This is a genomic window from Ectothiorhodospira haloalkaliphila ATCC 51935 (assembly GCF_000633935.1).
Taxonomy (GTDB): domain Bacteria; phylum Pseudomonadota; class Gammaproteobacteria; order Ectothiorhodospirales; family Ectothiorhodospiraceae; genus Ectothiorhodospira; species Ectothiorhodospira haloalkaliphila.
In genome coordinates this window covers 432,928-488,580 of the sequence record NZ_KK214996.1, presented here as the reverse complement: position 1 = coordinate 488,580, position 55,653 = coordinate 432,928, and the positions used below count along the sequence as shown (strand labels likewise).

Genomic DNA, 55,653 nt, shown 5'->3' with positions numbered 1-55,653 from the left:
CCACCATGGAGTTTCTGCTGATCAATCATCCCCTGGATTGTCCGGTCTGTGATCAGGGTGGCGAGTGCGAGTTGCAGGACGTATCCATGGGCTTTGGGGAGGATATCTCCCGCTACAGCGAACCCAAGCGGGCGGTCAAGGACCAGGATATCGGTCCGCTGATCGCCACGGAGATGACCCGCTGCATTCATTGCACCCGTTGCGTGCGCTTTGGCGAGGAGATCGCCGGCATGCGCGAACTGGGAGCCACCGGTCGTGGCGAGAACATGGAGATCGGTACCTTCGTGGCCAAGACGGTGGCCTCCGAACTCTCGGGTAACGTCATCGACCTGTGCCCGGTGGGTGCCCTCACCGCCAAGCCCTCGCGCTTCACCTACCGGGCCTGGGAGCTGGTTCAGCACGCCACCGTGGCCCCCCATGACTGCGTGGGCTCGAATCTCTATCTGCATACCTACAACGGGCAGGCCATGCGCGTTGTGCCCCGGCGCAATGACGGCGTCAACGAGACCTGGATCTCCGACCGGGATCGCTTCAGTTACACCGGTCTGTCTGCCGACGATCGCCTGACTCAACCCATGATCCGCCAGAAGGGCGAGTGGGTGGTGACCGACTGGGAGACGGCGTTGACCCGCGTGGTGGAAGGGTTGCGGGCTCAACCCGCCGAGGCTTGCGGGGCCTTGCTCTCCCCCCAGGCCAGCCTGGAGGAACTCTATCTGGCGCAGCAGTGGCTGCGTGGCCTGGGTATCCATCACCTGGATCATCGTCTGCGCCAGTCCGACTTCTCGGATCAGGGGCGTGCCCCGCTGTTCCCCTATCTGGGCGGTAGTCTGGAATCCCTGGAGCAGGTTTCCGCCTGTCTGCTGGTGGGCTCCAACATTCGCAAGGATCAGCCCATGGCGGCCCATCGCCTGCGCAAGGCAGCGCTGGACGGTGCGGCCATCATGGCCATCAATGTCCGTGACTTCCCTTTCCATTTCCCGGTGGAGCCGCAGGTGGTGGTGGATCCCCAGGGCATGGTGATGACACTGGCGGCGGTGGCCGCGGCGGCCCTGGAAAAGGCCGGTGGCAGCACTCCGCGCGGTTTCGCGGATCTCCTCAAGGCCGCTCAGGTTACCGATGAGGCCCGCGCCATGGCCGAGAGGCTGGCAGGGGAGGGCGATGCGCGCATCCTGATGGGCATCCAGGCTCAACATCATCCCCAGTTCTCGCTCCTGCGTGCCCTGGGGGGCGTCATCGCCGATCTGACGGGGGCCACCCTGGGTTATCTCTCCGAGGGCGGCAATGCCTCGGGTGCCTGGTTGGCGGGTGCCGTGCCCCATCGGGGCCCCGGCGGGGCTGCCCTGGAGACAGCCGGTCAGCCGGCGGGTGACTGGTTATCGGGCGCTCCCAAGGGTTGTGTGCTGCTGAACGTGGAACCCGACCTGGATTGTGCCGATCCCGCCCAGGCAATGCAGGCCATGGAGAACGCCGATTTCGTGGTGGCCCTGACGCCATTTGCCGGGGAGTCCTTGCGCAAGGTGGCCCATGTGCTCCTGCCGGTGTCCACCTTTGCCGAGACCGCCGGTACCTACGTGAATGCCGAGGGTCGCTGGCAAAGCGTGAAGGGTGCAGCCACGCCCCCGGGGGAAGCGCGCCCTGCCTGGAAGGTGCTGCGGGTGCTGGGAAACATGTGTGATCTTGCCGGCTTCGAGTATCTGTCGTCCGAGCAGGTTCGCGACGAGGTCAAGGCCCGTCTGGCAGAGGCCGGGGTGAGTGACTTCGATACGCGGGTGCACCATGACGGCAGCAAGCTGCCGGTGCCACCCAAGGCGGCCGGCCTGCAGCGGGTGTCATCGGTGGGTCTGTATGCGATTGATTCGCTGGTGCGGCGTTCGCGTCCGCTGCAGGCCACGCCAGACGCCGGAGACGGTGATGCGGCGCGGATCAATGCGGCCCAGGCACGCAGCCTGGATCTGTCCGAGGCCGCCGAGGTGGTGGTGCGCCAGGGCAAATTGACTGCACGCATGCCGCTGGTGATCGACGAGAGCATCCCCGAGGGGTGTGCCTGGCTGCCTGCGGGCGTCAGTGTCACCAGCGGCCTGGGGCCGTCCCACGGGCCGGTGGAATTCCACAAGGTTTGACGATCAGGGTTCAAGCATGCAGCAAGCCATGATTCAGTTCTGGGAAGGGTTGCCGTTGATCGTACAGATCAACCTCAAGATCATGGCAATCCTCACGCCGCTGATGCTGGCGGTGGCGTATACCACCTTCGCCGAGCGCAAGATCATCGGCTATATGCAGGTGCGGGTGGGCCCCAATCGGGTGGGTCCCCGAGGCTGGCTGCAGCCCATCGCCGACGCGCTCAAGTTGCTCACCAAGGAGGTGGTGATCCCCACCAATGCCAACCGGTACCTGTTCCTGATCGCTCCGGTACTGGCCATTGCCCCCGCCCTGGCGGCCTGGGCGGTGGTGCCCTTCGACGATGGTATGGTGCTGGCGGATATCAACGCCGGACTGCTCTTCCTGCTGGCCCTCACCTCCATGGGGGTGTACGGCATCATCATCGCGGGCTGGGCCTCCAATTCGCGCTATGCGCTGCTGGGCTCCATGCGCTCGGCGGCTCAGATCATCTCCTACGAGATCGCCATGGGATTCGCCCTGGTGGGTGTGATCATGGCTGCGGGCAGCCTCAACGTGGGGGAGATCGTGATGGCTCAGCAGGGCAGCGTCTATCACTGGTTCCTGCTGCCGCTGTTCCCCCTGTTCCTGGTGTATTTCATCTCCGGGGTGGCTGAGACCAACCGTGCGCCCTTCGACGTGGCGGAAGGGGAGTCGGAAATCGTCGCGGGTTTCCATGTGGAATACTCGGGCATGGCATTTGCCGTGTTCTTCCTGGCCGAGTACGCCAACATGATCCTCATCTCGGCCCTCACCGCCCTGCTGTTCCTGGGAGGATGGCTGTCGCCGTTCGAGGGGATTCTGCCCGAGTCCGCCTTCGCCATTCCGGTGCTCGGCTGGCTTCTCGACAGTGGCATCCACTGGTTCCTGATCAAGACGGCCTTCTTCCTGTTCCTTTTCCTTTGGTTCCGCGCCACCTTCCCCCGGTATCGCTATGACCACATCATGCGCCTGGGCTGGAAGGTGCTTATTCCCGTGACCATTGTCTGGCTGTTTGTCGCGGGTGTCGCCGTGGCCATCGGCGTCGGACCCTGGTTCGCGTGAAGGAGGTTTTCATCATGGGCACGGCCATTCGTCAGTTCTTCAAGACCTTCCTGCTCTGGGAGCTGCTGCTGGGCATGAAATTGACCGGCCGCCACCTCTTCGAGCGCAAGATCACGGTGCAGTATCCGGACGAGACGACCCCCATATCGCCTCGCTTCCGCGGGCTGCACGCCCTGCGCCGTTACCCCAACGGTGAGGAACGCTGCATTGCCTGCAAGCTCTGCGAGGCCGTGTGCCCTGCGCTGGCGATCACCATCGAGTCGGAACAGCGCGATGATGGCACTCGACGCACCACGCGCTACGACATCGACCTGTTCAAATGCATCTATTGCGGGTTCTGCGAGGAGGCCTGCCCGGTGGACTCCATCGTCGAGACCCATATCCAGCATTATCACTTCGAAAACCGGGGTGAGCAGATCATGACCAAGGACAAGCTCCTGGCCATTGGTGACAAGTACGAAAAAGAAATCGCCGCGGCCCGGGCGGTCGACGCGCCCTATCGTTGATGAGGAGGCCCCGGATCACATGACTTTCGAAGCATTCCTGTTCTATTTCTTCTCGGTGGTTCTGGTGGGATCTGCCGTGGCGGTGATCACCGTGCGCAACCCGGTGCATGCGGCATTGTTCCTGGTGCTGGCCTTTGTTGCCACGGCTGCCCACTGGATCATGCTGGAGGCAGAATTCCTCGGCATCCTCCTGGTGCTGGTCTACGTGGGCGCGGTCATGGTGCTGTTCCTGTTCGTGGTCATGATGCTGGACATCAACATGTCGCGTATCCGTGAAGGCTTCATGAAGCTCCTGCCGGTGGGCATCGTGGTGGCGGTGGGCATGATGGTGGTCATGGCCATGGTGGTGGGTGCCCAGGTGTTTCAGGTGGAACCGCCGGTCCCGGCCAGCGCCGACTACAGCAACACCGAGGCCTTGGGGCAGTTGCTGTACACCGAATACGTTTATCCATTCGAAATCGCCGCAGTGATCCTGCTGGTGGCCATCATCGCCGCCATCGTGCTCACCCTGCGAAAGCGCCCCGACACCCGCTATCTGGATCCGGCCAAACAGATCCAGATCCGGCGGGAAGACCGGGTACGCATGGTGAAAATGGAATCCGAAAAGAAATAAGGGTAGAGGGCGCCCCGGCCCGGTGACACCGCCGGCGCCGGGAAGTCAGGGCTGAACAAAACCACCCGAGCGGGCACCGTCGAGAGACCTGCGCAGGGCCAACAACGGGACCAAGCATGATTCCTCTGTCGCATTACCTCGTTCTGGGGGCGATCCTGTTCGCGCTCAGCGTGACCGGGATCTTCCTGAACCGGAAAAACCTGATCATTCTGCTCATGTGCATCGAACTGATGCTCCTGGCGGTGAACATGAACTTCGTGGCCTTCTCCCACTATCTGGGGGATCTGGCGGGCCAGGTGTTCGTGTTCTTCATCCTCACCGTGGCCGCTGCCGAGGCGGCCATCGGACTGGCCATCCTGGTCCTGGTTTTCCGTAACCGAGAGACCATCAATGTCCAGGATCTGGACGAGATGAAGGGGTAAGACATGGAGACGCTCTATCTTGCCATTGTGCTGGCGCCCTTGCTGGGGGCCATCGTTGCCGGACTCTTCGGGCGTCAGGTGGGCCGCGTGGGTGCCCACAGTGTCACCATTGCCGGCGTCGCCATCTCCTTCGTGCTCTCCCTGGTGGTCTTTTGGTACCACGCCATGGCCGGTGGGGAGGTCTATAACGAGACCGTCTACACCTGGCTGGTGAGTGACGGCATCCGCTTCGAGATCGGTTTCCTGGTGGACAACCTCACCGCCATGATGATGCTGGTGGTCACCTTCGTTTCACTGATGGTGCATGTGTACACCATCGGTTACATGCAGGATGACCCGGGTTACCAGCGTTTCTTCGCCCTGATCTCGCTGTTCACCTTCTCCATGCTGATGCTGGTGATGGCCAACAACTTCCTGCAGTTGTTCTTTGGCTGGGAAGCCGTGGGCCTGGTGTCCTATTTGCTGATCGGCTTCTGGTTCAAGCGGCCCACGGCCATCTATGCCAACATGAAGGCCTTCATCGTCAACCGGGTGGGCGACTTCGCCTTTGTCCTGGGGATCGGCGCGGTGGTCTTCCATGCCGCCAGCCTGGACTACATGGAGGTCTTCGCCCAGGCCGACACCATGGCCGATGCCACCATCAGCATCCTGCCGGGCAGCGAGTGGTCGCTGCTGACGGTGGCCTGCATCCTGCTGTTCATCGGTGCCATGGCCAAGTCGGCGCAGGTGCCCCTGCACGTATGGCTGCCGGATTCCATGGAAGGCCCGACGCCCATCTCGGCCCTGATCCATGCCGCCACCATGGTGACGGCGGGTATCTTCATGGTGGCCCGCATGTCGCCCTTGTATGAATACTCGGTGGCAGCCCTGAGCTTCATCCTGGTCATTGGCGCCATCACCGCCTTCTTCATGGGCCTGATCGGCCTGGTGCAGAACGACATCAAGCGGGTGGTGGCCTATTCCACCCTGTCCCAGCTGGGCTACATGACGGTGGCCCTGGGTGCCTCGGCCTATGCGGCGGGCATGTTCCACCTGATGACCCACGCCTTCTTCAAGGCGCTGCTGTTCCTGGCGGCCGGCTCGGTGATCATGGCCCTGCATCATGAGCAGGACATGCGGCGCATGGGCGGGTTGCGCAAGTACATGCCCATCACCTACGCCACGGCGTTGATTGGCTCGCTGGCGCTGATCGGCTTCCCGGGGCTGGCCGGTTTCTTCTCCAAGGACGGCATCATCGAGGCGGTGCACATGTCCTCGACCCCAGGGGCGACGTTCGCCTATGTGCTGGTGCTGGCGGGCGTGTTCGTCACGGCCCTGTACACCTTCCGGATGTTCTTCATGGTGTTCCATGGGGAAGAGCGCTTCCGCCATGCGCCGCCGGCCGCGGGGCATGATGAGGGGCACGGTCATGGACATCACGGTGGCACGCCCCACGAGTCTCCGTGGGTGGTGACCGTACCGCTGATCCTGCTGGCCATCCCTTCCGTGCTGGCCGGCTATTTCGTGGGCCCCTTGCTGTTCGGTGACTTCTTTGCAGATGCCCTGTTCGTGGACGAGAGTCGCGATGTGCTGGCCAGGTTGGGTGAGGGCTATGACGGCGTCCTGGGCTTCATCATCCACGGCATCATGATGCCCCCCTTCTGGCTGGCCATGGCGGGCCTGGGCACGGCCTGGTACGTGTACATGAAGCGGCCGGAACTGGCCCAGAAGGCGCGGGATACCCTGCCTTGGGCATACAACATTCTGGACCGCAAGTATGGGTTCGACGAGTTCAATGATGTCGTGTTCGCCGGTGGGGCGCGCCGTCTGGGGCAGTGGTTGTGGCGCTTTGGCGATACGCTGCTGATCGATACGGTCATCGTCAACGGCAGTGCCCGCGCGGTGGGCTGGGTATCGGGTCGTCTGCGCCTCGGCCAGACGGGTTACCTGTACCACTATGCCTTCGCCATGATCATCGGGCTGCTGGTGTTGATCCTGGCCTTCGCGCTGTAGGGTCGGCACCTCTTGCACCACGATACGGTTAAACGCGGGATTCCAACGGGAAGAGCACATGTTTGCTGACTGGCCACTTTTGTCTCTGGTGATATGGACGCCGATTATCGGTGGACTCATCGTATTGTTTGTGGGTGATCGGATGCCGGAGGCATCCCGGCGCCTGTCCCTGTCGATTGCGGTCCTGACTTTCCTGTTGAGCCTGCCATTGTTTGCGCTCTTCGACCGCTCCACCCACGAGATGCAGTTCGTGGAATGGGTGCCCTGGATCAGTACCTTCGACATCCATTACCACCTGGGGGTGGATGGCATCTCCATGCCGTTGATCCTGCTGACCACCTTCACCACTGTGTTGGTGGTGCTGGCGGCGTGGGAGGTGATCCAGTACCGGGTGTCCCAGTACATGGCTTCGTTCCTCATTCTGGCAGGTCTCATGAACGGGGTGTTTTCGGCCCTGGATGCCGTGCTGTTCTACGTGTTCTTCGAGGCCATGCTGATCCCCATGTTCCTGGTGATCGGGATCTGGGGCGGGCCCAACCGGATCTATGCCACCCTGAAGTTCTTCCTCTACACCTTCTTCGGGTCGGTGTTCCTGCTCATCGCACTGATCTACCTTTACACCCAGGCAGGCAGCTTCGCCATCCTGGACTTCCACCATACGCCGCTGGGCATGACCGCCCAGACACTGATCTTCCTGGCCATGCTGCTGGCCTTCGCGGTCAAGATTCCCATGTTCCCGGTGCATACCTGGTTGCCGGATGCCCACGTGGAGGCGCCCACCGGGGGGTCCGTGATCCTGGCGGCCATCATGCTCAAGATCGGCGGCTACGGCTTCCTGCGCTTCTCCCTGCCCATTACGCCGGATGCGGCCATGGCCCTGGATTGGCTGATGATCACCCTGTCGTTGATCGCAGTGGTGTACGTGGGCATGGTGGCGCTGATGCAGAAGGACATGAAGAAGCTCATTGCCTACTCCTCCATTGCGCACATGGGGTTCGTGACCCTGGGCTTCTTCATCGTGTTCATGATCTACAACAATACCGGTGACTGGCAGGGGGCCGGGCTTGGGATCAGCGGCGGCATGGTGCAGATGGTCTCCCACGGCCTGATCTCGGCGGCCATGTTCCTCAGTGTGGGCGTGCTCTATGACCGCATGCACAGCCGCCAGATCGCCGACTACGGCGGCGTGGCCAACACCATGCCCTGGTTTGCAGCATTCTTCGTGCTGTTCGCCATGGCGAACACGGGACTGCCCGGCACTTCTGGTTTCGTGGGCGAATTCATGGTCATCCTGGCGGCCTTCCGTGCCGATTTCTGGATCGCCCTGCTGGCTGCCACCACGTTGATCCTGGCCGCCGCCTATACCCTGTGGCTGGTGAAGCGGGTGATCTATGGCGAGGTGGCCAACGACAACGTGGCCCAATTGCAGGATCTGAACCGGCGGGAATTCTGGATCCTCGGCGTGCTGGCCTTTGCCGTACTCCTTCTGGGAGTCTGGCCGGCGCCGCTGCTGGACGTGCTGGACGCCACCGTGGACAACCTGGTGCGGCATATCGCCGTCTCCAAGCTCTAAGCGTTCCTGGATACCGATATGACCTTTGAGATACCGGATTTCGTTCCCATCATCCCCGAGCTGTTCCTGCTGGGCATGGCTTGCGCCATCCTGGTCGCGGATCTGTTCATTCCCCAGGCGCGTCGGGATATCACCTACGGGCTCACCCAGTTCACGCTGTTGGGCACCTTTGCCCTCACGGTGATCCTGGCGGCCCCGGAGACCCGGCTCACCTTCAGTGACAGCTTTGTGGCCGATCCCATGTCGGATCTTCTCAAGTCAGTGGTGCTGCTGATATCCGCGGCGGTGTTCCTCTATTCCAGGCCCTACCTGCAGAGTCGGAATCTGCACAAGGGCGAGTTCTATGTGCTGGGCCTGTTCGGTGTGCTGGGGATGTTGATCATGATCTCCGCCCACAGCCTGCTCACCCTGTACCTGGGGCTGGAACTCCTGGCTCTCTGCCTTTATGCCCTGGTGGCCTTCGATCGGGACTCGACCGTGGCCTCCGAGTCGGCCATGAAGTACTTCGTGCTGGGTTCCATCGCCTCGGGCATGTTGCTCTATGGCATGTCGCTGCTCTACGGGATCACGGGCACCCTGGATATCGCCGGTGTCACCCAGGGTGTGGTAGCCGCGGCAGCCGGTTCGGCTGATCATGGTATTGCCCTGGTGTTCGCCCTGGCCTTCGTGGTGGTGGGCCTTGGCTTCAAGCTGGGGGCCGTGCCATTCCACATGTGGTTGCCCGATGTCTATCATGGGGCGCCCACGCCGGTGACGCTGTTCATCGGTGCCGCACCCAAGATTGCCGGTTTTGCCATCGCCATGCGTCTGCTGGTGGATGGCTTGGGGCCCTTGCACGGCGACTGGCAGGGCATGCTGCTGATCCTGGCGGTGCTTTCCCTGGCGGTGGGCAACGTCGTGGCCATCGCTCAGACCAACATCAAGCGTATGTTCGCCTATTCGACCATCGCCCATGTGGGTTTCATCGTCATGGGGCTGATGTCGGGTACCGAGGCGGGCTATGCCGCCGCGATGTTCTATGTGATCGTGTACGCCATCACCTCGGCGGGTGCCTTCGGCATGGTCCTGTTCCTGTCACGCAAGGGCTTCGAGGCGGACAATATCGAGGACTTCAAGGGGTTGAATGATCGCAGTCCCTGGTTCGCGTTCATCATGCTTCTGCTGATGTTTTCCATGGCCGGGGTGCCACCCACCGTGGGCTTCTATGCCAAGCTGGCGGTGCTGCAGTCGGTGGTGCAGGTGGAGTTCGTCTGGTTGGCGGTGTTTGCGGTGCTCATGTCGGTGATCGGTGCCTTCTACTACCTGCGGGTGGTCAAGTACATGTACTTTGACAAGCCCACGGACACGGCGCCGTTGCCCCAGGGAACCGGCATCAACGTGGTGCTGTCCATTAACGGGTTGCTGGTCATCGGCCTGGGGATCTTCCCCGGTCTGCTGATGGCCCTGACGGCCGCCGCGAGATAGGCTGTGCGAATCCCGCGCATCGCGCGGGGCCCGGACTCACGGAAAACCGGAACTGATTGATGGATACGTTGCAGATTGCTGTATGGTTTTACCTGGGCGCCATGATCCTGGCGGCCAACCTGCCCTGGATGACCGACAGGGTGTTCTTTTTCTTCTCTGCCCCCGGCGGCAGAAAGGCACCGGGTTGGCGGTTCGCGGAATGGGGTGTCCTGTATGGCGTGGCCCTGGCACTGGGTTGGGCGCTGGAGAACTACATGACCGGCAATGTCCACGGGCAGGGTTGGCAGTTCTACGCCATTACCCTCTCCCTGTTCGCCGTGTCTGCCTTCCCGGGGTTCATCTACCGCCACGATCTGCGCAAGCATCTGGTCCGTCGCAGTCGGGTACCGCATGCTGCCTCGGAAACGGCAGATTGATTTAAAGAAAAGTGTGAATCGGGGGTTGCAGTCCCTGGAAAAGATGCGTAATATTCACAGCCTCAGTTGCGGGGTGGAGCAGTCTGGCAGCTCGTCGGGCTCATAACCCGAAGGTCGCAGGTTCGAATCCTGCCCCCGCTACCAGGTACCGTAAAAGGCCCCTCTTGGGGCCTTTTTCTTAGCCGCAGCAGTGTCCTTGGCGTCTATTTCATGCGCACCCGACAGGGGGCGCCAGATGAAAGGTTGCTGCTACGGCGATGTTCTCGAATGGGCCCTGGGGCCCATTTTTTGTTTGTGGGGTGCATGTGCGACAGGACTCCCTGGAATTGACGCGTCTGATTCGTCCCGTGGTCGAGGGGCTCGGTTACGAGTTGTGGGGCCTGGAGTATCGGGTTCAGCGCACCAGTGCCTTTTTGAGGATCTTTATCGACGGCCCGGACGGCGTCACCCTGGACGACTGCGCCACCGTGAGTGATCAGGTGAGCGGCGTGCTGGACGTGGAAGATCCCATACCGGTGCCCTATCGCCTGGAGGTGTCTTCGCCCGGCATGGACCGTCCGCTCTTCGAGTCGGCCCATTACCGGCGTTACCCGGGTGCCCGTGTTCGGGTCCGCACCATCTGGCCCGTGGAGGGCCAGCGCAACTTCAAGGGCGTGATCGAGTCTGTGGAGGATGAGACGGTGGTGCTCGCCCTGGATGATGGCGAGGGCTCTGTGCGCATCCCCCTGGAATCGGTTTCCCGGGCACGATTGGTGCCCAGCTTCTGAAAGCCTGGATCTTGCCGGATGAGTCCGGCGTCGGATTCACCCCAGGTCGTCATGGTGGCCAATCACCGGGCGCTGTGAGCCGGACGCCGCCGAGCAGGCCGCGCCGGGGCAATTCATGTGGAGACGTTTGAATGAGCAAAGAAATCCTGCTGGTGGTGGACGCCGTCTCCAATGAGAAGGGCGTCGACAAGAGCGTGATCTTTGAGGCCATTGAGTCCGCTCTGGCCTCCGCCACACGCAAGAAGCACGGCGGCGAGATCGACGTGCGCGTCAGTATTCACCGGGAGACCGGCGACTACGAGACCTACCGTCGCTGGTGCGTGGTGGACGACGAGGACCCGGAGTTCGAAAGCCCCGAGCGGCAAATCCTCTATTCCTACGCGATTCAGGATCACCCGGACATTCAGGTGGGCGAATACATCGAAAAGCCCATCGAGTCGGTGGAGTTCGGTCGCATCGCTGCCCAGACCGCCAAGCAGGTCATTGTGCAGAAAGTGCGCGAGGCCGAGCGGGCCAAGGTCGTGGATGAGTTTCAGGATCGCGTGGGCGAACTGGTGATGGGCACGGTGAAGCGCTCCGAGCGCAACGGCGTGTTTCTGGACCTGGGGAGCAATGCCGAGGCCCTGATTCCCCGTGACGAGATGATCGCCCGGGAGACGGTGCGCCCCAACGACCGACTGCGCGGTTATCTGCGCGAGGTGCGTACCGAGCAGCGGGGACCGCAGTTATTCGTGAGTCGCACCGTGCCCGAGTTCCTGGTGGAGCTGTTCAAGCTGGAAGTGCCGGAAGTGGGGCAGGGTTTGATCGAGATCATGGGGGCGGCCCGGGATCCGGGCATGCGCGCCAAGATCGCCGTACGCTCCCACGACCCTCGCCTGGACCCGGTGGGTGCCTGCGTGGGTATGCGTGGCTCCCGGGTGCAGTCCGTGTCCAACGAACTGGCCGGTGAGCGTATCGATATCATTCTCTGGAACGAGAACCCTGCCCAGTTCGTCATCAACGCCATGTCGCCGGCGGAGGTGCTGTCCATTGTGGTGGACGAGGACCGCAACAGCATGGACATCGCCGTGGCCGAGGAGAAGCTTTCCCAGGCCATCGGTCGTGGCGGTCAGAACGTTCGTCTGGCATCGCAACTCACGGGGTGGGAATTGAACGTGATGAGCGAAAAGCAGGCCGTGGAGAAGAACGAACACGAAACGGCCGAACTCCAGAAAATGTTCATGGACAGCCTGGACGTGGATGAGGAAGTGGCTGCCATCCTGGTGCAGGAAGGCTTTTCCAGCATTGATGAAGTGGCCTACGTGCCCACCGCCGAGATCATGCAGATCGAGGAGTTCGACGAGGAAATCGTCGAGGAACTGCGTCGCCGTGCCCGGGATGCCCTGCTGACCAAGGCCATCGCCTCGGAGGAGCAGCACACGGGTGGGGCGCCGGCGGCCGACCTGCTGGAAATGGAGGGCATGGACTCCGAGTTGGCGCATCGTCTGGCCGCTCGCGGAATCTGCACCATGGAGGACCTGGCCGAGCAATCGGTGGACGACCTGGTGGAACAGGCATCGGTCGACCCGGAGCAGGCGGCCAGCCTGATCATGGCGGCTCGTGCCCCCTGGTTTGCGGACCAGACAAAAGACGCGTAAGTAAGAAGGACCAGCGCGCCTGCCGTGCGCGCGCCCCAGGCCAAAGGTCGGGGCCCGGTCCGCGGAAGCATTCAGATCGGAGGTAACGGCACATGACCGACGTTACGGTGAAACAGTTGTCAGAGATGGTGGGAACGCCCGTGGAGCGGCTGCTTGAGCAGCTCTCCGAAGCGGGTGTGTCCGTCTCCGATCCCGATCAAATGGTGACCGAGGAGCAGAAGTTCAAATTGCTCGAGCACCTGCGAAAGGCCCATGGCAAGTCCGAAGAGGATGGCCAGGGGCGACGTATCACACTACGTAGACGCAGCACGACCGAGTTGAAGGTGGCCGGCGCCCAAGGGCGCGCCAAGACCGTCAGCGTGGAAGTGCGCAAGCGCCGCACCTACGTCAAGGGCGGGGCCACCGAGCCCGAACAGCCTGAGGCCCCGGCTCCGGTGGCCGAGTCCGGTCCGCCAGAAGGGAAGCCCGAGCCCCTACCGGAATCTCCGCAGCCGCAGGCTGTCGAGCCCACGGCAGAGGCCCCCGCAAAACCGCGCACCGAACAGCCGGCCGAGCCCGAACAGGCCCCGGTGGTCGAGGAGGCCAAGACGGCCGAGCAGGAACAGGCCGAAGCCGAGGCGCGCGCCGCAGAGCGCGCCGCCGAGGAACAGCGTCAGGCCGAAGAGGCGGCGCGCCAGGCGGAAGAGCAGCGCAAGGCGATTGAAGCCGAAGTCCTCAAGGCGGCAGAACAGGAAACCCGTCAGCAGGCCGAGCAGCAAACCCGTCAGGCTGCCGAGGAACTCGCTCGTCGCGAGGCCGAAGTGCGCGCTGCGGCCGCCGCGGCCGCCGCACCTCCTGCTGCCGCCCCGGCCGCGCCCGCCACCCCGCCGCCCGCTGGCGATCAGCCCCGTGGCAAGCGTCGTCGCGGCAAGGAACGGGAAGATGCGGGCAAATCCAAGCGCGAGGAACTGCACGTCTCCAGCGACAAGCGGGGGCGTCGTGGCAAGGGCAAGGGTGGCCGCGCAGCGGCTGCCGTCACGCCCAGCAAACACGGTTTTGAAAAGCCAACGGCACCCGTGGTGCGTGAGGTTGCCATCCCCGAGACCATGACCGTTGGCGAACTGGCCCAGAAGATGGCCATCAAGGCGCCTGAGCTGATCAAGACGCTCATGGGTATGGGCGTGATGGCCACCATCAACCAGTCCATTGATCAGGACACCGCCACCCTCGTGGTGGAGGAGATGGGGCATATCGCCAAGCCCATGCAGGAAGCCGAGGTGGAAGAGGAGCTCTCCCTGGAAGTCGAGCAGGCTGGCGAAGCCGTGCTCCGTCCCCCGGTGGTCACCGTGATGGGGCATGTGGACCACGGCAAGACCTCTTTGCTGGACTACATCCGACTGACCCAGGTGGCCGAAGGCGAGGCCGGAGGCATTACCCAGCATATTGGTGCCTATCATGTGCCCTTCAAGAACCGCGCAGGTGTCACTTTCCTGGACACCCCGGGCCACGCGGCCTTCACCTCCATGCGTGCCCGCGGTGCCAAGGTCACCGACGTGGTGGTCCTGGTGGTGGCGGCGGATGACGGCGTGATGCCGCAGACCCTGGAAGCCATCCAGCACGCCCAGGCGGGCGAGGTGCCCATCGTGGTGGCGGTCAACAAGATCGACAAGCCGGAAGCCGATCCGGAACGGGTGAAGAGCGAACTGGCGCAGCACAACGTCATCTCGGAAGAGTGGGGTGGCGAGACGCAGTTCGTGCACGTCTCCGCCAAGTCCGGCGAGGGGATCGACCGCCTGCTGGAGGCCATCCAGTTGCAGGCTGAACTCATGGAACTCAAGGCCCATCAACATGGGCAGGCCCGTGGCGTGGTGGTGGAATCCAAGCTGGACAAGGGCCGGGGCGCCGTGGCGACACTGCTGATCCAGTCCGGCACCCTGGAGAAGGGCGACGTCATCCTCACCGGCCAGGAGTTCGGTCGCGTGCGGGCCATGTTCGACGAGAACGGCAAGCCGGTGAAATCTGCCGGACCCTCCATGCCGGTGGAGGTGCTGGGTCTGTCGGGCGTGCCCAACGCTGGCGATGACATGCTGGTGGTTCAGGACGAGCGCAAGGCCCGTGAAGTGGCCCTGTTCCGGCAGGGCAAGTTCCGCGAATCCAAGCTGGCCACCCAGCAGGCTGCCAAGCTGGAGAACCTGTTCAGTCAGATGCAGGAAGGGGCTGCCTCGGTGGTCAACATTCTGTTGAAGGCCGATGTTCAGGGCTCTGCAGAAGCCTTGCGCGACTCGTTGGAGAAACTCTCCACCGACGAGGTGAAGGTCAAGATCGTGTCCGCCGGCGTGGGGGGTATCACCGAATCCGACGTGAACCTGGCCACGGCCTCCAGTGCCATCATCATCGGCTTCAACGTGCGGGCCGATGCCGGGGCTCGCAAGGCCGCCAGCGACATGGATGTGGACCTGCGTTACTACAGCGTGATCTACGAAGCCATTGACGATGTGAAGCAGGCCCTCTCCGGACTGTTGTCGCCGGAGATGCGCGAGGAGATCATCGGTCTGGCCCAGGTTCGGGATGTGTTCAAGTCCTCCCAGTTTGGCGCGGTAGCCGGCTGCCTGGTCATCGAAGGCAGTGTGCGCCGGGGCAATCCCATCCGCGTGCTGCGTGACAACGTGGTCGTCTATGAGGGTGAGCTGGAGTCCCTGCGTCGCTTCAAGGATGACGTCAACGAGGTCAAGACCGGTACCGAGTGCGGTATCGCCGTGAAGAACTACAATGATGTGAAGCCCGGCGACCAGATCGAGGTCTACCATCGGGTCGAGGTGGCGCGGTCCCTCTGAAGTCGGGGACACGCCACATGAACCGACGTCACGCCATGGCATCCAACGCCCGGGGTTTTTGACATGCCCAAAGATTTTTCCCGTTCACAACGCGTGGGCGACCAGATCCAGCGGGAGCTGGCCGAACTGATCCGCGAGCAGGTCAAGGATCCCCGTGTGGGCATGCTGACCCTCTCGGGGGTGGAGGTGAGTCGTGATCTGGCCCATGCCAAGGTCTTCTTCACCGTGCTGGGGGATCAGGACGCCATCGAGGGAACCACCCAGGGGTTGCGTCAGGCGGCCGGGTTCCTGCGGCGAGAACTGGGTCGGCGGATGCGCATCCGCACCGTGCCGGAACTGCATTTTCGCTATGATGATACCCAGGAAAAGGGGGCCCGACTGTCGGCCCTCATTGATGAGGCGGTGGCCAGTGACCGCGCGCGCCATCCGGATGCCTCCGACGACAAAGATCCTCAATGAGCAAACCGAAAATCCAGCGCCGTGACGTCCACGGCCTGATCCTGCTGGACAAGCCTCAGGGGTACACCTCCAATCAGGCCCTGCAGCGGGTGAAGTACCTCTTTCGGGCCCGCAAGGCCGGCCATACCGGCAGCCTGGATCCCCTGGCCACCGGCCTGTTGCCCCTGTGCTTTGGCGAGGCCACCAAGGTTTCCGGGTTTTTGCTGGATGCCGACAAGCGCTACCACGCCGTGTGCCGTCTGGGGCAGAAAACCCTGACCGGCGACGCCGAGGGTGAAGTGATCGAAACCCGGGCCGTCCCTGCCCTGGATGGGGCGCAGATCGAGTCGGTCCTGGACCGGTTTCGCGGGCCCATCGAGCAGATCCCGCCCATGTATTCAGCGCTCAAGCACCAGGGCCAGCGGCTGTACGATCTGGCCCGCAAGGGGCAGGAAGTGGAGCGTCCTCCCCGACCGGTGACCATCCATGACCTGCGCTGCCTGGCCCATGATGACGATACCCTGACCCTGGACGTGGTGTGCTCCAAGGGGACCTATATCCGTACCCTGGTGGAGGATATCGGGGAGGCCCTGGGTTGCGGGGCCCACGTCATCGCCCTGCGACGCATCGGCCTGACGCCTTTCGAAGATCCGCAGATGGTCACCCTCGAGCAAATCGAGGCCCTGGCAGAACAGGGCCCCGAGGCACTGGATGAGGCCTTGAGGCCCCTGGATGAGGCGCTGGTGCACTGGCCGGCGGTCACACTGGACGCCGATAGTGCCTTTTACCTGGGGCAGGGGCAGGCGGTGTTCGTGCCTGGCCTGATGCATCGGGGTCACTTGCGGCTATATGGCCCCAAGGATCGCTTCCTGGGGGTGGGGCGCCTGCTGGATGATGGCCGGGTGGCCCCCAAGCGGCTGATCGTCCAGCCGACCTGACCCTACGCGTATGACACGATGGCTGGCGCCTACAAGCCCCTGTTCTGAAAAGGGGGGGCATGATAGAATCGCGAGCCTTCAGAAAAGAATGCAGCGGCCCCGTTTGGCCGGATCCCATCCCAGGAGTTTTCAAGAATGTCCCTGAGCAGTGAAGTGAAGTCCGAGATCGTTGAGAAGTACAAGCGCGATGCCGCCGACACCGGTTCCCCGGAAGTCCAGGTGGCCCTGTTGTCCGCGCGTATCCAGCACCTGATGGGGCACTTCTCCACGCACAAGAAAGATCATCATTCCCGCCGTGGTCTGTTGAAGATGGTCAACCAGCGCCGGAAGCTGCTCGACTATCTCAAGAGCAAGGATCAGCAGCGCTATCAGGATCTGGTCAGCAGCCTGGGTCTGCGCCGCTAAGTACCCGGCAACGTCCTTGCCGAGTCCACTCAGAACAAGCCAACCGGGATACAACGTGCCGTCAATTACCAAGTCGTTCCAGTACGGTCAGCATACCGTCACCCTCGAAACCGGCGAGATCGCCCGTCAGGCCACGGGCGCCGTCATGGTGGATGTGGCCGGTACCGTGGTGCTGGTAACGGCCGTAGGCCGCAAGGAGGCCGTCCCGGGGCGCGATTTCTTCCCCCTGACGGTCAACTATCAGGAGCGGACCTACGCAGCAGGGCGTATCCCCGGCGGTTTCTTCAAGCGCGAGGGGCGTCCCTCCGAAAAGGAAACCTTGACCTGTCGCTTGATCGACCGCCCCCTGCGGCCGCTGTTTCCCAAGGGCTTCACCAATGAGGTGCAGGTGGTGGCGACGGTCATGTCGCTGAACCCGGAAGTGGACCCGGATATCCCGGCCCTGCTGGGAGCCTCCGCTGCGGTGGCCCTGTCGGGCATGCCGTTCGCCGGCCCCATCGGCGCTGCCCGGGTGGGTTATCAGGATGGCGAATACCTGCTGAACCCCGACATCACCCCGCTGAAGGATTCCCAGCTGGATCTGGTGGTGGCCGGTACCCAAAATGCCGTCATCATGGTGGAGTCTGAGGCGACCGAGCTTTCTGAAGAGGTCATGCTGGGCGCCGTGATGTACGGTCACGAGCAGATGCAGGTGGCCATCAACGCCATTCGCGAACTGGCCGCCGAAGCCGGCAAGCCTGCCTGGGACTGGCAGCCGCCGGAAGAGGACAAGGACCTGCGCACGCGCGTGGAAGAGGCCTGTCTGTCGGATTTGACCGCTGCCTACCAGATCGCCGAAAAGCAGGAGCGGACCGCGCGCATCAAGGAATTGCGCGATGAGGTGAAGGCCCGTCTCGCCGATGGCGAGGAGGGCTCCCCCGAAGCCGAAGAGATCAAGGCGGTCTTCCACGACATCGAGAAGCGCATTGTGCGCAACCTGGTTCTGGACGGTAAGCCACGCATCGACGGTCGCGACACCACCACCGTGCGCCCGATTGGTGTGCGCGTGGGCGTGTTGCCCCGCACTCACGGCTCGGCACTGTTCACACGGGGTGAAACCCAGGCCATCGTCACCGCGACCCTGGGCACGGATCGGGATTCCCAGATCATCGATGCCATCGAGGGCGAGCGCCGCGAGCGCTTCATGCTGCATTACAACTTCCCTCCCTACTGCACCGGCGAGACCGGCATGGTGGGCACGCCCAAGCGCCGCGAGATTGGGCATGGCCGTCTGGCCAAGCGGGGTGTTCAGGGTGTGATGCCGGCAGACGAGGACTTCCCCTATGTGCTGCGGGTGGTCTCGGAGATCACAGAATCCAATGGATCCAGTTCCATGGCTTCGGTCTGCGGCACCAGCCTGGCGCTGATGGATGCTGGCGTGCCCCTGAAGGCGCCAGTGGCCGGTATCGCCATGGGCCTGATCAAGGAACAGGACCGCTTTGCGGTGCTGTCCGACATCCTCGGGGACGAGGATCACCTGGGCGACATGGACTTCAAGGTGGCCGGTACGGAAGACGGCGTCACTGCGCTGCAGATGGACATCAAGATCGATGGTATCACCCGCGAGATCATGGAAAAGGCCCTGGGTCAGGCCCGCGAAGGCCGACTGCATATCCTCAAGGAGATGGGCAAGGTCATTACCACGCCGCGCGGTGAAATGTCCGCCTATGCGCCGCGTTTCATCACCCTGCGCATCAATCCGGAGAAGATCCGGGACGTGATCGGCAAGGGTGGCGCCACCATCCGTGCCCTCACCGAGGAAACCGGTGCCACCATCGATATCGACGATTCCGGTGTGATCAAGATCGCCTCGGTGGACAAGGAAGCCGGCGAGGAGGCCAAGCGCCGCATCGAGGAGATCACCGCCGATGTGGAAGTGGGCCGGGTCTACGAGGGTCGTGTCGCCAAGATCATGGACTTCGGCGCCTTTGTCACCATCCTGCCCGGCCGTGACGGCCTGGTGCATATCTCCCAGATCTCGGAAGAACGTGTGGAGAGTGTGTCGGACAAGGTGAAGGAAGGGGAGACGGTCAAGGTCAAGGTGCTGGAAGTGGACAAGCAGGGCCGTATCCGCCTGAGCATGAAGGCCGTGGGTCAGGGCGAGTAGGTTTTCCCGCCAGCGGGGGAGGGGCGTGACGCCCCCGACGTTCAGTCCTGCTGGCGATCTGCCGACGCCTCCTCCTCCTCAAGAATACCAATCAGATAATCTTCCAGCAGGATCCCTGCCGCGTCGCTGTGCGGCATGCCGTAGCCCTTGGTCTCCCAGGCCTCCGTGGACTCCTGCCCGCACCAGTGCAGTACCAGCGCGGGAGGGCCCGGGTGGCGTGGCAGATAGTCGGTGATGTCATACACCTTGCCATGAATCGCCTTCCAGCAATCCTCCGGTTGATCATGTCGCGCCAGTTCCTCCTGAGTGATCACCGGCAGTGCCTCGTCCGCCTCATCGGCCATCGATGCAAGAGGGGAGGCGAGCAGTGCCGTCCCGAGGAACGCAGCCAGCCCCCATTGACGGGGAGAGAGGAGCGGGACGAAGCGGGTCGAGGGCATGGAATCATCCTTTGGGCGGAAGAGTGTCAGGAGATGGGAGCAGCGGGCGTCACCACGACGCGGTGCACCACTCCCATAACATAAGGGATCGGACCCGCAAGTGAATAGAAACCGGCCTCGCTGGAAGGGGTGATTCAATGATCCCGGACAATCACGAAGCGGGCTTGATTCGCGCACGCCGATGTTCTCAGCTAGCATCCTGGGTCAGATGACATCCGTCCTGAACGGCGGCGCCGAGGGCGCTGCCCCGGCAATGAGGTTGCACACGTGCGAATCGGTATCGGTATCGGTGTATTTCTGGTGGGTCTGATCTGGCTGTTGATGCGAGCGGGCAATATCCCGCTGGAGATGAGTGGCCTGGGGGTCATCGGTTACCTGAGTCCTGCCCTGCTGGTGATTGTGGTGGGTCTGGGGATCTTTGCCTGGGGTCCGGGCAGTGAGGCCGAGACCTCCAGCGACTGAGGCGAACGCGCAAGCCACCCTGCCTGCTCCCTGCAAAGCCTTGATGGAAGGCCCGTGGGGAGCAGGCAGGGGTCAGGTTTGCCTTACCCGCCACCCTTGCCGCCATCCGACCCCTTCCGGGCCGCCATGGCTTTCTCGCGTTCTTCCTTCATGTACTGAACCTTCTCCTTGGCCAGCACGCCGGCCAGCAGCACCAGGGCGATCAGGTTGGGCGCTGCCATCAGGCCGTTGAGGGTGTCGGAAACATCCCATACGGTGGTCAGCCCGCCGATGGCCCCAAGGAACAGAAAGCCCACGAAGATGATCCGGTAGGGCAGGATCACCCGCTTGCCGAAGGCGTACTCCCAACTCTTCTCGCCGTAGAAGTTCCAGGTGAGCATGGTGGTGTAGGAGAACAGCACGATGGCCATCAGGACGATCCAGCCACCCAGGCCCGGCAGGCCGCTGGCGAAGGCGCTGCTGGTGAGCTCGGCACCGGTCTGGCCGGTCTGGATGACGCCGGTGACCAGGATCACCAGGGCCGTCATGGTGCACACCACCAGGGTGTCGATGAAGACCTCCCACATCCCCCAAAGACCCTGCGCATAGGGCTTGTTGCGGGCCTGGGCGTGGACGATGGAGGCTGAGCCCAGGCCCGCCTCGTTGGAGAAGATGCCCCGTGCAATGCCATAGCGAATGGCGCCCGCCACGGTGGCACCGGCAAAACCGCCGATGGCAGAGGCGGGTGTGAAGGCGCCCGCGAAGATCTGCGCAAATGCCCCGGGGATCTGGTCGTAAAAGCTCACCAGGATGCCGATGGCGCCGATGACATAGATCAGGGCCATCGTGGGCACGATGCGCTCGGCGGTCACGGCGATGCGCTTGATGCCCCCCAGGGTGACCAGGCCGACGAAGAACATGACCACCAGACCCGTCACCCAGTTGGGCACGCCCATGCTGGTCTCCAGGGCGTGAGCCATGGTGTTGGCCTGCACCATGTTGCCGATGCCAAAGGCCGCCAGGCCCGCCAGGAAGGCATAGAGCAGGGCCAGCCATTTCCATTTCTTGCCCAGGCCGTACTCGATGTAATAGAAGACCCCGCCCGAGACCCGACCGTCCGATTCCACCTGGCGGTATTTGAGACCCAGGGTGGCCTCGGCCAGCTTGGTGGCCATGCCCACCAGGGCGACGATCCACATCCAGAACACGGCCCCCGGCCCGCCAAGGGCGATGGCTGTGGCCACCCCGGCGATGTTGCCCACACCGATGGTGGCCGCCATGGCAGAGGTGACTGCCTGGAAGGGTGTGATGGCACCCTTCTCCACCTTCTGGTCGCGGCGGAAGAGGGTGCCGAACGTGCGTCGCCAGGCGAAGAAGAGATGGGTGAACTGAAAGAAGCCAAGCCGGATGGTGAGGTAAAGCCCCGTGCCCACCAGCAGGATCATGAAGGGAGGGCCCCAGACAATGTTGTTGACCCAATCGTTGACCGCAAGAAGTCCCTGCATCATGGTGTGTCTCCCCTGTCGGGCGGGTGGTGATTGCGTTTGCTTTTCTTGACCAACCTCAACGACAGTTTAACGGTTGCTCATGAACTCTCAAGCACCCGCAGCCAGGCTGCCTTGCAACCAATGAGGCACGCGGCGCTCCAGCCAGTAGCTGCCCCGGCCCTCCACGAAACCCACATGCCCCCCGTGGCGAGCCAGTTCCAGGTTTACGGAAGACGACAGCTCCGCTTCGGTGGGGATGACATCCGGGGTCATGAAGGGGTCATCCATCGCATGCAGGATCAGTGTGGGGACCTGGATGCCACGCAGGTACTGCCGGCAACTGCAGTGCCCGTAGTAGTCGTCCACATCCTTGAAGCCGTGCAGCCGGGCGGTGACGGCGTCGTCGAACTCCCGAAAGGTGCGCAAGCCTGACAGACTGTCGCAGTCGATGGGAAGGACCATGCGGCTGCATTTGGCCTGGGTGGAGCGCTTCAGTCGCCCCACCAGGTAGCCCTGGTACACGCGAGACAGGCCTTTTTCCATACGCCGTGCGGCCTTGTCCAGGTCGAAGGGCACGGAGATGGCCACCGCCGCCGTCAGGGGACTGGCGTTGCCCGTTTCGCCCAGCCATTTCAGCAGGGCATTGCCGCCGAGGGAGACGCCGATGGCCGCCACCGGCCGTTCGGGAAACCGCCGGGTCAGTTGTTCCACCACCCAGGCCATGTCACCGGTGTCGCCGGCAAAATAGCTGCGGGGCAAACGGTTGGGTTCGCCGCCGCAGCCACGAAAGTGCATGGTCAGGGCCTGAAAGCCCTGGTCGTGCAGCCGGTGCATCAGCCCCGCAGCATAGGGGGAGCGACTGGATCCCTCCAGGCCGTGAAACAGGATCACCAACGGGCCGTCCACGTTGGGCGCCCAGTCCAGATCAAGAAAATCGCCATCAGGCAGTTCCATGCGCTCACGGCGCAACGGGATCGAATGACGAGGGCGCAAAAGGTTGGGCAGGATGGTTTGCACATGACTGCCCCGCAACCAGAATGCCGGATGAAAATCGGCCTGCGTGATCATGGTCGTTGGTTTCTCGGTCGGGCTCGGGGGGCGGTCGTTGCCCCCCGGTGAATGGTCGTTTTATCGAGCGGGTCACTTGAAAGTGACGACACTAGTCGTTAAAACAGGTGCATACTCCCATATTGGAAGCATCTCATGGATCTCTCCTCGATCAAGAGCGCCTATCGGCGCTATGCGAGATATTACGACGCCGTGTTCGGCCCGATCTTCGCGGGTGGCCGACGCCTGGCGATGGAAATGGTAAACGCGGAACCGGCGCCACGCGTCCTGGAGGTGGGAGTCGGCACCGGGCTGTCCCTGCCCGATTACCGGGAGGATGCCCGGGTGGTGGGGATCGATGTGAGCCCCGACATGCTGCAGATCGCCAAGGAACGTGCCGAGGAGGGGCAGCTCAAACAGGTGGAGGCGCTCCTGGAGATGGACGCCGAGTGCCTGGCGTTCGCCGACGACAGTTTTGACTGTGTCGTGGCCATGTATGTAGCCTCCGTGGTGCCCAATCCCGACAAGCTCATGCGGGAGATGCAGCGTGTGTGTGTCCCTGGTGGGGATGTGCTGGTGATCAACCACTTCGCCTCCAGTCACCCCGTGGTGCGCCGGGTGGAGCGGGCCCTGCGGCCCCTGTCGCGCCTGGTGGGTTTCAGGCCCGACATGGAGCTGGATAGCCTGCCCGAACTTCCCGGGCTCAACCGCGTGGGCGTGCACAAGACCAACCTGTTCGGTTACTGGAAGCTGGTGCATTACCGAAATGGCGAGGCGCCCCTGGCGGAGCCGGAGCAGCCATTGACGCCTCGCGCGGCGGACCAGCCCGGCTGATCCCGATTGCTATCTGCTCGCCGTCCCCGCTGGGGACGACGGACCCACCCACTCAAGAGTCCCTTATGAGCATCGACTGGAAGGCGTACGACCCCAATGGATTTTACGATGAACTCATCAGTGCCCCGGGCATCTCACGCCCGGCCGCCCAGACCCTGACCGATTATCTGCGATCCCTCGGTGACGCCGAGATACACGAGCGCAAGCAGGCCGCCGAGCATGCCATCATGGAGATGGGCATCAGCTTCACGGTGTATACGGAAGGTGGCAACATTGATCGGGCCTGGCCCTTCGACATCATCCCCCGGATCATCCCGCGGACCGAATGGAGCCGCGTGGAAGCCGGGCTGCGCCAGCGCCTCACAGCGTTGAACATGTTCATCAACGACATCTACAACGAGCAGCGCATCGTCAAGGACAAGATTTTCCCGGCCGAGGTCCTGGCCCAGTCCCGCAACTTCCGCGAGCAATGCCGGGGTATCCAGCCCACCCATGGGGTATGGGCGCATATCTGTGGTTCCGACCTGGTGCGCGATGCCGATGGCAGCTTCTATGTGCTGGAGGACAACCTGCGGGTGCCCTCGGGCGTGTCGTATATGCTGGAGAATCGTCAGGTCACCAAGCGGGTGTTTCCGGAGCTGTTCGAGAACTACAGCATCCAGCCCGTGGATGAATACCCCTCCCAGCTCTTTGACATGCTGGCCAGCCTTTCGCCCCGCCCCCTGGATTATCCCGAGGTGGTGGTACTGACGCCGGGTATCTACAACTCCGCGTACTTCGAGCACGCCTATCTGGCCCAGCGCATGGGCGCAGAGTTGGTGGAGGGGGCAGACCTGGTGGTCTGCGATGATGACTGCGTGTACATGCGCACCATCGATGGTCTGGAACGAGTGGACGTGATCTATCGTCGCATTGACGACCTGTTCCTGGATCCGGAGGCCTTCAGCCCCGAATCCATGCTGGGCGTGCCCGGAGTGATGCGGGCCTGGCGTGCCGGTAACGTGGCCCTGGTGAATGCACCGGGTGCCGGTGTGGCCGACGACAAGGTGGTGTACGCCTTCGTGCCCAAGATGATCCGTTACTATCTGGACGAAGACCCCATCCTGCCCAACGTGCCCACCTACCTGTGCATGGACGACAAGGAGCGGGAACACGTGCTGGCCAATCTGGACCAACTGGTGGTCAAACCGGCCAACGAGTCGGGAGGGTACGGGATGATCATCGGCCCCCACGCCACGCCCACCCAGCTGGAGGAGTTTGCCGAACTCATCAAGCGCGATCCGCGTAATTACATCGCCCAGCCCACCCTCAAGCTGTCCACGTCACCCACGCTGTGTGACGGGCACCTGGAGCCCCGGCATCTGGATCTTCGCCCCTTCGTGCTCCAGGGGGTGCGCACGGATGTGACCGCAGGGGGGCTCACACGGGTCGCCCTGCGCAAGGGTTCCCTGGTGGTGAACTCCTCTCAAGGGGGTGGCAGCAAGGACACCTGGATCGTTGACACGGATACCCGGGACTGAATACATGCTTTCACGCGTCGCAGAACGGCTTTACTGGATGGCCCGCTATATCGAGCGGACCGAAAACACGGCCCGTATGGTCACCGCCTTCAACCATCTGGCCCTGGACATGCCCTATCAAACCCGGGTGTCCTGGGCCGGGCTGGTGTCCATCACGGGCAGTGATGCGATATTCGAGGAGCGCTACTCCGAGTACAACGAGGCCAATGTGGTCAAGTTCCTCCTGGGTGACCCCGCCAACCCGGGATCGATCCTCAATGCCCTGACCAGCGCCCGGGAGAATGTGCGTACCACGCGGGATCGGGTGCCCACCGAGGTGTGGGAAACGGTGAACGAACTGCATCTCTACGCCCGCTTCAATCTGGATGCGGGGGAGGGCAAGCGGGGGCGCTATCGCTACCTGTCCCAGATTCGCAGCCGCTGTCAGCAGATCACCGGGATGCTGGCGGGCACCATGAGCCACGACCACGCCTATGATCTGATCAAGGCTGGGCGCAATCTGGAACGGGCGGACATGACGTCACGTCTGCTGGATGTGGGCGCCGTGGGGTTGCTCTCGCGTGGGAAAGATGCGGACGAGGACGCCTCGCCCTTCGAGGGACTGCTGTGGATCAACATCCTCAAGTCGTTGAGCGCCTTCCAGATGTACCGTCAGCATGTGCGCCGGCGGGTCAACGCGACCGATGTGCTGCGCTTCCTGGTGCAGGATCCGGAATTTCCCCGTTCCATCAGTCATGCCCTGGCGGAGGTGGAACACAGTCTGGCCAACCTGCCCCGTAATGACATCCCCCTGCGCATGGCCATGCAGGTGAAGCGCCATGCCGTGGACTCCCAGGTGGACAAGCTGCTGGAGCCCAAGGAGTTGCATCGGTTCATTGATGACCTGCAAAAGGAGATGGCGGAACTGCATGGCCTGGTGGCGGAGACCTGGTTCCGCCTGGACAAGGCGGCCTGAGACCCGGCATCCGGGTCTGGCACCCTCAAGCCGGCGTGCTTAGCCGGTTTTTTTGGAAGGTTTGCGCGTACTGCGGCGGTTGACGGTGACTTCCGTGCCGCGGCGTTTGCGTCCGCGAGCAGCCTCCCAGTCAAAGCGGGGCAGGTCCCGGAAGGCGGCCTTGATGTTGTCGTCCCAGGACCGCTTCAGATCGGTGAGATAGTCATCATCCGCCTCCAGGCACAGATAATGCTCGAAGGTCAGGCTGTCGCGTTCGTAGACAATCACCTCGATGGGAGGGCCCACGGTCACATTGGAACGCATGGTGGAGTCTATGGATACCAGGGCGCAGCGCGCCGCGTCACCCAGGCTGCCTTCGGGGCTGATGATGCGATCCAGAATGGGTTTGCCGTACTTGCTCTCGCCGATCTGCAGGAAGCGCGTATGGGACGAGGCCGTGATGAAATTGCCCTGGGGGTAGACCAGGTAGATCTCCGGTTCCTGTCCGGCAAACTGCCCGCCGATGATGAAAGAGGCATCGGCCCGGAATCCGGCCTTGGTGAGGGCCTCCCCGTGTTTTTCCTGCTCTTCACGGTTCACCCGGCCCAGGTATTCCGCCGCGTCGGACATGCCCCGCACGGTGTGCAGGCTCTCCTCCGCGCTGTCCTCGATGTCGCGCTTGAGGCGCGCCAGTACCGCCTGGGTGGTGGCCAGGTTTCCGGCGGCGAGTAAAACGAAGACACGATCCTCCTCCACTTCGAAGGTGTGCATCTTGCTGTAGGTGCTCACCTGATCGGCACCGGCGTTGGTGCGTGAGTCCGAGGCAAACACCAGCCCGGCGTCCATGGTGATGGCAAGGCAATAGGTCATTGAGGGATGTGGTTCCTGAGCGGCGGTAAGGCATAGTAGGAGGGGGTTGCACCGGGCGTCAATGCCAAGGGGCTTAATCACAGGTGCAGCCGCCGCAAATGGGGATCCGGTTCGCTCGCATCCCAGTAGGTGATGAATTGCTCACCCATGAGCTTGCACCGCCGGGGGGCGTGGAAATTCACCACTGCCTGATAGCGCAGGGCCTGGGGTTGATGAATGAGGCCCTGGCGGTCGGCAACGAGAAAGGCTTCAGCGACGGAGCGCCGATCCTTTTCACTCATGCGGCGGACCTGAATGCGGCTACTCAGGCGCTGGGCCAGGGCGATGAGGCGGTGGGTTGTACCTCGCAGCGGGTCGCTGTCCTGGATCAGGATGCGGATGTCCGCGTGGCGACTGCTACGAGCCAGCCGGGAGATGGGTTCCACCACCGCCGGGGTGTCGAAGATCGCCGGATCCAGGTGCCGGCTGGTGACCCAGAGGCTGCGCCGGCCCTGTTCCGCCATGCGTTGCACGGCCAGGCACAGCTGATCGGGCGTCTCCAGTGTGATATCGCCGTCGGTGCGGCCGAGCAGATAGCGTTCCGGGTGTTCCATCAGGGGTTGAGCGGAGGTGGTGTACATGATGGAGGCCTCCAAACGATAAGACCCGCACGGGGCGGGTCTTGAGCAACAGGCCCACCGAAAGTGGGCGCTGCTGCGGATCGATCATCCGGGACTGGATCAGCCGCGGGCAACCCAGGCGGTGCACCAGCCGTCGGCGGCCACGACCTTGCCGGGGAATACGGCGCAGGGGCCCCACTCTTCCTGGCTGGGATCGTTGTACAGCAGGCAGTTGGAGCAGTACTGACCTTCAACTTCGGACTGGTGCACGTACTGCAGGGCCTGGGCCTCGGCAGATTCGGGATCCAGGCGCTCGGCGGCTGCGGCAGTGGTGGTCCAGCCCAAGCCGGCGACCGGCACGGCCACCAGGCCGGCGACACCGAACTTCAGGAAGCTTCTACGGCTAAGGTCTTGCTTCTTCATTCTCTTTTACTCCTAGCGTCTCGCGATGATATCAACGGGGGCCGGCGCGGGGTTCTCTGCCCTGATCATCCGGTGATCCCGATTAAGCGGGCTGGGCCCGTCTTGCTGTCAGCCTTCGGTCACTGATAAAAATCATTCCCGATGGCCTTATCTTTATTCTGGTAAGTATCCAATAAACGGCGCCTGAGGGCTAGTCTTGACGGGAAAATCGTTACCCGGATGGCGGCCCCTCTGGAGAGGGATTCGTCAACTCGTGTTGTCGTCACTCCGACGAAAGAACAGTGTCACCTCGCCCAAGCGGATGCCGAACTTGCTCATCACCGCGCGGTTCACCAGCACGCCGTCCTCGTGCATGAACATCCAGTCGTCGAAATTCACCCGCCAGATACGACCGCTGATGGGCAGGCGCAGGACATAGGTGAAATTGAAGGCCTGTCCGCAGAGCTTGCCCTTGGCTGCCCCCTCCACATCGTCGGCGCGACCCTCGTAGTGCTGGGCATCCAGGCGCTTGAGACGCCAGACGCGTCGATCCTTCTCGCCATCGTCGTAGACGAAATCCTCTTCCAGCACCAACTCATCTCCCTCCACATGTCCCAGGATGTCCACGGTGAACTGGCGATGCACCGTGCCAAATCGATCCTGAAACAGGCCCCAGGCCTTCACCTGACCATCGAAATAGGCCTCCAGGTCAAGGGTGGGCTTGCGGTCTTTGAATGCCTCGATCTTCATGGCTCACCTCCAGGGTGACGGCGACTGAATCATCAGGCGGGCGCTTCCAGCACGGCGTGCATCAGATCCGTGTTGCGGGAGCGGAAGCCCGCCTCGCAATAGGCCAGGTAGAACTCCCAGGTGCGCAAAAAGCGCTCGTCATAGGAGCCCAGGGAGAGAATCGCGCTGGATTGTTCCTGAACCCGCTGGTACCAGCGGTCCAGGGTGCGGGCATAATGCTCTCCATGAAATTCTCGGTGACGAAGGGCCAGCCCGGCCTTGTCCGCGCATTCGCTGAAGATATCCACCGTGGGCAGCATGCCGCCGGGGAAGATATACAGTTGAATGAAATCTGCGGCGCGGCGGTAATAGCCGAAGGCACCCTCGTCAATGGTGATCACCTGCACGGCGGCACGGCCTCCGGGCTTGAGGCTTTTGCGTACCGTCTCGAACCAGGTGGGCCACCAGCGCTCGCCCACCGCCTCGAACATCTCGATGGACACCACGTGGTCAAATTGTTCGCTCACATCCCGGTAGTCCTGCAGGCGCAGATCCACGCGGTCGGCCAGGCCCGCCGCCTCCAGCCGTGCCTGGGCATAGTCCAGCTGCTCCCGGGAGAGGGTGACACCGGTCACCCGGTGGCCCTGGCGGGCGGCGTATTCGGCAAAGCCGCCCCAGCCACAGCCGATTTCCAGGATGTGTGAACCGGGAGCCGCGTCCAGGTGTTCCAGCAGGCGGGCGTACTTGCGTTGCTGGGCGGCCTCCAGGGGTTCATCTTCCTTCTCCAGCAGGGCGCAGGAGTAGGTCATGGTCTCGTCCAGCCACAGGCGGTAGAAATCGTTGCCCAGGTCGTAGTGGAACGAGATGTTGCGGCGGCTGCCATCGCGGCTGTTGGCGCGGAACTGGTGGCGAAGGAAATCTGCCACCCGTGACCAGAAGGCGCTGTAGACCAGACTGCGGATATATTCCTGATTGACCGACCCCATGGCCAGCAGGGCCTGCAGGTCCGGCGTGTCCCAGTCTCCCACCATATAGCCCTCACCCAGGCCCACCAGGCCCCGGGACAGCAGGCGCCGCAGCAGGACGCCCGGGCGGTGGATCCGGATGGTGCCACAGCCACCGGGGTGCGTGCCCTGAACCCGATGTTCGCTGCCATCGGGGCCGATCACCCGCAACTCCCCCGAGTGCAGGCCCCGCAGCCGCCGTAGCAGAAAACGCATGGCAAAGCCGCCGGTGCGGGCGCCCAGGGTACGGGGCTGGGTGGGTGTCTGTTCCACGGACATCAGTTCATCTCCTCTGAGGATGAGCTGGGCTTGCTGTAGTACTTGCCGCCTTTCCACCAGATCTTCAGGGCCTGCCAGTGAATGCCGAAGATCACCTTGAAGGTCATCAGGGGCATGGTGGCCACGGCCTTGAGCAGCTCGCGGTCACTGAGTGGACGTGCATGACCTGTCTGGCTGGCGGCCAGCATGAGTTTGGACTGCTGATATTCATGGATGAGAACACTCAGACCCTGTCCCGGTTCCGACAGCCGGAACTGATAGCGTGCATCCATCTCGATGAAGGGGGAGACGTAGAAGTGCTTGTCCTGGCTGGCACGCACCGGCCAGTCCAGGGGTTGATCCCCGTTGTGGAGGACATAGTGATGACAATCCCCGAGGGTATTGCTCACTTCGCAGATGATGGCCCGCAGGCTGCCGTCCCGGTGCAGGCAGTAGAAAAGGCTCAGGGGATTGAAGACGTAGCCCAACACCCGTGGGAATGCCAGCAGGAAAATGCGACCACCCTCCAGGTCCACGCCCGCCTGGGCCAGTTGCGTTTCTGCCCAGGGGCGCAGCGGGGTGCCGTCGCGGGCGCCATGGTCGCGATCATCCAGGCTCAGGAGGTTGAATCGGTTCACCGACAACAGCCGGAGTCGTCGATCCAGGGCGTTTAGCCGGTCCACGTCCACCACCAGGCTGAAGACCCGGTAGACGAAGCGGTAATCCACGGGAAACAGCCGCCGGTGCATGACCCGGGTGCGGTAAAGGCGTCCATCCTCCATGTCCGCCAGGCCCATGGGGGCTCCGGGGTCTCCTTCGGGAAGGCTCATGACGCCTCCGTTCCGACCGCGCCAGCTGGTTGCGCCGCCTCGTAACCGGTGGCCTCGCGGGGGATGCTCCAGGGCGGTGAGACGCCCAGGCGTCCGGCGATCTGAATGGCCGAGCGCAGGCCGTCCTCGTGGAAGCCGTATCCCGTCCAGGCGCCACAGAACCAGATGCGGTCGGCACCCTGCAACTCCGGGAGCTGCTTCTGGGCCTCCATGGCGCGCTGGTCGAACACCGGGTGATGGTAGCGGATCTCCCGGATGATGGTCTCCTCCCGCGGCTCGATCAGCGGGTTGAGGCTCACCAGGTAGTCCCTGGATTCATCCAGGGCCTGTAGCCGGTTCATCCAGTAGGTGACCGAGACGGCATTGGCCGGGGAATCGGCGGTACGCTGTCGGGCCATGTAGTTCCATGATGACCATACCCGCTTCATGCGCGGCATCAGGCGCACGTCGGTATGCAGCAGGGTGCGGTTGGGCTGGTAGGTGAAGCACTGCAAAATCCGGGATTCGGCCTCGGTGGGATCCTCCAGCATGCCCAGCACTTCATCGGCGTGGCAGCCGAACACCACCTGGTCGAACGCGTGTTCTCCCTGGTCATCGGTGATCACCCGTATCTGCCCCTCCTGACGCTGGACGGCCACGACCCGACGATTCGCATGCACGCCTTCGGGCAGGGCCTTGAGCATTTGCCGGACGTACTCGCGACTGCCCCCCTTGACCGTGTGCCACTGGGGGCGGTCGGCCAGGTCCAGGAGCCCATGGTTGGAGAAGAAGTTGAGGAAGGACTCCAGGGGGAAATCCAGCATGCGGTGGGTGGGGCAGGACCAGATCGCAGCCGCCATGGGCAGCAGGTAATCATCGCGAAAACCTGGGCCGTAACGTTCCTGAATCAGGTACCCGCCCAGCGTCACCTGGGGCACGTCGCCACTCTGGAGCAGGGCCTTGCCGGTGCGGTTGAACCGGAGGATGTCCCGCAGCATGCGCAGGAACCGGGGGTTGAACAGATTGCGCCGCTGGGCGAACAGGGTATTCAGGTCCGAACCCGCGTACTCCAGCCGACCGCCGCCCACGGAGGCCGAGAAGGACATATCGGTGGGTTGCGACTCAATGCCCAGATGGGCGAACAGGGCCTTGAGGTGGGGATAGTTGCGGTGATTGAAGACCATGAATCCGGTATCCACCCCGCGCGGGCCCTGATCCCCGGGGACATCGACGGTGTTGGTGTGGCCGCCGATGTAATCATTCTTCTCGAATACTGTCACATCATAGTGTCGTGACAGCAGCCAGGCGCTGGCCAGTCCCGAGATCCCTGCGCCGATGACGGCGATGCGTTCGCGAGCCATGTGATTCCCCTAGTCCTGAAAAGGATACTTATACATTAACTGTACAAGCTTTGATTTTTATTGTACAAGGTTTTTGAGAGCGCTGCTTTTCAATCGAGTGCTCAAGATCGTGACCATACGATGGTGGCAAGACCCGGGACAAGAGCGCTGCGGGACAGGGTTGCGCCGCCGCGGTCATGAGAGGATGGAACGGTCCAACATACATGCTGTCACCTGCACGGAGAAAAGGCCATGACAAAGACGGTCACGAAGATTGCCGGGGGCAAGGAGCCGGTGGAGGCTCATGAGCCCATGTCGGCTGATGAACTTGCCGAACACTATCGGCTGATGCTCGAAGGGCTGGGGGAGGACCCGGGTCGCGAGGGGCTCCAGGGCACGCCACTCAGGGCCGCCAAGGCCATGCAATACCTCACCAGTGGCTATCATCAGTCCCTTGAAGAATTGGTGAACGGGGCGCTGTTCGCCTCCGACAGCGATGAAATGGTGCTGGTCAAGGACATCGAACTGTATTCGCTCTGCGAGCATCATTTGCTGCCCATCATCGGCAAGTGCCATGTGGCCTATATCCCCGATGGCAAGGTGATCGGCCTGTCAAAGATTGCCCGCATCGTGGACATGTTCGCTCGGCGCCTGCAGATCCAGGAGAGCCTGACCCGGGAGATCGCCCAGGCAGTGATGGACGTCACCGGCGCGCGGGGCGTGGGCGTGGTGGCCGAGGCCAGGCACATGTGCATGATGATGCGTGGGGTGGAAAAGCAGAATTCCGCCATGCTCACCTCGGTGATGCTGGGTAATTTCCGGGACGACGCCCGCACCCGCTCGGAGTTCCTGGAACTGATCCGCCGCAGCCATTGAGGAGGTTTCGGGTTTGCCTCGGGTATTCGGCCACAAGGGGTGAGGGCTATGACCACTGCACTGATCTGGTTCAGGCGGGATCTGCGCCTGGCGGATAACCCCGCGCTCATGGCGGCCCTGGACTCGGCCGAGCGTATCGTGCCCGTGTACATCCATGCCCCGGAGGAGGAAGGGGGCTGGGCGCCGGGTGGGGCGTCGCGCTGGTGGCTGCATCATGGCCTGGCTCGACTGGGCCAGGATCTGGCCGAACTCGGGGCACCACTGGTGATTCGCACCGGCCCCAGCCTGGAAACCCTCCAGGATCTGATCCGCGAGACCGGCGCGTCTCATGTGCACTGGAATCGGCTCTATGAGCCGGACATCATCCACCGGGACACCCGCATCAAGCAGGCCCTGCAGGCGCAGGGTGTGCGGGCGCGCAGTTTCAATGGGGCACTGCTCCTGGAGCCGTGGGCGGTGCAGAACCGCTCGGGCGACCCCTACCGGGTGTTCACTCCCTACTGGAAAGCCTGTCAGGCCCAGGGGGCCCTGGAAGTCAGTCTGCAGCCCCGGCCCGGGCGGCTGATGTCGGCGTCGGAAGACTGCCGCGGCGAGGCCCTGGAAAGCCTGGGGCTGTTGCCCACCATTTCGTGGGATGCGGGACTGGCCGAGGCCTGGACGCCGGGGGAGGAGGGGGCTCACACGGCCCTGGAGGGTTTCCTGGATCACGCCCTGGCCGATTATGGGGAAGACCGTAACCTGCCTGATCGGGTCGGTACGTCCCGCCTTTCACCGCATCTGCACTTTGGGGAGATCAGCCCCCGGCAGGTGGTTCACGCCTGTCAGCGGGCGGTGGCTCAGGGTCGGCACCGGGGAGCAGATGCCTCGGTGAAGGCCTTTCTCGGTGAGGTGGGCTGGCGCGAGTTCGGGCATCATCTGCTGTTTCACTTCCCCCACACGCCCTTGAATCCCCTGGACACCCGTTTCGAGGATTTCCCCTGGCCACCTCGGGATGACGACGCCCTGCAGGCCTGGCAACAGGGCCGTACCGGCCTGCCCATCGTGGATGCCGGGATGCGCGAGTTATGGACCACCGGCTGGATGCACAATCGGGTTCGCATGATCACCGCCTCGCTGCTCACCAAGAATCTGCTCATCCACTGGCGCGAAGGCGCCCGCTGGTTCTGGGACACCCTGGTGGACGCGGACCTGGCCAGCAACACCCTGGGCTGGCAATGGACGGCCGGCTGCGGGGCGGATGCTGCCCCCTATTTTCGCGTGTTCAACCCGGTGCTCCAGGGAGAGCGGTTTGACCCCAAAGGCGACTACGTGCGTCGCTGGGTGCCGGAACTCAAGAATCTGCCGGACAAGTACCTGCACAAGCCCTGGCAGGCCCCGGAATCCGTGTTGCGTGGCGCTGGCGTCCGACCTGGACGGGATTATCCGCGACCCATCGTGGATCTGGCGGTCAGTCGCCGCGAGGCCCTGGCGGCCTGGGAGACCCTGCGTCAATCCGCGTGAGCCGAGCGCAGATGGGCTTCCAGTTGACGCGTGGCCTGCCAGGGGTCGCGCTCCAGGGGAATCAGGCCGGCCCCCGTCAGGGCACGGCGGTGTTGATGGGCGCTGGGGCCGGCGGCCAGCACCGGGCTGTTGATCCGGCCCGACCAGGACGGCAGTCCCCGGGTGAGCAGGTCGCGGGACAGACGGTCCTCTCCTGCCAGGATCAGGCCCCGGGCCGGAACCTGATTCATGGTGGCCTCCAGGGTGTCCAGGGTGACGGGGCCGGCCAGCCACAGCACCCGCAGGCCCTGGGTGGCGGCCAGCAGGGCCAGCATGTCCAGGTCCAGGGCTTCGCCCTGCTCCGGGAAGGGCGCAAGGACCAGGACCGGCCCCTGGGCATGACTCAGTTCGTGACGAAATCGGGACGCCAGGGTGTAGCGGGCCCAGCCCTGGAAGAAGGCCCGGGCGGCGGCTGACAGAGGCGTATCCCCGGCCCGATCCCGCAGCGCCGTATGGGCGGGCCAGAGCAACTGGGGGATGACCTGTTGCACCGGGAAGATCGACATGGCGTCGGCGTAAACCCGCTCCAGGGCGTGGCTGTCGAATTGCAGGGCTGCAGCCGTCAGTCGTGCCTGATAGTCGGCCCAGGCAGAGGAGGGGCCATGGCCCGGGGTGCCTTGCGTGGGCGTTGATGGGTCGGGGGCATCCAGCAGCTTACCCACCTGGCCGATGGAAATGCCCTGATCCAGCAGTTCGAGCACCTGGCGGATGCGATCAATGTCGCCGGTGCTGTAGAGTCGATGTCCCTTGGGTGTGCGTTGCGGACGGATCAGCCCGTGACGCCGTTCCCAGGCACGCAGGGTGACCGGGTGCACTCCGGTCATGGAGGTGACCGTGCGGATGGGGAACAGCCCGTCAGTCTCGGGCGGCGAGACCTTGGCTGGGGGTGTCGGCGTCATGTCGTGATTGTACAACCGTTGTATAATTTTTGTGTAGCCTCGAGCGAGGCGGGAGGGTATCAGGTCATGGCAGAGCAGACGCAAATGAACGGTGCGGCCACGAACACTGCCGGGGTCGTGTGGCTGGTGGGGGCCAGTACCGGCATCGGCCGTGCCCTGGCCTTGCGCCTGGCCGCCGCTGGCTGGTGTGTGGCGGTCACCTCCCGTAGTCGGGACAAGCTGGAGGCGCTGGCCGCCGAGGCCTCCGGGCCCGGGCGCATCCAGGCCTTTCCCGGAGATGTCACCGACGATGCCGGGCTCAAGACCCTGGTGGAGGAGATCGAGGCCCATGCGGGGCCGGTGGATATGGCCATCCTCAATCAGGGGGACTACCAGCCCATGGGGCTGGAGGAGTTCGATCCCGCCCTGTTCAAACGCATCGCGGACATCAATTACCTGGGCGTGGTGAATGGGCTGGCTGCGATCATGCCGCCCATGATCCAGCGCGGCCGTGGCCAGATCCTGGTCACCGCCAGTCTGGCTGGATACCGGGGCCTGCCTCGGGCTGCCCCGTATTCCGCCTCCAAGGCGGCAGTGATCAATCTGGCCGAGTCCCTGCACCCGGAGCTGGCGCAAAAGGGGGTGAGCCTGAGGCTGATCAATCCCGGCTTCGTGAAAACGCCCATGACCGACAAGAACCAGTTCAAGATGCCGTTTCTCATCGAGACCGACGCAGCGGTGGATGCCATCATGAAGGGGCTGGACCGCAAGGGGTTCGAGATCAGCTTCCCCAGGCCCTTTGCCATCATCATGAAGACCCTGCGCCTGCTACCCTATGCTGTATTCCTGCGACTCACCGGGAGGATGGTGAAAACATGAAGGATGTCATGGAGGCCTCGGCACGCCGCTATGCCGGTTTCTTCACTCATCTCAAGGAAACGGATCTGGATCGGCTGGGCGAGGTCTTCACGCCCGACGCCCGTTTCAAGGATCCCTTCAACGACGTGAGCGGGCTGGACGGGATCGAGATGGTGTTCCGCCACATGTTCCGCAACTGTCCGGAGCCGCGCTTTTACATCCACGCCTGGGCGGTGAAAGACAACACCGCCTATTTTCACTGGCGTTTCACCGACCGGGAAGACAACGGCGTGAGCGGCATGCGTCTGGATGTGGATGGCATGAGTCGGGTGCTCTTCAATGATTCCGGTCTCGTCATCAGTCATGTGGATTACTGGGACGCGGCCGAATATCTTTATGAACAGATCCCTGTCCTGTCGGCAGCCATCCGGTTCGTGAAGCGCCGTATCACGGCCTGAACCGGCCCCGCCTCCGGCGGGGCCGGTGGCTGCATCCTGGAGCGTCAGGTCAAAACGTCAGGGCCTCGCGCACGATCTCATCGAGCAGATCTTCCACGGCCTGCAGGGCCTGGCGGGCGTCCGCGTCCCCCAGCAGCGCCGGTCGCCGATAACCCAGGTGGATCACGCCGGGTTCGTCCACGGTCTCATACACGGCCACCACGTAGGGACAGAAGACGATGTTGTGGGGGTCGGTCTCCATCATCTGCCGCGACAGCCCGGCACTGCAGAATTCCAGGGCCTGGGCGTGCTTGAACAGGGCTTCTCCCCCCACATCCGCCCCCGTACGCGCGAGCATGGCACCGATATGGGCCACATTGTTGATGACGATGCCTCGGTCGACGATGGCCATCTCCAGGGCCTCCCGATACCATTCGAAATCCCCTTCGATACTGTAGACGCGCATGTGCTCGGTGTCCCGATGCGGTTCCGCGGCGTGAATGGGGGCGGCGAGGATGAGGGCCATCAGGGTGGCCAGGACAATGAGGGGGCGTGGCATGGTGGTCGGCTCCTTGATCGGATCAGATCGGTTTGACTTGCAACTTCGGTCAGTTCATTCCTGCTCATAGTAATGACCGGCATGCAGGAAGCGGCGGCTCCAGTAGGGGTTATCCAGGCGCTCCGTGCTCACCGGGCGTCCGCTGGAGGGGGCGTGGACGAACTGACCGTCGCCGATGTAGATGCTCACATGGCTCGGGCCTGAGCCCTTGGTGCGGAAGAACAGCAGGTCACCGGGCTCCAGTGAGCGCGGCGATACCCTCTGGATCTGGCCACTTTGCTCGTGGGCGGTGCGGGGCACGGAAAGGCCGATGTGTCGATGGGTGTACCAGACCAGACCGCTGCAATCGAAGCCCTCGCGGGGGGATTGGCCACCATACTGGTAGGGGGTGCCCACCTGGTTGAGCGCGGCGAACACCACCCCTGCACGTTGTTCGGACAGCGACTCGGAGTGGCTGGGCGCCAGTGAAGCCTCCGGGCGCTCCGGCGTCGCGCCACAGGCCATCAGGGCCATGCCGAGTGTCAGGACGATCGCTCCCTGGAGGGAGCGGACCCTGCTGACGGAGATCCGGCCGCGCCCTGTGGCCCGCAGGGTCATCTGCCCGGACCGGCGGGCCCGCCCGCGTCGTTTGCGGTCGGTGCCAGGGCTTCCTGCACCTGCTGAAGCGGGAGCGGGGCGGTGGTGTCGATGGTGATCACCGGTTCGGCGGGCAGCAGCGGCTCATGGCTGTCCAGTTGATGGTTGACCACGCTCATGTCGGCATCGGAGGCATCATCTCCGGCGCGGGCGCGCTCGGCAATATGGGTCCGTAACTGTTCCGGGTCGGCCCGGTAGTCCAGTACCCGGAAGGGCATTCCACGGGTTCGGGCCAGCTCGGCAAAGCGTGCCCGCTGGGCCGTCTTGAGGAAGGTGGCATCCACGATCACCGGATAGCCGGCCTCCAGCACCTCCACGGCCAGCTCACTCAGTCGCCCATAGGTTCGTTCCGTCAGGTCCGGTGAATACAGGCCCTGGTTCGTCCCGTTGCTGCGCCGCTCGGTGGGACGGATGCCGGACATGCGCTTGCGTTCCACATCAGAGCGCACACGGATGGCATCAACCGCTTCCATCAGCGGCTGACTCATGGTGGTCTTGCCACTGCCGGAAAAGCCATGATTGATGAACAGGGCCTTGCCACGGGGTTTTGTGAAACCCTCTGCCAGGTCCAGGTAGGCGTGGCATTCCCCGGTAAGCCTCTCCCGATCGCCCTCAGGTAGTTCGTTCTGCCCCAGCCGGATCACTGCCACCTTGGCCCGCACCATGGCTCGGTAGGCCTGATAAAAATCCAGGAGGCGCATGCCCCGGTAGTCTCCCGTGTGTTCCAGCCAGATATTCAGAAAACGATTGGCATGGGCCGGGGCGCCTCGATCCTTGAGGTCCATGGTGAGGAAGGCCACTTCGCTGACGATGTCGATCCAGCGCATGAAGGGGTTGAACTCGATCCCGTCGAACAGCGTGGGCTCATCATCCACCATGGCCATGTTGCCCAGATGCATGTCCCCATGGCATTCGCGGATGAAGCCGCGCTGCTTGCGCTCCATCAGCAAAGGCCGGAGTTCCTCAAAGCGCGCCAGGGTCCAGGTTTCCACACGTTCCAGTTGCGCCAGCCGCTCGGTATCGTTGAGCAGCTTGCGGATCTGCTCGAAGTTCTGCTGCATGGGTTGGAGGACCTTCTCCGGTTCCCCGTAGTCGCTCTCCGGCGGGGCCACCGCGATCCGTTCATGGAAGGTGGCCACCCGACGGGCCATGTTTTCCATGAGCTCGATGGAAAGGTGGCCCTCGGACTGCAGATGGTCCAGCATCAGCGAGGTGTCGAAGCGTTTCATGCGCACGGCATACTCGAAGGGTGCATCCGGGCCATTGAATACCGGTGCCTCCGGGCTGCCGGAGAAGGCCACCAGGTCGTCGTAGATCCGGGGGGCGAGGCGTCGGTTCAGGCGCAGTTCCTCTTCACAATAGAACCGACGACGCTCCAGTTGCGTGAAGTTCAGAAAGCCCAGGTCCAGAGGTTTCTTGATCTTGTAGGCGAAATCGCCGGCCAGCAGCACCGTGGAGATGTGAGTCTCGATGCGTTCCACCTCATCCACGGGATGGGGATACGCATCGGGCTGCTCAAGGGTGCGGATCAGTCGCCGCTGTAGGGTCTGTTGATCGGTCATGATTGTGTGATGGGGCTTCGACCGCAAGGGGGCCTGAGTGGGTATAGTGTAGTGGAACCTCAAGAATCCTACCCGATCCCACGACCATGGCAAAACGAACCACCCGGCGCGCGGCGCCCAGGAAGGACAGCAAGGACAGCAGCAAGGAAGGCAAGTCCACTTCCCGGCGCCGATCGGGAAACCGGTCGTCCCGCAGCAAGCGCCGCAGTCGCCGCCGTTCCCGGCTGGGCATCGCGCTGGCGTTCACTGCCCTGCTGGGGCTGGGGACCCTGGTGGGGTTGGGGGGCTATACCCTGCATCTGGATCAACAGATTCGCTCCCAGTTCGAGGGCAAACGCTGGTCACTGCCGGCCCGGGTGTTCGCCCGTCCGCTGGAGATCTATGTGGGCCTGGATCTGGACCGCGAGACCCTGGAGCAGGAACTGCAGTTGTTGCATTACCATCCTGGGCAAGAGGGCGGCGGACGTTATGCCCGCCGGGGTGACAGCCTGGTCCTCAATACCCGTGGATTTCCCTTTGCCGATGGCTACGAGCCGGCGCGCAGCGTGCGCGTGTCCTTCAGTGATGGCCGCGTGAGCGGGCTTGAGGACCTGGAGCAAGGCAACTCGCTACCCCTGCTGCGCCTGGAACCGGCGCTGATCGCCAACATCTATCCCAGCCACGGCGAGGATCGCCTGCTGGTGCAACTGGACGACGTCCCCGAGGAACTGATTCGCACCCTGCTCACGGTGGAGGACCGCAAGTTCTACGAACACCGGGGCGTGGACCCGGCGGGCATCGCCCGGGCGGCCCTGGCCAACCTGCGGGCGGGGCGCACCGTACAGGGTGGCAGCACCCTGACCCAGCAGTTGGTGAAAAACTACTTCCTCACCCATGATCGCAGTTGGGGGCGCAAATTCAACGAGGCCATCATGGCCCTGTTGCTGGAGTGGCGCTACGACAAGGACGAGATCCTCGAGGCCTATCTCAATGAGGTCTTTCTGGGGCAGGACGGCATGCGGGCCATCCATGGGGTGGGCATGGCCAGTCAGTTCTATTTTCAGCGTCAGTTGAGTGAACTGAGCACCGCCGAGATGGCTCTGCTGGTGGGCATCATCCGTGGCCCAAGTTTCTATGACCCACGCCGCCGGCCCGAGCGGGCCATGGAACGCCGCAATCTGGTACTGGCCCTGCTGGAGTCGGAGGGCCACCTGGAGAGTGATCAGGCTCGCGCAGCGCGGGAGCGCCCGCTGAACGTCAGCGCCAATCCGCCGTCCGGAGTGACGCCGTTCCCGGCCTTCGTACAACTGCTCAGAGATCAGCTGCGTCGGGATTACCGGGACGCGGACCTTCAGGAAGAGGGCCTGCTGATCTTCACCACCCTGGACCCCATCAAGCAATTGGCCACGGAGCAGGCACTGGTGCGCCGTCTGGCGCGTCTGGAACAGGGCCGGGGGCTGCCCGAGGGAAGTCTGCAGGGCGCCGTGGTCTTGACTCGCCCCGACAACGGTGAGGTGCTGGCCGTGGTGGGGGATCGCCAGGTGCGCCAGGCTGGTTTCAACCGGGCGCTGCAGGCCCGCCGACCCGTGGGGTCGGTGATCAAGCCGATGGTTTACCTGGCGGCCTTGTCCCATCCGCATCGCTATTCACTGGCCACGCTCCTGGAGGACGAGGCCTTCACCGTGGAACTGGATAATGGCGACACCTGGACGCCGCGCAATGCCAGTCGCGAATTTTATGGACAGGTGACCGCTCAGGAATCCCTGGTGCGCTCCTACAACGTGGCCACCACCCGCCTGGGCATGGACCTGGGCGTGGGGCGGGTGGTGGAACAGATCCGGCGTCTGGGCATCAGGCAGGACCTGCCCGCCTATCCTTCGCTGTTGCTGGGCGCCGTGGACATGAGTCCGCTGGAGGTCACCGGCCTGTATCAGGGCCTGGCCTCCGGGGGGTACCACGTGCCCCTGCGTGCCATCCGCGAGGTCATGGACCGTGAAGGGCAATTGCTGCAGCGTTACTCCCTGTCGCTGCGCCAGGCGGCGGACGAGAAGGCCGTCTATCTGGTGACTGCGGCCCTGCACGAGGTCACCCGCAGCGGCACCGGCCGCAGGCTGAAATCCAGTCTGCCCGAGGGGCTGGCCGTGGCCGGCAAGACCGGCACCACCGGGGAGATGCGGGATGCCTGGTTCGCCGGCTACAGCGGCGACGCCCTGGCCGTGGTCTGGGTGGGCCGGGATGACAATCAGCCCATGGGGCTGACGGGTTCCAGCGGGGCGCTGCCGGTGTGGAGTGATGTGATGCAGGCCGTCTCCCGCCGCGGCCTGATGCCCTCGGTCCCGGAAGGGGTGGCCTGGCGTCTGATTGACGCAGAAACCGGCCTGCTGGCCGAGGAAGATTGCGAAACCGCCCAGTGGATGCCCTTCATCGACGGCTCTGCACCCATGCAGCGCTCGGAGTGCGGGGTGCAAACGCCACCGCAGGAGGCGTCTCAACCCCGGTGGTTGTTTGGAGGGGGACAGTGAGGTTTTGGGCTCACTGTTAAGGCGATGATGGAATCTGCATTGTCACGCAATGCAGACTCCCGAACTGGCGGATCAGCGCCCGGCAGTCGATGCCGATGATCTCCCGCTCCGGAAACACACCCGCCAGTGCCTCCAGTGCCACCTCATCGTTGGGGTCGTTGTAGGTGGGTACCAGCACGGCCCCGTTGATGATCAGGAAATTGGCATGCGTGGCGGGCAGGCGCTGCCCCTCCTGGTTGTGGATGGGGGCCGGCAGGGGCAGGGGGATCAGACGGTAAGGGTGCCCCTGGGGCGTGCGCAGGGCCGCCAACTCGCGGGTCATGGCCAGCAACGGGCCGTGATGCGGGTCCTCCGGGTCTTCGCACACCACATGGGCAATGGTATCCGGGCTGCACAGGCGGGCCAGGGTATCCACATGGCCGTCGGTGTCGTCCCCCTCCAGATGGCCATGTTCCAGCCACAGCACCCGTTGTGCACCCAGTTCACGTTCGAGCATCGCCTCCACAGCCGCGGCGTCCAGACCCGCATTGCGCGAGGGTGTCATCAGGCAGCAGCGGGTGGTCAGTATCGTCCCCAGGCCATCGGATTCGATGGACCCTCCCTCCAGGACAAAATCCACCGGTCGCAGTGCACGCTCGCCGAAGACCCCCTGATCATGCAGACGGGCGGTGATGCGATTGTCCGCGTCGGCGGGATACTTGCCCCCCCAGCCGTTGAAGGTGAAATCCAGCATGACCGGGGTGTCGTCTTCCAGGATGGTCAGTGGGCCATGGTCCCGGGCCCAGGTATCATTCCCTGGTGCCAGGGCCGTGGTCACCCGCCGCATGTCCACCTGGGACTGGGCCAACTCGCGACAGACGTGAATCTCGTGGTCCTCGTCCCGGCAGGCCACGATAAGGGATTCCCGGCGGGTCACCTCCCGGGCGATGCGTGCAAACACATCCTCTGCCTCGGGCAGAATGGGGGCCCAGTCGGAATCCTCATGGGGCCAGGTGAGCATCACGCCATCCTGCGGCGCCCACTCAGGGGGAAGGATTCGTCTCATGGGGGGACTCGAGCGGGAGGCTGTCAGTGTCGCGGCAGATCGACGCGGTCGGCATCCACCACGGTATGAATGACGTGATGGCCCTCGAACACCACCGAGAAGCCATCATAATCCCAGCGGGTGATGGGCGGCTGGCCCACCGTCGGGTGGCGGGTGAGGGGCTCGCCGAAGCGTTGCACCACCGTGCGCTGGTGCATGCCACGCACCGGCTGCTCGGGCTTTTCCAGCACCTGGGGTTGCCCGCTGGGCAGCATCAGGATATCCGCCGACGCCGCAGGAGCCAGGCACAAGGCAATCACCAGGCTTGCGCATGAGGCGGACAATCTGGACATCATGGACTCCAGCGAAAGAAACATGACCTCAATATATCACCGGCCCCCCGGGGAGAAAACATGATCCTGCCCGCCCCCCTCATTCCTGGCACCCTGCAAAGGCGCTACAAGCGCTTCCTGGCCGATGTCACCCTCGACGATGGCCAGGAAATCACCGCTCATTGTCCCAACACCGGCTCCATGATGGGCTGCATGGAACCCGGCGCCCGGGTCTGGCTCAGCCGCAGCGATGATCCCAAACGCAAGTACCCCCACACCTGGGAACTGGTCCAGGCACGGGAAGGCGTCCTGGTGGGCATCCACACCGGTCGCAGCAATGCCCTGGTGGAAGAGGCCATTCGCAGCGGCCACCTGCCCACACTGGCCAACCCCACCGAGCTGCGCCGGGAAGTGCGCTACGGCCGAAACCGCAGCCGCATCGATCTCTTGCTCACCCTGGACGACACACCCTGTTATGTGGAAGTGAAGAATGTGACTGCAGCCGTGGACAACGGAGTCGCCCTGTTTCCCGACGCCGTCTCCACCCGGGGCACCCGCCACCTGCAGGAGTTGATGGCCATGGTCGAGGACGGACACCGGGCTGCCCTGGTCTTCTGCGTGCAGCGTGAGGACGTCACCCGCGTGCGCCCCGCCGACGAGATCGACCCCGACTACGGCCACTGGCTGCGCCGCGCCGCCGAGTCCGGCGTGGAGATCCTGGCCCTGGGTGCCCGGGTGTCGACCCGGGATATCACACTGCATCGGACCCTGCCGGTGGATCTGGAATAATCGTCTGGCACTTAGGCAGCCCCTGAGGTGTCCGGGGGGCCGCGGGCGGGCGTTCACCGCATGGATGCGGTGGCCGAGCCTACAGGGACGTATTCACGGCGTCCCGCTGGCGGCCCCCCGGACACCTCAGGGGCGGTCGACGTCCCCGACCCGGAAGCGTCAACCCCGAACCCCCGTATCCATCCCACCCAACCTGTGATTTAATCCCGCCATGTTCCGACCCCTGGAAATCTTCATCGGCCTGCGCTACACCCGCGCCAAGCGCCGTAACCACTTCATTTCCTTCATCTCCCTGATCTCCATGCTGGGGATCGCCCTGGGCGTGACGGCACTGATCACCGTGCTCTCCGTGATGAACGGCTTCGAGAAGGAACTGCGCGAACGCATCCTGGGCATGGCCTCCCATGCCACCATCGCCGAATTCGGCGGCCAGTTGCGCAACTGGAAAGCCGTCATGGCCCAGGCAGAAGGGGCCGACCGGGTGGTGGGCGTGGCCCCCTACGTGGAAGGCGAAGGCATGTTCTCCAGTGGCCGCCAGGTCAGCGGCGCCATGGTGCGCGGTGTCATCCCCGACCTGGAGGCCCGCGTCTCCCGGGTGGGCGAACACATCATCTTCGGCAGCATGGACGACCTGCAGGCACGCGGCTTTGGCGTCGTCCTGGGCAAGGAACTGGCCCTGGCCCTGGGCGTGGGGATGGGCGATCGGGTCACCCTCATCACCCCCCAGGCCGCCGTCACCCCCGTGGGCGTGCTGCCCCGAATGCGGCGCCTGAACGTGGTGGGCATCTTCGAGGTGGGCATGTTCGAATACGACCGCAGCACCGCCTTCATCCATCTCGACGATGCCCGGCAGATCTATCAGACCGACGATGCCGTGTCGGGCCTGCGCCTCAAACTGGACGACATGATGCGCGCCCCCATCATCGCCCGCCAGGTGGCGGCGGAACTGGACGGTCGCTTCTGGGTGAACGACTGGACACGCCAGCACGCCAACTTCTTCCGTGCCGTGCAGACGGAAAAGACCGTCATGTTCATCATCCTCTCCCTGATCGTGGCCGTGGCCGCCTTCAATATCGTCTCCACCCTGGTGATGGTGGTCATCGACAAGCAGGCCGATATTGCCATCCTGCGCACCCTGGGCCTCTCGCCCCGCTCCGTGATGGCCGTGTTCATGGTGCAGGGCACCGTGATCGGCGTGGTGGGCACCCTTCTGGGTGTGGCCGGCGGCATCACCCTGGCCCTCAATGTGGAGACCATCGTGCCGGCCATCGAGTCCCTCCTGGGGCAGCAATTCCTTTCCCCGGACGTGTACTACATCTCCGACCTGCCCTCGGAACTCAATCTCCAGGATGTGGGCCGCATCGGCTCGCTGGCTTTCGCCCTGACCGTGCTGGCCACCCTGTACCCGGCGTGGCGTGCCTCCCGCACCCAGCCGGCAGAAGCCCTTCGCTACGAGTGACGAGAGATCGTATGGTGGATTTCGATTTTGATTCCGGCCCGGTGATACGTTGCCAGGGCCTGTCGCGCACCTTCGACGAGGGCGGCCTCACGGTAGAGGTCCTGCGCGGCGTGGATCTGGACGTGCAACCCGGCGAGAAGGTGGCCATCGTCGGCACCTCCGGCAGCGGCAAGAGCACCCTGCTGCACCTGATGGGCGGCCTGGACCTGCCCACGGCGGGCAGCGTGCAGGTCTGGGGGCAGGACATGGCCCGGCTCTCCGACGCCCGGCGAGGGCAGGTGCGCAATCAGCATCTGGGGTTCATCTATCAGTTCCACCATCTGCTGCCTGAATTCACGGCCCTGGAGAACGTGGCCATGCCTCTGCTGATCCGCGGCACCAACCCCGGTGCCGCGGCGGATCAGGCCAGATCCCTGCTGGAACGGGTGGGCCTGAGCAATCGCATGGCCCACAAGCCCGGTGAACTCTCCGGCGGGGAACGTCAGCGCGCTGCCATCGCACGGGCCCTGATCACCGACCCCAAGGCCGTGCTGGCCGACGAGCCCACCGGCAACCTGGATCGTGGCCGGGCCGAGGAGATCCTCCAGCTCATGCTACGACTCAACAAGCAATTGCGAACCGCCTTCGTCATCGTCACCCACGACCTGGAACTGGCCCAGCGCATGGACCGGATCATGGTGCTGGAGGGTGGCAATCTGCGGGTCTGGGAAGACAGCGCCGAGACCGCCTGAGCAAGGTTCAGCTATAGAAGCCCCTCTCCCCTGAGGGGAGAGGGGCTCGTAATGTATCTTTCATCACCTGGGGTGCCTCACCACCGTGATGCATGAGAGTTAGCGGGGGCGACGCAGGGTCGGCAGGCGGCGGCGCTTGTCCGCCAGGCGTCTGAGGATGTGCAGGCGCCATAGCAGCCGAATGCTCACATAGCCGGCCAGCCCCGCCACCGTGGACATCAGCAGACTGCCCAGCAGCAGGGGCTGCCAGATCATCAGCAATTCTCCGCTGAACCACGACAGGCTGAACTCGAAGGAAAACCCCCGTGGTGGCTCGCCCATCAGGTAGCGGCCGATGGTGTATGCGGTGAGAAAGATGGGTGCCATGGTGAGCGGGTTCGTGATCCACACCAGCAGCACCGCGATGGGCAGGTTCACGCGCACCATCACGGCCACCGCGGCGGCCACCAGCATCTGCATGGGGATGGGCCAGAAGGCCACGAACAGGCCCACCGCAAAGGCGCCAGCCACCGATCTGCGGTTCAGATGCCACAGGTTCGGGTCGTTGAGCACGGCGCCGAACAGCTTCAGGATCTCGAAATCCCGCACCGTGTGGTAACTTGGGAACAGGCTCTTGATGAGCTTTCTCGGCATGGAGTGCTTGAAGTCGTGAGTCGCGGCCCCCGGCCGGCGTTGCGGGGGTGCCTATTATGGATGCTTTTCCAGGGAGTGGAAGATGCAGGGCCGGGCTTTGGTCTTTCTTGCGGGCGTGATGCTGCTGCACAGCCTGGGTGAGTTGCCCGCCCCGGGCTGGGCCTGGCTGCTGCTGGCTTTGCCCATATTTTACCGATTTGCCCCCTCGACGCGATGGCCCCTGTGGGCCATGGCCGGATTTCTATGGGCCCTGATCCATGCCCACTGGGTGGTGGGACCGCCCCTGGATCCCTCACTATCCGGCCAGGATGTGCGCGTAGTGGGCATCGTCGACAGCCTGCCCGAACCCATGGAGCGCGGTGTCCGTTTCGGGTTTCGCATCGAGTCCGCCAGCGACGAAGCCCCCATCGCCGCATTGCCCGGGCGCGTTCGGGTGGCCTGGTATGGCCAGGCGCCCGATCTCGCCCCGGGGGAGCGCTGGGAACTCACCCTGCGCCTGCGTCAGCCCAATGGCCTGCGCAACCCGGGCGGATTCGATTATGAGGGCTGGCTCTTTCAGCAGGGCTTCCGGGCCACGGGCTATGTACGCGACGGGCACACGGCGCGGCGGCTGGGGACGGCGCATTCTCCGGCTCGACACGTGGATCGCCTGCGCGCCGCCGTAGCCGGCCGGATGGACGCGGCACTCGGCGAAGCCGGTTACGGCGGCATCCTCCGGGCCCTGGCCGTGGGGGACCGTTCCGCCATCTCCCAGGCGCAATGGGCCACCCTCATCGACACCGGCACCAACCACCTGATGGCCATCTCCGGCCTGCACGTGGGACTGGTGGCCGGCATGGGGTACGCCATCATGCTCTGGGGGTGGCGGCGTGTCCCGGCGCTGGCCCTGCGCCTGCCGGCCCAGCGGGCCGCCGTCATCGCCGCCCTGATCTGTGCCACCGGTTATGCCGCCCTGGCCGGGTTTGCCGTCCCCACGCAGCGGGCCCTGGTGATGCTGGCAGTGGCGCTGGGTGCTGTCTGGCTGGGCCGCACGGCGCGGCCCTCCCACACGCTGACCCTGGCCCTGATGGCGGTCCTGGTGCTGGACCCCCGTGCCGTGCTGGCCCCGGGATTCTGGCTGTCCTTCGCTGCGGTGGCGGTGATCCTTTACGCCGTGGCGGCCCGGGTGGGCCCCATGGGCAAGACCGATGCCCTGCTGCGGGTGCAGTGGGTGGCCGGGGTGGGCCTGCTGCCCCTCACCCTGGTCATGTTCCAGCATGGTTCGCTGATCTCACCCCTGGCCAATCTGTTCGCCGTGCCCTGGGTGAGTTTCGTGGTGGTGCCCCTGGTGCTGGTGGGCGTGGGTCTTTCGCCATGGGTTCCCTGGGCCGCGGAGGCCCTGTGGGGACTGGCCCATCTGGCGGTCTGGGCGCTTTGGCCGGTGCTGGAGCATCTGGCGGACTGGCCGGGCGCCCAGTGGCGAGCCGCACCGCCTGCCTGGACCCTGATACCCGCCTTGCTGGGCCTGGCCTGGTTCATGGCCCCGCGCGCCTGGCCTGCCCGGTGGCTCGGCCTGCTGCTGCTGTTGCCCATGCTCTGGCCGCCCCGGGCAGATCTGGAGCCGGGGGCCTTTCGGGTGGCGATGCTGGATGTGGGGCAGGGTCTGGCGGTGGTGGTCAAGACAGCCGGACACACCCTGGTGTACGACACCGGGCCGCGCTTCAGTCCCCGCTTTGATGCGGGCGAGGCGGCGGTGGTGCCCTACCTGCGACATCAGGGGCGCGACCGGGTCGACGCCCTCATGATCAGCCATGGGGACAATGATCACATTGGCGGCGCCGCCTCCGTGCTATCGCGGCTTTCGGTGAACGCGGTACTCAGCCGGGACCCTGGGCGCCTGGATCACCCCGATAGCATGGAATGCCTCGAGGGCCAGGAGTGGGCGTGGGATGGGGTGGTCTTTCGTGTCCTGCATCCGCCGCCCTTCTGGGGGGATGACAACGAATCCTCCTGTGTGCTCCGTATCCAGGGGTCGGGTGGCAGTGTGCTGCTCACCGGCGATGTGGAGGGCCTGGGGGAGGCCGTACTGGTTCACAGCCATGGTCCGGGTCTGGCCTCGGACGTACTGCTGGTGCCCCATCATGGCGCGGCCACCTCCCTGTCGGAGCCCTTTCTGGATCGGGTGTCGCCGCAGCTGGCACTGGTGAGCACGGGCTTCGAGAATCGCTTCGGACATCCCCATGAGCAGACCCTGGAGCGACTGGAGCGTCGTCGCATCCCGCTCATGGATACCGCGGGGGAGGGTGCCTTTCGGGTGGATGTGCATCCCGACGCCGGAGTGCGGGTCCACCCGGGTTATCGTCATGTGGGGCGACGCCACTGGCATCGCCCCTGACTTCCTTTGCCCGCGATCGCGGGAGTGCAGTATCATGCCCCACGCTTTATCAATCCCTTCCCAACCTAGGACGCCACTAAGTGTTTGAACTGGTCAAGGCCGGTGGCTGGCTCATGCTGCCCATCATCGCCTGTTCCGTGATCGCGCTGGCCATCGTCATCGAAAGGCTCTGGAGCCTGCGTCGCCGCCGGGTGCTGCCCCCGCAACTGGTGGTGCAGATCTGGCAGTGGATTCAGGCCGGTGAGCTGAACGACGCCCGACTGCGCGCGCTGCGCGAGGGGTCTCCGCTGGGCCGGGTCCTGGCCGCCGGGCTGGTCAACCGGCGCAGTTCCCGGGAGGTGATGAAGGAGTCCATCGAGGAGACCGGTCGTCGGGTGGCCCATGAACTGGAACGTTTCCTCAACACCCTGGGTACCATTGCCGCCATCACGCCCCTGCTGGGGCTGCTGGGCACCGTGGTGGGCATGATTCAGGTGTTTTCGGTGATTACCGCCGTGGGCGTGGGCAGCCCGGGTGAACTGGCCGGAGGAATCTCCCAGGCGCTGATCACCACCGCCACCGGCATCTCCGTGGCCGTGCCGGCCCTGATCTTCCACCGCTACTTCCGGGGGCGGGTGGACGAGCTGGTGCTGGACATGGAACAGGAGGCCATCAAGCTGGTGGAAGTGGTCAAGGGTGAACGGGCGCCCACACCCGGGGTGCGGGGCAGTTGAATTTCCGGCGCCGCCAGACCGAGGAGGTGGGGGTCAACCTCACGCCACTGATCGACGTGGTGTTCCTGCTGCTGATCTTCTTCATGGTGTCCACCACCTTCGATCGGCACTCCGTGCTGCAGTTGGAACTGCCCCGGGCCGATGCCACGGAGGAGCAGGCGCTGCCCCGCACCGTGGAACTGGTCATCAATGCCGAGGGGCGCTTCTTTCTGGATGGTGCCGAACTGGTGAATACCCGGCCGGAGACCCTGCGCGCGGCCCTGGGCGAGGTCATCGGCGATGACCAGGAGACCCCACTGGTGATCCGCGCCGATGCCCGCACACCCCATCAGTCGGTGGTCACGGCCATGAACGTGGCCCAGCGTCTGGGCCTGTCCCGCCTGTCCATCGCCACCCTGGGTGGTGAGTCGGAATGAAAAAGCCTCTCCCACCCTCGCAAGCCGCCTATGAGACCTCCGGCTTCCAGGTGTACAAGCGCCTGCTCAGCCATTCCCTGAAATACTGGCGCTACCTGTCCATTGCCGTGCTGGCCATGATCGTCACGGCGGCCACCGAAACGGGTTTTGCTGCATTGATGCGGCCGCTGATGGATGGCAGTTTCGTGGAGCAGGACGAAACCCTGATCCGCTGGATCCCCGTGATCATCCTGGTGATCTTCTTCATTCGCGGGATCGGCGAGTTCCTCTCCAAGTACACCATGAAGTGGGTGGGCCGGCAGGTCATCAAGGAACTGCGCAGCCAGATGTTCCGGCATCTGCTGCAGATGCCCGTGGCCTATTACGACCGCAATACCACCGGACAACTCATCTCCCGCCTCACCTACAACGTGGAACAGGTGGCCAAGGCATCCACCGACAGCATCACCATCCTGATCCGCGATTCGTTCACTGTGCTGGGGTTGCTGGGCTGGATGCTGTATCTCAACTGGAAACTGACCCTCACGGTGCTGATCGTTGCGCCGGCCATCGCTTTCGCCATTGACCGGGTCACCCGGCGGTTCCGCAAGCTGAGCCGCCGCATCCAGGGCTCCATGGGGGATGTCACCCATGTGGCGGGGGAAGTCATGGATGGCTCCCGTGAGGTGAAGATCTTCGGTGGCGAGGCCTACGAGCAGGAGCGTTTTGACGAGATCAACGAGAAGAACCGGCGCCTGCACATGAAAAAGGTGGCCCTGCAGGCCAGCAACATGCCCATCATCCAGTTCTTCGTGGCCATCGCCCTGGCCCTGATCGTCTGGCTGGCCACCCATGAGACCATGATGCAGGACGTGACCGTGGGGACCTTCGTCTCCTTCATCACCGCCATGCTGCTGCTGATGCAGCCCATACAGCGCCTGGTGACGGTGAACGCCACCCTCCAGCAGGGCATCGCCGCCGGCCAGAACATCTTCGGCCTGCTGGATGAACCCCTGGAGGCGGATAACGGAACGCGCACGCTGGAACGGGCCCGGGGCGACATCGAGATCCGTGACCTGTCCTTCAGCTATGACGAGACCAAGGGCAATGTCCTTGAGGACATCAATCTGCAGGTGCGGCCCGGCGAGACGGTGGCCCTGGTGGGTCGCTCCGGTAGCGGCAAGACCACTCTGGTGAACCTGCTGCCCCGGTTCTACGAGCCCCAGCAGGGGGCCATCCTGCTGGACGGCCTGGACATCCGTGAACTGCGGCTGGCGGATCTGCGCAACCAGATTGCCCACGTGGGTCAGCAGGTGACCCTGTTCAACGACAGCATCGCCCACAATATTGCCTATGGCAGCGCGGTGGACCCCTCGGACGAGGAGAAGATCATCGCTGCGGCCGAAGCGGCCCATGCCATGGAATTCATCCAGCGACTGCCCCAGGGGATCCACACCCAGGTGGGCGACAACGGCGTGCTGCTCTCCGGCGGCCAACGCCAGCGCATCGCCATCGCTCGTGCCCTGCTCAAGGATGCCCCGATCCTGATTCTGGACGAGGCCACCTCCGCCCTGGATACGGAGTCCGAGCGCCACATTCAATCGGCCCTGGAAAACCTGGTGCGCAACCGCACCACCCTGGTCATCGCCCATCGCCTGTCCACCATCGAGAACGCCGACCGCATCGTGGTGATGCAGTCGGGTCGCATCCAGGAAGTGGGCAGCCATGAGGAATTGATCCGCCGGGAAGGTGTGTATGCCCGCCTGCACCAGCTTCAGTTCCATGAAGCCGATGCCCCGTGATCCCTACGGCGCAGCCCTTTGGCCGGTGCTGCAGGCCAATCTCCGGGATCACCTTCAGGGACGGTCCGGGCAGGCTTATGGTCGCATGGGTCGGCTGCGCGCCCCGGAGGCCAAGGGGCCGCTGATCTGGCTCAAGACGGGCGACACCCGGGCCTCGGTGCGCCTGGGGGCTGAACTCATGGGGGCCATCCGGCGCAAACGCCTGGATGCCCGGCTGGTGCTCACCTTCGAGCGAGAGTACCGGGACGAGGTGCGCAGGCGCCTGCGTGGCATGAACCGCTTCGGCCTGGGCTTCGGGCCCTGTGACCGCCCGCGGGCAGTGTCCCGCGTGCTGGACAGACTCAAGCCCCTGGGGCTGATCCTGGTGGATACCCCACCGCGCCGGCAACTGGTGGAGCGGGCGGTGGAGCAGGGGGTTCACGTGCTGGCCTTCAACACCGGGCCCACCCCTGTGCCCGTGGAGGCCGCCTATCCCCGGGACGAGATCGCCGCCGCCCAGTGGCGCGACGCGGGACGGGCCGGGAACCTGGCGGAGCCGGCGGATCCGGCCAGCCTGCTGGCAGAGTCCCAGAATCAGGCCACCCTGCTGTCCATGGTGCCCGACGGGACGCCCATCTTCTGGTGGCATGGTCCAGCCCGGGCGTGGCCGGCCATGCGCGATGCCTGGCAGGCTTCGCCGCTGAGTGACTCGGCCCTGCTGTGCGTTTCCGTGGAACCTTCGGACGCCTTGCCAGAAGGAGAGAGGCTGGCCCTGAGTCAGTGGACGCGCACCTCGTTGGCTGCGGGCACCCTGCTATGGGTGGATGATTCGGCCTGGTGGCCGGCAGTGGCCAGCGCCGCCCTGGGTGTGCATCTGTGTGGTGCGGATCGGGACCTGTTGTGGCAGGTCCTGGCCGGTTCCGTTTCGTTAAGTAGCGATGATTCCCTGAGGGCGGCGTTTCCCTGGTTGCATCCCATGGCCCCCGAGTTGTCCAGGCCCGCGCAGGTGATCGACCATTGGCGGGCCGAGGCTGCCGACCCCATCGGTAGCCGCCAACGGGCAGACACGGGCCGGCGGCGCTTCTGGGAGGAGCGTCGGCGGGTTCAGGGTGTGATGGATGCCTTCTTGCAGCGGGTATTCGACTGGTGAAAAGGCTTGAGGATTATTGGGCGGACCGCAACCCGGTGGCGCTCACCCTGTATCCGCTGTCGCTGCTTTACTGCGGTCTGGCACTGCTTAATCGCCTGCGTCTGGAGTGGCGGGCACGCATGCGGCCCCGATTGCCCGTGCGGGCTGTGGTGGTGGTGGGCAATGTCACCGTGGGAGGCACTGGCAAGACGCCCATGGTGGTCTGGCTTTGCAACTGGCTGCGCGAACATGGCTATCGGCCCGGGGTGGTCAGTCGGGGGTATGGCGGGCGCTCACGTACCTGGCCACGGGAGGTCACGCCCCGCAGTGATCCGGCCCAGGTGGGGGATGAGCCGGTATTGATTGCCACCCGTGGTGGATGTCCGGTCTGCGTGGGGCCGGATCGCAACCGGGCCGCTCACCTGTTGCTGGCCCAGCATGACTGCGATGTGATCGTCACTGACGACGGTTTGCAGCATTATGCCTTGCGTCGGGACCTGGAGATCGTCATGGTGGATGGTGAGCGGCGTTTTGGTAATGGCTTTTGCCTGCCCGCCGGGCCGCTGCGTGAACCTCTGGAGCGCGTACGCGAGGCGGATTACGTGGTGGTCACGGGTGGAGAGGCCCAATCCGGGGAATACGCCATGCGGCTGGTGTCCCAGGTGGCGATGAGCGTGCGGGACCCGGGCCGCACTCGCCCTTTGAGTGATTTTGTCGGCCAGCGTGTGCACGCCATGGCCGGTATCGGACATCCGCCCCGGTTCTTCGCCATGTTGCGCGAGCGGGGGCTGGAGGTGGTGGAACATGCCTTTCCCGATCATCATGTGTACGGCAACTGCGATATCCGTTTCGGGGACGGCAGTCCGGTGCTGATGACCGAGAAAGATGCCGTAAAATGTCGGGGTATCGCAGGCCCCGAGCACTGGTTCGTGCCTGTGAGTGCCGTGCCTGATCAGGCACTGGCTTTGGCCATTCTTCGCTCGGTCCAGGCCGTGGACCGTATTCACAGTATGAGGTAAAGGACATGGACAAACGTTTGCTCGATATTCTGGTATGCCCTGTCACCAAGGGTCCGCTCATCTTCGACAAGGATAAGGGTGAGTTGATCTCCCGGGCGGCTCGTCTGGCCTATCCCATCCGGGAGGGCATCCCGGTGATGCTGGAGGAGGAGGCCCGCACCCTCAGCGAGGAAGAGGTGGAGAAGTGGAAGGACAAGAAGTGAAGTCGGGCCCGAGGAAAGGGGAGTTGGCCTGATGGGCTTCAAGGTGGTCATACCGGCTCGCTACGCGTCCACCCGGCTGCCGGGCAAGCCCCTGGTGGTTCTGGGCGACAAGTCCATGGTGCAGCATGTGTACGAGCGCGCCCTGGCCAGTGGCGCCGATGAGGTGGTGGTGGCCACGGACGATACCCGCATTGAGGAGGCGGTCAAGGCCTTCGGCGCCAGGGTGTGCATGACATCGGTGCACCATGCCTCGGGCAGTGACCGCATTGCCGAGGTGGCGGCCCGCATGGAGTGGGGCGATGAGGACATCCTGGTGAACCTGCAGGGAGATGAGCCACTCACCCCATCGGCGATTGTGCGGCAAGTGGCGGATAATCTGGCCGATCACCCGGAGGCGGTGATCGCCACCCTGTGCACGCCGATCACGCGAGCGGCGCAGTTGTATGATCCACATACGGTAAAGGTGGTGCGCGATGCCCGGGATTTTGCCCTGTATTTCAGTCGCGCCCCCATTCCCTGGGAGCGTGATGCCCTGGATATGGAGGTCTCACCGGCCTTGCAGGTGTGTCAGCGGCACATCGGTCTGTATGCCTACCGGGTGGGTTACCTGAAGCGCTTCACCCGCATGGAGAGCTGCGCCCTGGAGCGCATCGAGTGCCTGGAACAACTGCGGGCCATGTACCACGGTGCCCGCATTCATGTGGATGTGGCCCTGCAGGCTCCGGGCGCTGGTGTGGATACCCAGGAGGATGTGGAGCGGGTGGAGATGATGCTGGCCCACGCCCAGCCCCGTTGACAGTGGGTGCCCCCTGTGGGAGCGGGCCTCGGCCGATCGTCCACACGCTGAACGAGGAGTGGTTGGAACGAGGAGTGGTTGGCGGAGCCCCCCGTGGGAGCGGCCCTCGGCCGCGAAGGGCGGAGCCCCCGCTGCCCATGCAGGATCATGGGTCGGAGTGGACCTCGGGGTGCCCGGATTCCTTACAGCGGGACGCCGTGAATACATCCATGTAGGCTCTGCAGCCGCTTCCTGCGGCTGAAGCCCGCTTACAGCAATCCGGGCACCCCGAGGTCCGGATGCTGCGGAGTTCTTTTCGAAAAGCCTCTCGTGAAAGCATCCAGGTCAAGCCGTGGACACTCCCTTCTCCCCCCCTCGGGGGAGAAGGGTCGGGGATGAGGGGGG

The 55,653-nt window shown here is 63.9% G+C and carries 53 protein-coding genes and 1 tRNA gene (1 of these 54 only partly in view); 37 read left to right on the top strand and 17 right to left on the bottom strand.

What is annotated here, in order from left to right; all coding sequences use genetic code 11:
- The 17 genes from nuoG to pnp form a co-directional block, all read left to right on the top strand.
- On the top strand, positions 1 to 2,120 hold the 3' portion of the coding sequence (gene nuoG, locus ECTHA_RS0104045) for an NADH-quinone oxidoreductase subunit NuoG (protein ID WP_025280942.1). 265 nt of this gene lie to the left of the window's left edge; 2,120 of the gene's 2,385 nt are visible here — the last part of the coding sequence; its start codon lies off the left edge, out of view; it ends in the stop codon at positions 2,118 to 2,120.
- Between the two features lie 16 nt (positions 2,121 to 2,136).
- Positions 2,137 to 3,201, top strand: a complete 1,065-nt coding sequence (gene nuoH, locus ECTHA_RS0104040; protein ID WP_025280943.1) for an NADH-quinone oxidoreductase subunit NuoH — start codon at positions 2,137 to 2,139, stop codon at positions 3,199 to 3,201.
- 14 nt (positions 3,202 to 3,215) lie between these two features.
- Positions 3,216 to 3,707 (top strand): NADH-quinone oxidoreductase subunit NuoI, encoded by a 492-nt coding sequence (nuoI, locus tag ECTHA_RS0104035; RefSeq protein ID WP_025280944.1) that lies wholly within the window; start codon positions 3,216 to 3,218, stop codon positions 3,705 to 3,707.
- A 19-nt stretch (positions 3,708 to 3,726) separates the two neighbouring features.
- On the top strand, positions 3,727 to 4,320 hold the full coding sequence (locus ECTHA_RS0104030) for an NADH-quinone oxidoreductase subunit J (protein WP_025280945.1): 594 nt from the start codon (positions 3,727 to 3,729) through the stop codon (positions 4,318 to 4,320).
- A 116-nt stretch (positions 4,321 to 4,436) separates the two neighbouring features.
- Positions 4,437 to 4,742: an NADH-quinone oxidoreductase subunit NuoK gene (gene nuoK, locus ECTHA_RS0104025; protein WP_025280946.1), complete on the top strand. Its 306-nt coding sequence runs from the start codon at positions 4,437 to 4,439 to the stop codon at positions 4,740 to 4,742.
- 3 nt (positions 4,743 to 4,745) lie between these two features.
- A complete protein-coding gene (gene nuoL, locus ECTHA_RS0104020; RefSeq protein ID WP_025280947.1) occupies positions 4,746 to 6,734 on the top strand; it encodes an NADH-quinone oxidoreductase subunit L in 1,989 nt (662 codons plus the stop codon).
- 58 nt (positions 6,735 to 6,792) lie between these two features.
- Positions 6,793 to 8,307: an NADH-quinone oxidoreductase subunit M gene (locus tag ECTHA_RS0104015; protein WP_025280948.1), complete on the top strand. Its 1,515-nt coding sequence runs from the start codon at positions 6,793 to 6,795 to the stop codon at positions 8,305 to 8,307.
- Between the two features lie 18 nt (positions 8,308 to 8,325).
- Positions 8,326 to 9,771 carry an NADH-quinone oxidoreductase subunit NuoN gene (gene nuoN, locus ECTHA_RS0104010; RefSeq protein WP_025280949.1) on the top strand — a complete coding sequence of 482 codons (1,446 nt, stop codon included), beginning with the start codon at positions 8,326 to 8,328 and terminating at the stop codon, positions 9,769 to 9,771.
- A 59-nt stretch (positions 9,772 to 9,830) separates the two neighbouring features.
- The gene (locus tag ECTHA_RS0104005) at positions 9,831 to 10,187 is read left to right on the top strand and encodes a DUF2818 family protein (RefSeq protein ID WP_025280950.1); all 357 of its coding nucleotides are present in this window, start codon (positions 9,831 to 9,833) and stop codon (positions 10,185 to 10,187) included.
- A 67-nt stretch (positions 10,188 to 10,254) separates the two neighbouring features.
- Positions 10,255 to 10,331 (top strand) — tRNA-Met (locus ECTHA_RS0104000).
- A 176-nt stretch (positions 10,332 to 10,507) separates the two neighbouring features.
- Positions 10,508 to 10,954, top strand: a complete 447-nt coding sequence (rimP, locus tag ECTHA_RS0103995) for a ribosome maturation factor RimP (protein WP_026623521.1) — start codon at positions 10,508 to 10,510, stop codon at positions 10,952 to 10,954.
- Between the two features lie 131 nt (positions 10,955 to 11,085).
- Positions 11,086 to 12,591: a transcription termination factor NusA gene (gene nusA, locus ECTHA_RS0103990; RefSeq protein WP_025280952.1), complete on the top strand. Its 1,506-nt coding sequence runs from the start codon at positions 11,086 to 11,088 to the stop codon at positions 12,589 to 12,591.
- A 92-nt stretch (positions 12,592 to 12,683) separates the two neighbouring features.
- Positions 12,684 to 15,404, top strand: a complete 2,721-nt coding sequence (infB, locus tag ECTHA_RS0103985) for a translation initiation factor IF-2 (RefSeq protein WP_025280953.1) — start codon at positions 12,684 to 12,686, stop codon at positions 15,402 to 15,404.
- Between the two features lie 63 nt (positions 15,405 to 15,467).
- Complete coding sequence (rbfA, locus tag ECTHA_RS0103980) at positions 15,468 to 15,863, top strand: 30S ribosome-binding factor RbfA (RefSeq protein WP_025280954.1); 396 nt, start codon at positions 15,468 to 15,470, stop codon at positions 15,861 to 15,863.
- Positions 15,860 to 16,780 (top strand): tRNA pseudouridine(55) synthase TruB, encoded by a 921-nt coding sequence (gene truB / locus ECTHA_RS0103975; protein WP_025280955.1) that lies wholly within the window; start codon positions 15,860 to 15,862, stop codon positions 16,778 to 16,780. The genes rbfA and truB overlap by 4 nt, the downstream gene beginning before the upstream one ends.
- A 135-nt stretch (positions 16,781 to 16,915) precedes the next feature.
- Positions 16,916 to 17,185, top strand: coding sequence for a 30S ribosomal protein S15 (gene rpsO / locus ECTHA_RS0103970; RefSeq protein ID WP_025280956.1), 270 nt, complete (start codon positions 16,916 to 16,918; stop codon positions 17,183 to 17,185).
- Between the two features lie 55 nt (positions 17,186 to 17,240).
- The gene (gene pnp, locus ECTHA_RS0103965; RefSeq protein ID WP_025280957.1) at positions 17,241 to 19,331 is read left to right on the top strand and encodes a polyribonucleotide nucleotidyltransferase; all 2,091 of its coding nucleotides are present in this window, start codon (positions 17,241 to 17,243) and stop codon (positions 19,329 to 19,331) included.
- A gap of 41 nt (positions 19,332 to 19,372) precedes the next feature.
- Here pnp and ECTHA_RS17050 read toward each other — a convergent pair whose 3' ends face one another.
- Positions 19,373 to 19,771 (bottom strand): cytochrome b5 domain-containing protein, encoded by a 399-nt coding sequence (locus tag ECTHA_RS17050; protein WP_084306700.1) that lies wholly within the window; start codon positions 19,769 to 19,771, stop codon positions 19,373 to 19,375.
- 267 nt (positions 19,772 to 20,038) lie between these two features.
- Here ECTHA_RS17050 and ECTHA_RS0103955 point away from each other — a divergent pair, with 267 nt between their 5' ends.
- Positions 20,039 to 20,233 (top strand): hypothetical protein, encoded by a 195-nt coding sequence (locus ECTHA_RS0103955; protein WP_025280959.1) that lies wholly within the window; start codon positions 20,039 to 20,041, stop codon positions 20,231 to 20,233.
- Between the two features lie 83 nt (positions 20,234 to 20,316).
- On the opposite strand, the gene ECTHA_RS17045 is transcribed toward ECTHA_RS0103955, so the two are convergent.
- On the bottom strand, positions 20,317 to 21,717 hold the full coding sequence (locus ECTHA_RS17045; RefSeq protein ID WP_025280960.1) for an alanine/glycine:cation symporter family protein: 1,401 nt from the start codon (positions 21,715 to 21,717) through the stop codon (positions 20,317 to 20,319).
- 90 nt (positions 21,718 to 21,807) lie between these two features.
- Positions 21,808 to 22,767 carry a hydrolase gene (locus ECTHA_RS0103945; RefSeq protein WP_025280961.1) on the bottom strand — a complete coding sequence of 320 codons (960 nt, stop codon included), beginning with the start codon at positions 22,765 to 22,767 and terminating at the stop codon, positions 21,808 to 21,810.
- A gap of 135 nt (positions 22,768 to 22,902) precedes the next feature.
- On the opposite strand from ECTHA_RS0103945, the gene ECTHA_RS0103940 reads away from it, so the two are divergent.
- From ECTHA_RS0103940 to ECTHA_RS0103930, 3 genes are all read left to right on the top strand, one after another.
- On the top strand, positions 22,903 to 23,580 hold the full coding sequence (locus ECTHA_RS0103940; protein ID WP_025280962.1) for a class I SAM-dependent methyltransferase: 678 nt from the start codon (positions 22,903 to 22,905) through the stop codon (positions 23,578 to 23,580).
- Between the two features lie 65 nt (positions 23,581 to 23,645).
- Complete coding sequence (locus tag ECTHA_RS0103935) at positions 23,646 to 25,100, top strand: circularly permuted type 2 ATP-grasp protein (protein WP_025280963.1); 1,455 nt, start codon at positions 23,646 to 23,648, stop codon at positions 25,098 to 25,100.
- Positions 25,101 to 25,104: 4 nt separating this feature from the next.
- A complete protein-coding gene (locus tag ECTHA_RS0103930) occupies positions 25,105 to 26,055 on the top strand; it encodes an alpha-E domain-containing protein (protein ID WP_025280964.1) in 951 nt (316 codons plus the stop codon).
- 39 nt (positions 26,056 to 26,094) lie between these two features.
- Here the strand turns inward: ECTHA_RS0103930 and ECTHA_RS0103925 are convergent, their stop codons facing one another.
- The 7 genes from ECTHA_RS0103925 to ECTHA_RS0103895 form a co-directional block, all read right to left on the bottom strand.
- Complete coding sequence (locus ECTHA_RS0103925) at positions 26,095 to 26,904, bottom strand: proteasome-type protease (RefSeq protein WP_025280965.1); 810 nt, start codon at positions 26,902 to 26,904, stop codon at positions 26,095 to 26,097.
- Positions 26,905 to 26,981: 77 nt separating this feature from the next.
- Entirely contained in the window at positions 26,982 to 27,524 is a 543-nt protein-coding gene (locus ECTHA_RS0103920) for a DUF7931 domain-containing protein (protein WP_128571854.1), read from the bottom strand.
- A gap of 99 nt (positions 27,525 to 27,623) precedes the next feature.
- Positions 27,624 to 27,926, bottom strand: a complete 303-nt coding sequence (locus ECTHA_RS0103915) for a high-potential iron-sulfur protein (RefSeq protein ID WP_025280967.1) — start codon at positions 27,924 to 27,926, stop codon at positions 27,624 to 27,626.
- A 246-nt stretch (positions 27,927 to 28,172) separates the two neighbouring features.
- Positions 28,173 to 28,655, bottom strand: a complete 483-nt coding sequence (locus ECTHA_RS0103910) for a DUF3833 domain-containing protein (RefSeq protein ID WP_025281273.1) — start codon at positions 28,653 to 28,655, stop codon at positions 28,173 to 28,175.
- Positions 28,656 to 28,687: 32 nt separating this feature from the next.
- Positions 28,688 to 29,917: an SAM-dependent methyltransferase gene (locus tag ECTHA_RS0103905; protein WP_025281274.1), complete on the bottom strand. Its 1,230-nt coding sequence runs from the start codon at positions 29,915 to 29,917 to the stop codon at positions 28,688 to 28,690.
- Positions 29,917 to 30,726 (bottom strand): DUF1365 domain-containing protein, encoded by an 810-nt coding sequence (locus ECTHA_RS0103900; protein WP_419398031.1) that lies wholly within the window; start codon positions 30,724 to 30,726, stop codon positions 29,917 to 29,919. Before ECTHA_RS0103900 ends, ECTHA_RS0103905 begins: the two co-directional genes overlap by 1 nt.
- Complete coding sequence (locus ECTHA_RS0103895) at positions 30,723 to 32,066, bottom strand: NAD(P)/FAD-dependent oxidoreductase (protein ID WP_025281276.1); 1,344 nt, start codon at positions 32,064 to 32,066, stop codon at positions 30,723 to 30,725. The genes ECTHA_RS0103900 and ECTHA_RS0103895 overlap by 4 nt, the downstream gene beginning before the upstream one ends.
- A 291-nt stretch (positions 32,067 to 32,357) precedes the next feature.
- Here ECTHA_RS0103895 and folE point away from each other — a divergent pair, with 291 nt between their 5' ends.
- Complete coding sequence (gene folE, locus ECTHA_RS0103890; RefSeq protein ID WP_238625057.1) at positions 32,358 to 32,921, top strand: GTP cyclohydrolase I FolE; 564 nt, start codon at positions 32,358 to 32,360, stop codon at positions 32,919 to 32,921.
- 48 nt (positions 32,922 to 32,969) lie between these two features.
- Entirely contained in the window at positions 32,970 to 34,421 is a 1,452-nt protein-coding gene (locus ECTHA_RS0103885; protein ID WP_025281278.1) for a cryptochrome/photolyase family protein, read from the top strand.
- On the opposite strand, the gene ECTHA_RS17040 is transcribed toward ECTHA_RS0103885, so the two are convergent.
- Entirely contained in the window at positions 34,409 to 35,359 is a 951-nt protein-coding gene (locus ECTHA_RS17040; protein WP_025281279.1) for a MerR family transcriptional regulator, read from the bottom strand. The two genes, ECTHA_RS0103885 and ECTHA_RS17040, sit on opposite strands and share 13 nt — an antisense overlap.
- Before the next feature lie 66 nt (positions 35,360 to 35,425).
- On the opposite strand from ECTHA_RS17040, the gene ECTHA_RS0103875 reads away from it, so the two are divergent.
- Together ECTHA_RS0103875 and ECTHA_RS0103870 are read left to right on the top strand one after the other, a co-directional pair.
- Entirely contained in the window at positions 35,426 to 36,217 is a 792-nt protein-coding gene (locus tag ECTHA_RS0103875; protein ID WP_238625035.1) for an SDR family NAD(P)-dependent oxidoreductase, read from the top strand.
- Positions 36,214 to 36,654, top strand: coding sequence for a nuclear transport factor 2 family protein (locus tag ECTHA_RS0103870; protein WP_026623518.1), 441 nt, complete (start codon positions 36,214 to 36,216; stop codon positions 36,652 to 36,654). Before ECTHA_RS0103875 ends, ECTHA_RS0103870 begins: the two co-directional genes overlap by 4 nt.
- Positions 36,655 to 36,703: 49 nt before the next feature.
- On the opposite strand, the gene ECTHA_RS0103865 is transcribed toward ECTHA_RS0103870, so the two are convergent.
- The 3 genes from ECTHA_RS0103865 to ECTHA_RS0103855 form a co-directional block, all read right to left on the bottom strand.
- Positions 36,704 to 37,192, bottom strand: a complete 489-nt coding sequence (locus tag ECTHA_RS0103865) for a DUF302 domain-containing protein (protein WP_025281282.1) — start codon at positions 37,190 to 37,192, stop codon at positions 36,704 to 36,706.
- Between the two features lie 54 nt (positions 37,193 to 37,246).
- A complete protein-coding gene (locus tag ECTHA_RS0103860; protein WP_051582565.1) occupies positions 37,247 to 37,705 on the bottom strand; it encodes a C40 family peptidase in 459 nt (152 codons plus the stop codon).
- Between the two features lie 80 nt (positions 37,706 to 37,785).
- Positions 37,786 to 39,390: a bifunctional aminoglycoside phosphotransferase/ATP-binding protein gene (locus ECTHA_RS0103855; RefSeq protein ID WP_025281284.1), complete on the bottom strand. Its 1,605-nt coding sequence runs from the start codon at positions 39,388 to 39,390 to the stop codon at positions 37,786 to 37,788.
- An 86-nt stretch (positions 39,391 to 39,476) separates the two neighbouring features.
- Here ECTHA_RS0103855 and mrcB point away from each other — a divergent pair, with 86 nt between their 5' ends.
- Entirely contained in the window at positions 39,477 to 41,891 is a 2,415-nt protein-coding gene (mrcB, locus tag ECTHA_RS0103850) for a penicillin-binding protein 1B (RefSeq protein WP_084306696.1), read from the top strand.
- A 16-nt stretch (positions 41,892 to 41,907) separates the two neighbouring features.
- Here the strand turns inward: mrcB and ECTHA_RS0103845 are convergent, their stop codons facing one another.
- Positions 41,908 to 42,936 carry an agmatine deiminase family protein gene (locus tag ECTHA_RS0103845; RefSeq protein WP_025281286.1) on the bottom strand — a complete coding sequence of 343 codons (1,029 nt, stop codon included), beginning with the start codon at positions 42,934 to 42,936 and terminating at the stop codon, positions 41,908 to 41,910.
- A 23-nt stretch (positions 42,937 to 42,959) separates the two neighbouring features.
- Positions 42,960 to 43,268, bottom strand: a complete 309-nt coding sequence (locus tag ECTHA_RS0103840) for a hypothetical protein (RefSeq protein WP_084306754.1) — start codon at positions 43,266 to 43,268, stop codon at positions 42,960 to 42,962.
- A 60-nt stretch (positions 43,269 to 43,328) separates the two neighbouring features.
- On the opposite strand from ECTHA_RS0103840, the gene sfsA reads away from it, so the two are divergent.
- From sfsA to lolD, 3 genes are all read left to right on the top strand, one after another.
- On the top strand, positions 43,329 to 44,036 hold the full coding sequence (gene sfsA / locus ECTHA_RS0103835; RefSeq protein WP_025281288.1) for a DNA/RNA nuclease SfsA: 708 nt from the start codon (positions 43,329 to 43,331) through the stop codon (positions 44,034 to 44,036).
- A 211-nt stretch (positions 44,037 to 44,247) separates the two neighbouring features.
- The gene (locus ECTHA_RS0103830; protein ID WP_026623517.1) at positions 44,248 to 45,495 is read left to right on the top strand and encodes a lipoprotein-releasing ABC transporter permease subunit; all 1,248 of its coding nucleotides are present in this window, start codon (positions 44,248 to 44,250) and stop codon (positions 45,493 to 45,495) included.
- Between the two features lie 11 nt (positions 45,496 to 45,506).
- Positions 45,507 to 46,226 (top strand): lipoprotein-releasing ABC transporter ATP-binding protein LolD, encoded by a 720-nt coding sequence (gene lolD / locus ECTHA_RS0103825; RefSeq protein WP_025281289.1) that lies wholly within the window; start codon positions 45,507 to 45,509, stop codon positions 46,224 to 46,226.
- A gap of 99 nt (positions 46,227 to 46,325) precedes the next feature.
- Here the strand turns inward: lolD and ECTHA_RS0103820 are convergent, their stop codons facing one another.
- Entirely contained in the window at positions 46,326 to 46,859 is a 534-nt protein-coding gene (locus ECTHA_RS0103820; RefSeq protein WP_025281290.1) for a DUF2062 domain-containing protein, read from the bottom strand.
- 82 nt (positions 46,860 to 46,941) lie between these two features.
- Between ECTHA_RS0103820 and ECTHA_RS0103815 the strand changes: the two genes are divergently transcribed.
- The 8 genes from ECTHA_RS0103815 (at position 46,942) to kdsB (ending at position 55,269) form a co-directional block, all read left to right on the top strand.
- Positions 46,942 to 49,233, top strand: a complete 2,292-nt coding sequence (locus ECTHA_RS0103815; RefSeq protein ID WP_025281291.1) for a DNA internalization-related competence protein ComEC/Rec2 — start codon at positions 46,942 to 46,944, stop codon at positions 49,231 to 49,233.
- A gap of 80 nt (positions 49,234 to 49,313) precedes the next feature.
- Positions 49,314 to 49,946, top strand: a complete 633-nt coding sequence (locus ECTHA_RS0103810) for a MotA/TolQ/ExbB proton channel family protein (protein WP_025281292.1) — start codon at positions 49,314 to 49,316, stop codon at positions 49,944 to 49,946.
- Positions 49,943 to 50,362 carry an ExbD/TolR family protein gene (locus ECTHA_RS0103805; RefSeq protein WP_025281293.1) on the top strand — a complete coding sequence of 140 codons (420 nt, stop codon included), beginning with the start codon at positions 49,943 to 49,945 and terminating at the stop codon, positions 50,360 to 50,362. The genes ECTHA_RS0103810 and ECTHA_RS0103805 overlap by 4 nt, the downstream gene beginning before the upstream one ends.
- Entirely contained in the window at positions 50,359 to 52,143 is a 1,785-nt protein-coding gene (gene msbA, locus ECTHA_RS0103800) for a lipid A export permease/ATP-binding protein MsbA (RefSeq protein ID WP_025281294.1), read from the top strand. The genes ECTHA_RS0103805 and msbA overlap by 4 nt, the downstream gene beginning before the upstream one ends.
- Positions 52,097 to 53,272 carry a hypothetical protein gene (locus tag ECTHA_RS0103795; protein WP_051582564.1) on the top strand — a complete coding sequence of 392 codons (1,176 nt, stop codon included), beginning with the start codon at positions 52,097 to 52,099 and terminating at the stop codon, positions 53,270 to 53,272. The genes msbA and ECTHA_RS0103795 overlap by 47 nt, the downstream gene beginning before the upstream one ends.
- On the top strand, positions 53,269 to 54,270 hold the full coding sequence (gene lpxK / locus ECTHA_RS0103790) for a tetraacyldisaccharide 4'-kinase (RefSeq protein WP_025281296.1): 1,002 nt from the start codon (positions 53,269 to 53,271) through the stop codon (positions 54,268 to 54,270). Before ECTHA_RS0103795 ends, lpxK begins: the two co-directional genes overlap by 4 nt.
- 5 nt (positions 54,271 to 54,275) lie before the next feature.
- A complete protein-coding gene (locus tag ECTHA_RS0103785) occupies positions 54,276 to 54,473 on the top strand; it encodes a Trm112 family protein (RefSeq protein WP_025281297.1) in 198 nt (65 codons plus the stop codon).
- Between the two features lie 31 nt (positions 54,474 to 54,504).
- Complete coding sequence (gene kdsB / locus ECTHA_RS0103780; protein WP_025281298.1) at positions 54,505 to 55,269, top strand: 3-deoxy-manno-octulosonate cytidylyltransferase; 765 nt, start codon at positions 54,505 to 54,507, stop codon at positions 55,267 to 55,269.
- Positions 55,270 to 55,653: the final 384 nt, after the last annotated feature.

Bases quoted from the DNA above. Each gene is read 5' to 3' on its own strand.
- nuoK (WP_025280946.1), top strand. From the start codon at position 4,437: ATGATTCCTCTGTCGCATTACCTCGTTCTGGGGGCGATCCTGTTCGCG.
- ECTHA_RS0103900 (WP_419398031.1), bottom strand. From the start codon at position 30,726: ATGAGCCTTCCCGAAGGAGACCCCGGAGCCCCCATGGGCCTGGCGGAC.
- ECTHA_RS0104005 (WP_025280950.1), top strand. From the start codon at position 9,831: ATGGATACGTTGCAGATTGCTGTATGGTTTTACCTGGGCGCCATGATC.
- ECTHA_RS0103895 (WP_025281276.1), bottom strand. From the start codon at position 32,066: ATGGCTCGCGAACGCATCGCCGTCATCGGCGCAGGGATCTCGGGACTG.
- ECTHA_RS0103935 (WP_025280963.1), top strand. From the start codon at position 23,646: ATGAGCATCGACTGGAAGGCGTACGACCCCAATGGATTTTACGATGAA.
- ECTHA_RS0103785 (WP_025281297.1), top strand. From the start codon at position 54,276: ATGGACAAACGTTTGCTCGATATTCTGGTATGCCCTGTCACCAAGGGT.
- nuoH (WP_025280943.1), top strand. From the start codon at position 2,137: ATGCAGCAAGCCATGATTCAGTTCTGGGAAGGGTTGCCGTTGATCGTA.
- nuoL (WP_025280947.1), top strand. From the start codon at position 4,746: ATGGAGACGCTCTATCTTGCCATTGTGCTGGCGCCCTTGCTGGGGGCC.
- msbA (WP_025281294.1), top strand. From the start codon at position 50,359: ATGAAAAAGCCTCTCCCACCCTCGCAAGCCGCCTATGAGACCTCCGGC.
- ECTHA_RS0103855 (WP_025281284.1), bottom strand. From the start codon at position 39,390: ATGACCGATCAACAGACCCTACAGCGGCGACTGATCCGCACCCTTGAG.
- nuoI (WP_025280944.1), top strand. From the start codon at position 3,216: ATGGGCACGGCCATTCGTCAGTTCTTCAAGACCTTCCTGCTCTGGGAG.
- ECTHA_RS0103870 (WP_026623518.1), top strand. From the start codon at position 36,214: ATGAAGGATGTCATGGAGGCCTCGGCACGCCGCTATGCCGGTTTCTTC.
- ECTHA_RS17045 (WP_025280960.1), bottom strand. From the start codon at position 21,717: ATGCAGGGACTTCTTGCGGTCAACGATTGGGTCAACAACATTGTCTGG.
- ECTHA_RS17050 (WP_084306700.1), bottom strand. From the start codon at position 19,771: ATGCCCTCGACCCGCTTCGTCCCGCTCCTCTCTCCCCGTCAATGGGGG.
- nusA (WP_025280952.1), top strand. From the start codon at position 11,086: ATGAGCAAAGAAATCCTGCTGGTGGTGGACGCCGTCTCCAATGAGAAG.
- ECTHA_RS0103840 (WP_084306754.1), bottom strand. From the start codon at position 43,268: ATGTCCAGATTGTCCGCCTCATGCGCAAGCCTGGTGATTGCCTTGTGC.
- ECTHA_RS0103920 (WP_128571854.1), bottom strand. From the start codon at position 27,524: ATGTACACCACCTCCGCTCAACCCCTGATGGAACACCCGGAACGCTAT.
- ECTHA_RS0103915 (WP_025280967.1), bottom strand. From the start codon at position 27,926: ATGAAGAAGCAAGACCTTAGCCGTAGAAGCTTCCTGAAGTTCGGTGTC.
- ECTHA_RS0103845 (WP_025281286.1), bottom strand. From the start codon at position 42,936: ATGAGACGAATCCTTCCCCCTGAGTGGGCGCCGCAGGATGGCGTGATG.
- ECTHA_RS0103815 (WP_025281291.1), top strand. From the start codon at position 46,942: ATGCAGGGCCGGGCTTTGGTCTTTCTTGCGGGCGTGATGCTGCTGCAC.
- ECTHA_RS0103875 (WP_238625035.1), top strand. From the start codon at position 35,426: ATGGCAGAGCAGACGCAAATGAACGGTGCGGCCACGAACACTGCCGGG.
- ECTHA_RS0103930 (WP_025280964.1), top strand. From the start codon at position 25,105: ATGCTTTCACGCGTCGCAGAACGGCTTTACTGGATGGCCCGCTATATC.
- ECTHA_RS0103905 (WP_025281274.1), bottom strand. From the start codon at position 29,917: ATGTCCGTGGAACAGACACCCACCCAGCCCCGTACCCTGGGCGCCCGC.
- ECTHA_RS0103860 (WP_051582565.1), bottom strand. From the start codon at position 37,705: ATGGCCCTGATGGCCTGTGGCGCGACGCCGGAGCGCCCGGAGGCTTCA.
- ECTHA_RS0103925 (WP_025280965.1), bottom strand. From the start codon at position 26,904: ATGACCTATTGCCTTGCCATCACCATGGACGCCGGGCTGGTGTTTGCC.
- sfsA (WP_025281288.1), top strand. From the start codon at position 43,329: ATGATCCTGCCCGCCCCCCTCATTCCTGGCACCCTGCAAAGGCGCTAC.
- rpsO (WP_025280956.1), top strand. From the start codon at position 16,916: ATGTCCCTGAGCAGTGAAGTGAAGTCCGAGATCGTTGAGAAGTACAAG.
- truB (WP_025280955.1), top strand. From the start codon at position 15,860: ATGAGCAAACCGAAAATCCAGCGCCGTGACGTCCACGGCCTGATCCTG.
- rbfA (WP_025280954.1), top strand. From the start codon at position 15,468: ATGCCCAAAGATTTTTCCCGTTCACAACGCGTGGGCGACCAGATCCAG.
- ECTHA_RS0104030 (WP_025280945.1), top strand. From the start codon at position 3,727: ATGACTTTCGAAGCATTCCTGTTCTATTTCTTCTCGGTGGTTCTGGTG.
- nuoN (WP_025280949.1), top strand. From the start codon at position 8,326: ATGACCTTTGAGATACCGGATTTCGTTCCCATCATCCCCGAGCTGTTC.
- ECTHA_RS0103865 (WP_025281282.1), bottom strand. From the start codon at position 37,192: ATGCCACGCCCCCTCATTGTCCTGGCCACCCTGATGGCCCTCATCCTC.
- ECTHA_RS0104015 (WP_025280948.1), top strand. From the start codon at position 6,793: ATGTTTGCTGACTGGCCACTTTTGTCTCTGGTGATATGGACGCCGATT.
- ECTHA_RS0103945 (WP_025280961.1), bottom strand. From the start codon at position 22,767: ATGATCACGCAGGCCGATTTTCATCCGGCATTCTGGTTGCGGGGCAGT.
- lolD (WP_025281289.1), top strand. From the start codon at position 45,507: ATGGTGGATTTCGATTTTGATTCCGGCCCGGTGATACGTTGCCAGGGC.
- ECTHA_RS17040 (WP_025281279.1), bottom strand. From the start codon at position 35,359: ATGACGCCGACACCCCCAGCCAAGGTCTCGCCGCCCGAGACTGACGGG.
- kdsB (WP_025281298.1), top strand. From the start codon at position 54,505: ATGGGCTTCAAGGTGGTCATACCGGCTCGCTACGCGTCCACCCGGCTG.
- ECTHA_RS0103910 (WP_025281273.1), bottom strand. From the start codon at position 28,655: ATGAAGATCGAGGCATTCAAAGACCGCAAGCCCACCCTTGACCTGGAG.
- folE (WP_238625057.1), top strand. From the start codon at position 32,358: ATGTCGGCTGATGAACTTGCCGAACACTATCGGCTGATGCTCGAAGGG.
- ECTHA_RS0103820 (WP_025281290.1), bottom strand. From the start codon at position 46,859: ATGCCGAGAAAGCTCATCAAGAGCCTGTTCCCAAGTTACCACACGGTG.
- ECTHA_RS0103830 (WP_026623517.1), top strand. From the start codon at position 44,248: ATGTTCCGACCCCTGGAAATCTTCATCGGCCTGCGCTACACCCGCGCC.
- mrcB (WP_084306696.1), top strand. From the start codon at position 39,477: ATGGCAAAACGAACCACCCGGCGCGCGGCGCCCAGGAAGGACAGCAAG.
- ECTHA_RS0103885 (WP_025281278.1), top strand. From the start codon at position 32,970: ATGACCACTGCACTGATCTGGTTCAGGCGGGATCTGCGCCTGGCGGAT.
- ECTHA_RS0103940 (WP_025280962.1), top strand. From the start codon at position 22,903: ATGGATCTCTCCTCGATCAAGAGCGCCTATCGGCGCTATGCGAGATAT.
- ECTHA_RS0103795 (WP_051582564.1), top strand. From the start codon at position 52,097: ATGCCCGCCTGCACCAGCTTCAGTTCCATGAAGCCGATGCCCCGTGAT.
- infB (WP_025280953.1), top strand. From the start codon at position 12,684: ATGACCGACGTTACGGTGAAACAGTTGTCAGAGATGGTGGGAACGCCC.